The 57,053-nt window shown below is 64.6% G+C and carries 54 protein-coding genes (2 of these 54 only partly in view); 19 read left to right on the top strand and 35 right to left on the bottom strand.

What is annotated here, in order from left to right:
* Positions 1-466 carry the 3' end of a phosphoglycerate kinase gene (locus MLD63_RS15050; RefSeq protein WP_255330729.1) on the top strand. It extends 737 nt beyond the left edge of the window, so the window shows 466 of its 1,203 coding nt (coding positions 738-1,203); the start codon falls outside the window, past its left edge; it ends in the stop codon at positions 464-466.
* A gap of 78 nt (positions 467-544) precedes the next feature.
* Here the strand turns inward: MLD63_RS15050 and MLD63_RS15045 are convergent, their stop codons facing one another.
* Positions 545-1,216, bottom strand: a complete 672-nt coding sequence (locus MLD63_RS15045; protein ID WP_255330728.1) for a hypothetical protein — start codon at positions 1,214-1,216, stop codon at positions 545-547.
* Between the two features lie 199 nt (positions 1,217-1,415).
* On the opposite strand from MLD63_RS15045, the gene MLD63_RS15040 reads away from it, so the two are divergent.
* A complete protein-coding gene (locus tag MLD63_RS15040; protein WP_255330727.1) occupies positions 1,416-2,339 on the top strand; it encodes a class I fructose-bisphosphate aldolase in 924 nt (307 codons plus the stop codon).
* A 5-nt stretch (positions 2,340-2,344) separates the two neighbouring features.
* On the opposite strand, the gene MLD63_RS15035 is transcribed toward MLD63_RS15040, so the two are convergent.
* From MLD63_RS15035 to guaA, 4 genes are all read right to left on the bottom strand, one after another.
* The gene (locus MLD63_RS15035; RefSeq protein WP_255330726.1) at positions 2,345-3,157 is read right to left on the bottom strand and encodes a GNAT family N-acetyltransferase; all 813 of its coding nucleotides are present in this window, start codon (positions 3,155-3,157) and stop codon (positions 2,345-2,347) included.
* Entirely contained in the window at positions 3,154-3,885 is a 732-nt protein-coding gene (locus MLD63_RS15030) for a DUF72 domain-containing protein (protein ID WP_255330725.1), read from the bottom strand. The genes MLD63_RS15035 and MLD63_RS15030 overlap by 4 nt, the downstream gene beginning before the upstream one ends.
* A 58-nt stretch (positions 3,886-3,943) precedes the next feature.
* Positions 3,944-5,041: a transglutaminase-like domain-containing protein gene (locus MLD63_RS15025; RefSeq protein WP_255330724.1), complete on the bottom strand. Its 1,098-nt coding sequence runs from the start codon at positions 5,039-5,041 to the stop codon at positions 3,944-3,946.
* A gap of 107 nt (positions 5,042-5,148) precedes the next feature.
* On the bottom strand, positions 5,149-6,702 hold the full coding sequence (gene guaA, locus MLD63_RS15020; protein ID WP_255330723.1) for a glutamine-hydrolyzing GMP synthase: 1,554 nt from the start codon (positions 6,700-6,702) through the stop codon (positions 5,149-5,151).
* 120 nt (positions 6,703-6,822) lie between these two features.
* Between guaA and MLD63_RS15015 the strand changes: the two genes are divergently transcribed.
* On the top strand, positions 6,823-7,416 hold the full coding sequence (locus MLD63_RS15015; RefSeq protein WP_255330722.1) for a CAP domain-containing protein: 594 nt from the start codon (positions 6,823-6,825) through the stop codon (positions 7,414-7,416).
* Here MLD63_RS15015 and MLD63_RS15010 read toward each other — a convergent pair whose 3' ends face one another.
* The 7 genes from MLD63_RS15010 to gloB all read right to left on the bottom strand — a co-directional run bounded on the left by MLD63_RS15010 (position 7,417) and on the right by gloB (position 16,296).
* Complete coding sequence (locus MLD63_RS15010) at positions 7,417-8,760, bottom strand: branched-chain amino acid ABC transporter permease (RefSeq protein ID WP_255330721.1); 1,344 nt, start codon at positions 8,758-8,760, stop codon at positions 7,417-7,419.
* Positions 8,761-8,770: 10 nt separating this feature from the next.
* On the bottom strand, positions 8,771-9,778 hold the full coding sequence (locus tag MLD63_RS15005) for a branched-chain amino acid ABC transporter permease (RefSeq protein WP_255330720.1): 1,008 nt from the start codon (positions 9,776-9,778) through the stop codon (positions 8,771-8,773).
* A gap of 57 nt (positions 9,779-9,835) precedes the next feature.
* Positions 9,836-10,666 carry an ABC transporter ATP-binding protein gene (locus MLD63_RS15000; protein ID WP_255330719.1) on the bottom strand — a complete coding sequence of 277 codons (831 nt, stop codon included), beginning with the start codon at positions 10,664-10,666 and terminating at the stop codon, positions 9,836-9,838.
* Positions 10,663-11,445: an ABC transporter ATP-binding protein gene (locus MLD63_RS14995; RefSeq protein WP_255330718.1), complete on the bottom strand. Its 783-nt coding sequence runs from the start codon at positions 11,443-11,445 to the stop codon at positions 10,663-10,665. The genes MLD63_RS15000 and MLD63_RS14995 overlap by 4 nt, the downstream gene beginning before the upstream one ends.
* 124 nt (positions 11,446-11,569) lie before the next feature.
* The gene (locus MLD63_RS14990; protein ID WP_255330717.1) at positions 11,570-12,754 is read right to left on the bottom strand and encodes an ABC transporter substrate-binding protein; all 1,185 of its coding nucleotides are present in this window, start codon (positions 12,752-12,754) and stop codon (positions 11,570-11,572) included.
* 248 nt (positions 12,755-13,002) lie between these two features.
* Entirely contained in the window at positions 13,003-15,330 is a 2,328-nt protein-coding gene (clpA, locus tag MLD63_RS14985) for an ATP-dependent Clp protease ATP-binding subunit ClpA (protein ID WP_255330716.1), read from the bottom strand.
* A gap of 216 nt (positions 15,331-15,546) precedes the next feature.
* On the bottom strand, positions 15,547-16,296 hold the full coding sequence (gene gloB / locus MLD63_RS14980; RefSeq protein ID WP_255330715.1) for a hydroxyacylglutathione hydrolase: 750 nt from the start codon (positions 16,294-16,296) through the stop codon (positions 15,547-15,549).
* Between the two features lie 57 nt (positions 16,297-16,353).
* On the opposite strand from gloB, the gene MLD63_RS14975 reads away from it, so the two are divergent.
* From MLD63_RS14975 to recN, 8 genes are all read left to right on the top strand, one after another.
* Complete coding sequence (locus MLD63_RS14975; RefSeq protein ID WP_255330714.1) at positions 16,354-17,139, top strand: methyltransferase domain-containing protein; 786 nt, start codon at positions 16,354-16,356, stop codon at positions 17,137-17,139.
* Positions 17,140-17,313: 174 nt separating this feature from the next.
* Positions 17,314-18,204: a D-alanine--D-alanine ligase gene (locus MLD63_RS14970; RefSeq protein WP_255330787.1), complete on the top strand. Its 891-nt coding sequence runs from the start codon at positions 17,314-17,316 to the stop codon at positions 18,202-18,204.
* Positions 18,192-19,142 carry a cell division protein FtsQ/DivIB gene (locus MLD63_RS14965; protein WP_255330713.1) on the top strand — a complete coding sequence of 317 codons (951 nt, stop codon included), beginning with the start codon at positions 18,192-18,194 and terminating at the stop codon, positions 19,140-19,142. Before MLD63_RS14970 ends, MLD63_RS14965 begins: the two co-directional genes overlap by 13 nt.
* A 28-nt stretch (positions 19,143-19,170) precedes the next feature.
* Positions 19,171-20,505 carry a cell division protein FtsA gene (ftsA, locus tag MLD63_RS14960; RefSeq protein ID WP_255330712.1) on the top strand — a complete coding sequence of 445 codons (1,335 nt, stop codon included), beginning with the start codon at positions 19,171-19,173 and terminating at the stop codon, positions 20,503-20,505.
* Between the two features lie 221 nt (positions 20,506-20,726).
* Positions 20,727-22,328 carry a cell division protein FtsZ gene (gene ftsZ, locus MLD63_RS14955; RefSeq protein ID WP_255330711.1) on the top strand — a complete coding sequence of 534 codons (1,602 nt, stop codon included), beginning with the start codon at positions 20,727-20,729 and terminating at the stop codon, positions 22,326-22,328.
* Between the two features lie 272 nt (positions 22,329-22,600).
* Complete coding sequence (gene lpxC, locus MLD63_RS14950; RefSeq protein ID WP_255330710.1) at positions 22,601-23,533, top strand: UDP-3-O-acyl-N-acetylglucosamine deacetylase; 933 nt, start codon at positions 22,601-22,603, stop codon at positions 23,531-23,533.
* 170 nt (positions 23,534-23,703) lie between these two features.
* Entirely contained in the window at positions 23,704-24,564 is an 861-nt protein-coding gene (locus MLD63_RS14945; RefSeq protein WP_255330709.1) for an outer membrane protein assembly factor BamD, read from the top strand.
* Between the two features lie 8 nt (positions 24,565-24,572).
* On the top strand, positions 24,573-26,225 hold the full coding sequence (gene recN / locus MLD63_RS14940; protein WP_255330708.1) for a DNA repair protein RecN: 1,653 nt from the start codon (positions 24,573-24,575) through the stop codon (positions 26,223-26,225).
* A 22-nt stretch (positions 26,226-26,247) separates the two neighbouring features.
* On the opposite strand, the gene MLD63_RS14935 is transcribed toward recN, so the two are convergent.
* The 7 genes from MLD63_RS14935 to MLD63_RS14905 form a co-directional block, all read right to left on the bottom strand.
* Positions 26,248-26,697 carry an RcnB family protein gene (locus MLD63_RS14935; protein ID WP_255330707.1) on the bottom strand — a complete coding sequence of 150 codons (450 nt, stop codon included), beginning with the start codon at positions 26,695-26,697 and terminating at the stop codon, positions 26,248-26,250.
* A 113-nt stretch (positions 26,698-26,810) separates the two neighbouring features.
* Complete coding sequence (locus MLD63_RS14930; protein ID WP_255330706.1) at positions 26,811-27,113, bottom strand: hypothetical protein; 303 nt, start codon at positions 27,111-27,113, stop codon at positions 26,811-26,813.
* Between the two features lie 85 nt (positions 27,114-27,198).
* Complete coding sequence (mmsB, locus tag MLD63_RS14925; protein WP_255330705.1) at positions 27,199-28,071, bottom strand: 3-hydroxyisobutyrate dehydrogenase; 873 nt, start codon at positions 28,069-28,071, stop codon at positions 27,199-27,201.
* Positions 28,068-29,075: an enoyl-CoA hydratase/isomerase family protein gene (locus tag MLD63_RS14920; RefSeq protein ID WP_255330704.1), complete on the bottom strand. Its 1,008-nt coding sequence runs from the start codon at positions 29,073-29,075 to the stop codon at positions 28,068-28,070. The genes mmsB and MLD63_RS14920 overlap by 4 nt, the downstream gene beginning before the upstream one ends.
* Positions 29,076-29,077: 2 nt before the next feature.
* The gene (locus tag MLD63_RS14915) at positions 29,078-30,223 is read right to left on the bottom strand and encodes an acyl-CoA dehydrogenase family protein (protein ID WP_255330786.1); all 1,146 of its coding nucleotides are present in this window, start codon (positions 30,221-30,223) and stop codon (positions 29,078-29,080) included.
* 202 nt (positions 30,224-30,425) lie between these two features.
* Entirely contained in the window at positions 30,426-31,553 is a 1,128-nt protein-coding gene (locus MLD63_RS14910) for a carboxylate-amine ligase (RefSeq protein WP_255330703.1), read from the bottom strand.
* A 107-nt stretch (positions 31,554-31,660) separates the two neighbouring features.
* Positions 31,661-33,160 (bottom strand): CoA-acylating methylmalonate-semialdehyde dehydrogenase, encoded by a 1,500-nt coding sequence (locus MLD63_RS14905; RefSeq protein ID WP_255330702.1) that lies wholly within the window; start codon positions 33,158-33,160, stop codon positions 31,661-31,663.
* Positions 33,161-33,375: 215 nt separating this feature from the next.
* Between MLD63_RS14905 and MLD63_RS14900 the strand changes: the two genes are divergently transcribed.
* The 3 genes from MLD63_RS14900 to MLD63_RS14890 all read left to right on the top strand — a co-directional run bounded on the left by MLD63_RS14900 (position 33,376) and on the right by MLD63_RS14890 (position 35,316).
* The gene (locus MLD63_RS14900; protein WP_255330701.1) at positions 33,376-33,837 is read left to right on the top strand and encodes a CBS domain-containing protein; all 462 of its coding nucleotides are present in this window, start codon (positions 33,376-33,378) and stop codon (positions 33,835-33,837) included.
* Positions 33,838-33,917: 80 nt separating this feature from the next.
* On the top strand, positions 33,918-34,427 hold the full coding sequence (coaD, locus tag MLD63_RS14895; protein WP_255330700.1) for a pantetheine-phosphate adenylyltransferase: 510 nt from the start codon (positions 33,918-33,920) through the stop codon (positions 34,425-34,427).
* Positions 34,428-34,536: 109 nt separating this feature from the next.
* Positions 34,537-35,316, top strand: coding sequence for a transglutaminase-like domain-containing protein (locus MLD63_RS14890; protein ID WP_255330699.1), 780 nt, complete (start codon positions 34,537-34,539; stop codon positions 35,314-35,316).
* A gap of 79 nt (positions 35,317-35,395) precedes the next feature.
* On the opposite strand, the gene MLD63_RS14885 is transcribed toward MLD63_RS14890, so the two are convergent.
* From MLD63_RS14885 to pyrC, 8 genes are all read right to left on the bottom strand, one after another.
* Complete coding sequence (locus MLD63_RS14885; RefSeq protein WP_255330698.1) at positions 35,396-35,899, bottom strand: bactofilin family protein; 504 nt, start codon at positions 35,897-35,899, stop codon at positions 35,396-35,398.
* Positions 35,889-37,202 carry a DUF5930 domain-containing protein gene (locus MLD63_RS14880; protein WP_439957673.1) on the bottom strand — a complete coding sequence of 438 codons (1,314 nt, stop codon included), beginning with the start codon at positions 37,200-37,202 and terminating at the stop codon, positions 35,889-35,891. The genes MLD63_RS14885 and MLD63_RS14880 overlap by 11 nt, the downstream gene beginning before the upstream one ends.
* Positions 37,203-37,382: 180 nt before the next feature.
* Positions 37,383-38,780, bottom strand: a complete 1,398-nt coding sequence (locus tag MLD63_RS14875) for a helix-turn-helix domain-containing protein (RefSeq protein ID WP_255330696.1) — start codon at positions 38,778-38,780, stop codon at positions 37,383-37,385.
* Between the two features lie 61 nt (positions 38,781-38,841).
* Positions 38,842-40,047, bottom strand: coding sequence for a multidrug effflux MFS transporter (locus MLD63_RS14870; RefSeq protein WP_255330695.1), 1,206 nt, complete (start codon positions 40,045-40,047; stop codon positions 38,842-38,844).
* Positions 40,034-40,384 (bottom strand): DMT family protein, encoded by a 351-nt coding sequence (locus MLD63_RS14865; protein ID WP_255330694.1) that lies wholly within the window; start codon positions 40,382-40,384, stop codon positions 40,034-40,036. Before MLD63_RS14865 ends, MLD63_RS14870 begins: the two co-directional genes overlap by 14 nt.
* Complete coding sequence (locus MLD63_RS14860; protein ID WP_255330693.1) at positions 40,381-41,868, bottom strand: replicative DNA helicase; 1,488 nt, start codon at positions 41,866-41,868, stop codon at positions 40,381-40,383. The genes MLD63_RS14865 and MLD63_RS14860 overlap by 4 nt, the downstream gene beginning before the upstream one ends.
* Positions 41,869-41,987: 119 nt before the next feature.
* Positions 41,988-42,659 (bottom strand): orotate phosphoribosyltransferase, encoded by a 672-nt coding sequence (locus MLD63_RS14855; protein WP_255330692.1) that lies wholly within the window; start codon positions 42,657-42,659, stop codon positions 41,988-41,990.
* Complete coding sequence (gene pyrC, locus MLD63_RS14850) at positions 42,656-43,699, bottom strand: dihydroorotase (RefSeq protein WP_255330691.1); 1,044 nt, start codon at positions 43,697-43,699, stop codon at positions 42,656-42,658. The genes MLD63_RS14855 and pyrC overlap by 4 nt, the downstream gene beginning before the upstream one ends.
* 128 nt (positions 43,700-43,827) lie before the next feature.
* On the opposite strand from pyrC, the gene MLD63_RS14845 reads away from it, so the two are divergent.
* Positions 43,828-44,139, top strand: a complete 312-nt coding sequence (locus MLD63_RS14845) for an antibiotic ABC transporter (RefSeq protein WP_255330690.1) — start codon at positions 43,828-43,830, stop codon at positions 44,137-44,139.
* 57 nt (positions 44,140-44,196) lie between these two features.
* On the opposite strand, the gene gap is transcribed toward MLD63_RS14845, so the two are convergent.
* The 4 genes from gap to purB all read right to left on the bottom strand — a co-directional run bounded on the left by gap (position 44,197) and on the right by purB (position 47,986).
* Positions 44,197-45,198 (bottom strand): type I glyceraldehyde-3-phosphate dehydrogenase, encoded by a 1,002-nt coding sequence (gene gap, locus MLD63_RS14840; protein WP_255330689.1) that lies wholly within the window; start codon positions 45,196-45,198, stop codon positions 44,197-44,199.
* A gap of 91 nt (positions 45,199-45,289) precedes the next feature.
* Positions 45,290-45,433 (bottom strand): hypothetical protein, encoded by a 144-nt coding sequence (locus MLD63_RS14835; RefSeq protein ID WP_255330688.1) that lies wholly within the window; start codon positions 45,431-45,433, stop codon positions 45,290-45,292.
* A 144-nt stretch (positions 45,434-45,577) separates the two neighbouring features.
* Complete coding sequence (locus MLD63_RS14830; RefSeq protein ID WP_255330687.1) at positions 45,578-46,594, bottom strand: FliG C-terminal domain-containing protein; 1,017 nt, start codon at positions 46,592-46,594, stop codon at positions 45,578-45,580.
* A 78-nt stretch (positions 46,595-46,672) separates the two neighbouring features.
* Positions 46,673-47,986: an adenylosuccinate lyase gene (purB, locus tag MLD63_RS14825; RefSeq protein WP_255330686.1), complete on the bottom strand. Its 1,314-nt coding sequence runs from the start codon at positions 47,984-47,986 to the stop codon at positions 46,673-46,675.
* 149 nt (positions 47,987-48,135) lie between these two features.
* On the opposite strand from purB, the gene MLD63_RS14820 reads away from it, so the two are divergent.
* From MLD63_RS14820 to MLD63_RS14805, 4 genes are all read left to right on the top strand, one after another.
* A complete protein-coding gene (locus tag MLD63_RS14820) occupies positions 48,136-48,831 on the top strand; it encodes a hypothetical protein (protein ID WP_255330685.1) in 696 nt (231 codons plus the stop codon).
* The gene (locus tag MLD63_RS14815) at positions 48,828-49,955 is read left to right on the top strand and encodes a YihY/virulence factor BrkB family protein (RefSeq protein ID WP_255330684.1); all 1,128 of its coding nucleotides are present in this window, start codon (positions 48,828-48,830) and stop codon (positions 49,953-49,955) included. Before MLD63_RS14820 ends, MLD63_RS14815 begins: the two co-directional genes overlap by 4 nt.
* Positions 49,956-50,024: 69 nt before the next feature.
* Complete coding sequence (locus tag MLD63_RS14810) at positions 50,025-51,920, top strand: propionyl-CoA synthetase (protein WP_255330683.1); 1,896 nt, start codon at positions 50,025-50,027, stop codon at positions 51,918-51,920.
* 78 nt (positions 51,921-51,998) lie between these two features.
* Positions 51,999-52,415 (top strand): VOC family protein, encoded by a 417-nt coding sequence (locus MLD63_RS14805; RefSeq protein ID WP_255330682.1) that lies wholly within the window; start codon positions 51,999-52,001, stop codon positions 52,413-52,415.
* Here MLD63_RS14805 and MLD63_RS14800 read toward each other — a convergent pair whose 3' ends face one another.
* From MLD63_RS14800 to MLD63_RS14785, 4 genes are all read right to left on the bottom strand, one after another.
* Complete coding sequence (locus MLD63_RS14800; RefSeq protein WP_255330681.1) at positions 52,416-53,513, bottom strand: hypothetical protein; 1,098 nt, start codon at positions 53,511-53,513, stop codon at positions 52,416-52,418.
* Between the two features lie 3 nt (positions 53,514-53,516).
* Positions 53,517-54,086 (bottom strand): hypothetical protein, encoded by a 570-nt coding sequence (locus tag MLD63_RS14795; protein ID WP_255330680.1) that lies wholly within the window; start codon positions 54,084-54,086, stop codon positions 53,517-53,519.
* Positions 54,087-54,179: 93 nt separating this feature from the next.
* Positions 54,180-55,517: a 3-phosphoshikimate 1-carboxyvinyltransferase gene (gene aroA, locus MLD63_RS14790; protein ID WP_255330679.1), complete on the bottom strand. Its 1,338-nt coding sequence runs from the start codon at positions 55,515-55,517 to the stop codon at positions 54,180-54,182.
* Positions 55,518-55,578: 61 nt separating this feature from the next.
* Positions 55,579-57,053, bottom strand: the 3' portion of a protein-coding gene (locus MLD63_RS14785) for an NADP-dependent malic enzyme (RefSeq protein ID WP_255330678.1). The gene runs 805 nt beyond the window's last position; the window shows 1,475 of its 2,280 coding nt (coding positions 806-2,280); its start codon lies off the right edge, out of view — the gene reads right to left on this strand; its stop codon occupies positions 55,579-55,581.

The raw sequence follows: 57,053 nt of genomic DNA, 5'->3' as shown, positions 1-57,053 counted from the left end.
GGCACGCGCGATCCTCGACAATGCTGCAGAGGTCGGGTGCACGATTTATCTGCCGACCGACATCGTTGTGGCGCGTGAGTTCAAGGCGGGTGCGGAAAGCGAGGTTCTGCCGGTCGATCAGTGCCCTGCCGACGCAATGATCCTGGATGCCGGGCCGGAAACGGTCACAGCGATCAAGGATCTGTTCGGTCGGTGCAAGACGCTGATCTGGAACGGGCCGCTCGGCGCCTTCGAAATAGAGCCTTTCGACCGCGCGACCAACGAGGCGGCGCAGGCGGCTGCGGAAGCGACGCGGGCCGGCACGCTGATCTCGGTCGCGGGGGGCGGCGATACCGTCGCGGCGCTGAACCGCGCCGGCGTCGCAGACGATTTCACCTTCATTTCGACGGCCGGGGGTGCCTTCCTGGAATGGATGGAAGGCAAGGAGCTTCCGGGCGTCGCAGCGCTGGTCGCTGCCGCTCGCTGATCGCCCGAGCGTAACCTGCCGCAAATGACAAAGCCGGATCGGTCGCCCGATCCGGCTTTGTCGATTTCAGGAGTTGCTTCAGCGACCGAAGAGCTTGCCAAGAAGTCCGCCGCCACCTCCTTGTGGCGGGGTACTGTTGTTACCACTGCCGCTGCCTGCGGGTCCAGGATTGCTGGTAGAACCGGCTGGGCCAGGCGCTGGACCAGCGGGTGCTGGTTCAGGGCTTGTCGCGGTGGATCCACCGCTATCCCCGCCCGAGGCTGCAGGCGCGCTGCTGCCGCCGGTCGCGCCGACCCCGGCACCGCCGCTTGTCTCGCCCGAATTCGTCGAACCGCCGTCACCGATAGCATCGGATGCCTGACCGGGCGAAGCGCCCGCGGATGCTTCCGCTCCGTCCGTACCGGCTTCCGCAGGCACCCCACCGGTTGCCGGCGTAGGCTCGTCCGGCGGACTGCTGGCGACCGTCTCACTGCTCGCCACGCTTTCCGTCGGCTTGGCCGGATCGTTCGCGGATTCGCGGACCTTGGCTGTTGCCTCATAGCCCTTGGCCGCTGTTTGCCAGGCCAGATAGCCTTTGTCCTGCCCGCCAAGATCGAACCGGAACGACGTGTCGCCGACCTCTGCCTCGCCCGCGGCACTGATTGCCTGCTGGAAGACTCCGGCGGTCGCGGTATTCAGTTCGTAAGGCGGGACGTATGACCTGCCAAACAGAACGAGTTGCGACTGACTGAGGGATGCGTTGATAACCATGTCTGACCTCCTTTCGCCATTCCCATGGGTCAGCGTTAGCACGAGGGTATCGATCCCGCCTGCGCCGAGTGTTTAGGATTTTATTAATGGTTATCTCGGCGTTAACGAAGTGACGCCCTGCGCAGGGATGTTAGCGTCACCAGCGTTGCCCTGCCGCGCCCTTCTGTTAGGAAGCAGCCAAGCCACAGGGGATAGAGTGATGACCATGACCGATACCGTCCGCCGCATTCTTGCCAATTACGAGGGTGAGACGCCCGGCGTGAAGGCGCAGCTTGCGCGGATGCTGATGCACGGCAAGCTGGGCGGCACCGGCAAGATGATCATCCTGCCCGTCGATCAGGGCTTCGAACACGGCCCCGCGCGGTCCTTCGCGAAGAACCCCGACGGCTACGACCCGCACTATCATTACCAGTTGGCAATCGATGCGGGCCTGAACGCCTATGCTGCGCCGCTGGGCATGATCGAGGCCGGGGCTGACACCTTCGCGGGTCAGATCCCGACCATCCTGAAATGCAACAGCGCAAACTCGTTGATGTCGGACACCGCCGGCAAGAACCAGGCGGTGACGGCCACTGTCGATGACGCACTGCGCCTCGGCTGTTCGGCCATCGGCTTCACGATCTATCCCGGCAGCGACATGGCGCTCGACATGTTCGAGGAGATCACCGAAATGCGGCGCGAGGCTGCGTCGAAGGGCGTCGCCACGGTGATCTGGTCCTATCCGCGCGGCGAGGCGATCAGCAAGGACGGGGAAACGGCGATCGACATCGCCGCCTATGCCGCCCAGATCGCGGCACTTTTGGGCGCCCATATCATCAAGATCAAGCTTTCGACCGACCATCTGGAACTGGGCGAGGCCAAGAAAGTCTACGAGGCGCAGGGGATCGACATCTCGACCCAGGCCAAGCGCGTCGAGCATTGCATGAAGGCGGCCTTCGGCGGGCGCCGGATCGTCATCTTCTCGGGCGGCGCGGCCAAGGGATCGGACGCGGTTTACGAAGACGCGATGGCGATCCGCGACGGCGGCGGCAACGGCAGCATCATCGGTCGTAACAGCTTCCAGCGTTCGCGCACCGACGCGCTGGAAATGCTGGGCAAGCTGGTCGACATCTACAAGGCCTGAGCCTCTCAGCCGAGGCTTGCAAAGGCGGGCGCGTGAACGATCTGCGCGCCCGTTTCTATTCCGGGGCCCGTAGCCTGCAGCGCGGGAGCGGCATAGGGCGAGTCCAGATCGACGGGCGCAAAGCCGAAGCGCGCATAATAGGCCGGTTCGCCCAGGACGATGATCGCGTGATCCGGACGCGCCGCGATGGCCGCCCGGATCAGCGCGGAACCGATCCCGCGCCGCTGCATCGCGGGATGGACCGCGACCGGCGCCAGGGCCAGCGCGGGAAAATGTGCTTCGACCCGCGACAGCGCGATATGACCCAGGACGGTGCCGCCCTGCGCCGCGACCAGCGACAGGTCCAGATCACCGTCTTCGCGCAACCGGTCAACCAGCCGCGCCTCATCCTCGCTGCCGAAGGCGAGATGGTTCAAAGCGTGGATGCCGTGGCGATCCGCCCGATCCTCAGGGCGCAGGAAGGGCGCGGCTTCGGCCTTGTGAAAGTCGCGGCGGATGTCGCCAGAGTCGCGGCCCCAGTCACTGTCCTTCGTGCGCGCCTGATGGGCGGCGAAGGCGTCCGCATCGGCGAAGAGTTCGCTCAGATGCCAGACCAGCGGATCGTCGTCCTGATGGATGTCGAATCGCAGGTTCCCGGGTTCCGCCCGGCTTGCCTCGATATGACCGGGCAGAAGGTCCATCGCTAGCATCATCTGAGACGGATCGGCGCAGATCAGCCGGCCTGACAGCGCGATCATCGGACGGTCGAGTTCGATCGGCTCGCCCGTCTCTTCGAGAGCAGGGCGTGGCCCGTGGTCGTGTCCGCATGCGCAGCTCATGTCAGCCTTTCGATCAGCGCCTGTGCACAGGCCGGATTCCGTGCCTTGTGGCCGGAGATGACATAGAGGAAGAGGTCGCGTCCTTTGGCCATGCGCTTCGCTTCCTCGGCCCAGTGATCCAGCGCCTTTGGTGTATAGCCGTTCGCGCGGTCGGTCGTGCCCATCAGGCGCATATAGGCGAAGTCGGCGGTTTCGACGTCGATATCGGGGAACTCGCTGTCGGCGCCGCGGATCAGTGCGATGTTCCGGTCGCGGCACAGTTCGGCCGCCTTGTTGTCCGCGAAGCTGTCGTGGCGCACCTCGATCGCGTGGCGCAGGGCGATGCCGTCCTGCGTCTTGGGCAGAAGCGCGAGAAAGGCGGCAAATTCTTCGGGATCGAAAGTCTTGGTGGCGGCCAACTGCCAGTTGATCGGGCCAAGCTTGTCGCCCAGCTTCGTGATCCCCGACGTCAGGAACTTTTCGACGCTGCCGCCGGCCTCGCCAAGATTCTTGCGGTTCGTCGCGTAGCGGCTCGCCTTGATCGCGAAGACGAAATCATCGGGCGTTTCGTCATGCCATTTCTGAAAGGTCGTCGGCTTCTGGCTGCCGTAATAGGTCGCGTTGATCTCGATACTCGACAGCGCGCGGCTGGCGAATTCCAGTTCACGCCGTTGTGGCAGATCGTCGGGATAGAACACGCCGCCGCGCCATTCATCGAAATTCCAGCCGCCGATTCCGACGCGGATCATGGCATGTTCCTTGGATAGGCAGAAACGCCGGCCCGTGATCCGGGCCGGCGATCGGGGGTCAGAGCGCGGTCGCAGTCATCTCGTAGCGGAACGCTTCGGCATCGAGTTCGTCAAGCGACTGCGAGCCGATCTGGCCCTGCGGATACATCAGGAAGGGCAGGGAGTCGTTTCCGCCGCTCAGCTTGATGTCGCTGGCGGTGTTGAAGCCGACCCAGTTGCCTTCCCACGACCCGAACAGCGCCGCATCGACCGGCGCGACCAGCGGATCGGCCGCATCCTTGATCCATGTGTCGGTTTCCGCGCGCATCACCTTCAGCACGTCGGCAGGATCCATCGCGACCCAACCCAGACCGGTCAGCCACACTTCGGCGCGGCAATGCTGGGCGCCCGTGACGGTCGGGCTGTTCGCGCCAAGCTGCTTGTAGCCGAATTCGGACGGTGCGACGCGAACGCCGTAGATGTCGCGTGCCGGAACGCCCGAAGCGCGAGCGAGGCCCACGAAGAGACCGTTGAGGTCCGCGCATTTTCCACCGATGCCGGCGCTGGCCAGTGTCGCCTCGATATCGCCGGGGCCGCAGCCGGGCGTGTCGAGGTTACGGTGACAGTTCTCGACGATCCAGGCATAGATCGCGGCGACCTTGTCGCGGTCGGTCGCAGCGCCCTTGGTGATCTCCTGCGCGCGCTCCAGCACCACGCCGTCGAGCGGCTTCAGGCTCGACCCCTGCAATGCGGCCTGCAGAACGGCGGGATCTTCCTGCGGCTCGGTTCCAGCCTCCCAGTCGGCGACCCTGTTGCGAGTCTCGACCAGGCTGGTCAATTCGATCTGCGGCTGCGCATCACCGTCGAAGCGCGCGTGAAGATAGCGTGCCCCGGTCTCGGGATCGGTGACGATCGCGGCCTCGGTGGCGTTGCCGGTAAAGCTGTCATCGACGCTGCGCTGCCAGTCGCTGTCGATCGCGGGCACGGGCAGCCAGACCTGGGCCGGACCGGCCTTTGCCAGGGTGACATTCGTGCGCAGGCTGTAGCGCTGCCAATCCGAAACGGCGGGGGCGAAGACGGGCGACGCTTCGGCGCGACGCAGGAAGCCCGGCATCGCGGGAAGGGATGCCGCGGCAAAGGCGGTCAGCAAAAGGTGGCGTCGGCTGATCTGGGGCATTGGGCTCTCCCTTGATGGCGAGGGTCGTGGCGGCGATGCGCCGCCAGCGTTAACAGAATTGCGGCAAAGCCCGGCAAGATCAACTCATCTTCCATGAGAGGCGTGGCTCATTCCCACTCGATCGTGCCCGGCGGCTTCGAGGTAATGTCGTAGGTCACCCGATTGATGCCCTTGACCTCGTTGATGATTCGCGTCGCGGTTTCACCCAGGAAATCGTGGGTAAAGGGATAATAATCGGCCGTCATCCCGTCGACCGAGGTGACGGCACGCAGCGCGCAGGCATAATCGTAGGTGCGTCCGTCGCCCATCACGCCCACGGTGCGGACCGGCAGGATCGCCACGAAGGCCTGCCAGATCTCGTCGTAAAGACCGTGACGCCGGATCTGATCGATGAAGACGGCATCGGCCTTGCGCAGGATCTCCAGCTTGTCACGGGTGATCTCACCAGGGCAGCGGATCGCAAGGCCGGGGCCGGGGAAGGGATGACGCCCGATGAAGGTGCTGGGCAGGCCAAGCTCTCTGCCCAGTTCGCGGACCTCGTCCTTGAACAGCTCGCGCAGCGGCTCGACCAGCTTCAGACCCATCTTCTCGGGCAGGCCGCCGACATTGTGGTGCGACTTGATGGTGACCGAAGGGCCGCCGCTGAACGACACGCTTTCGATGACGTCCGGATAAAGCGTGCCCTGCGCCAGAAACTCGGCACCATCGATCTTGCCCGCCTCGCGCTGGAACACGTCGATGAACAGCTTGCCGATCGTCTTGCGCTTGACCTCGGGGTCCGAAATGCCCTCGAGCGCGCCCAGGAACAGGTCGGCCTCGTCGGCATGGATCAGCGGGATGTTGTAATGGTCGCGGAACATCGTCACGACCTCTTCGGCCTCATTCAGCCGCAGCAGGCCGTGATCGACGAAGACGCATGTCAACTGATCACCGATCGCCTCGTGGATCAGCACGGCCGCGACGGATGAATCCACCCCGCCCGACAATCCGCAGATGACCTTCCGGTCGCCGACCTGATCGCGGATCTTGCGGATCGCCTCATCCTTGTAGGCGGCCATGGTCCAGTCGCCCGTGAAGCCCGCCAGCCGGACAAAGTTTTCCAGCATCTGGCGGCCGTTCGGCGTGTGATGAACCTCAGGGTGGAATTGCACGGCGTAAAATCCGCGAGACTCGTCGGCGGTGATCGCGAAGGGTGCGTTGGGCGAGGTGCCGATCACCTCGAAGCCGGGTGCCAACTGGGTGACGCGGTCGCCGTGGCTCATCCAGACCTGCTCACGCTCGGCCAGACCCGCGAAGATGCCGTCCTTGCGGTGGCCCGGCGCGGGCGTGACGAAGGCGCGGCCGTATTCGGCGTGATGACCGGCCTCGACCCGTCCGCCCAGCTGCTCCATCATCACCTGCTGGCCGTAGCAGATCCCGAAGACCGGCACGCCCATCTCGAACAGGCTTTGCGGCGCGCGAGGGCTTCCGTCGCGGGTCACGCTGTCCGGTCCGCCCGACAGGATCACGGCCTGCGGTGCGATGTCGCGAAGGCGCGCATCGGTCAGCGTCTGGTAAGGATGGATCTCGCAATAGACGTTCAGTTCGCGGAGTCGCCGCGCGATCAACTGCGTGACCTGAGAGCCGAAATCGACGACGAGAAGGCGCTGATGCTGTGTCATGGCCGGGCTTTACGCGCGCGCGGGGCATCGCGCAAGGCCGGGAACCGGCCGCGGTCCAGAGTCGTTTGATTTCGTCAATGGGAACAAGGCGTTCGGCGCCCTTACGGAAAGGATCAGCCCATGCGGACATCACGCATGATCGTCGCAGCTTTTGGCATGGGGGCGGTGGCCGCACTTTCGGCCTGCGAACAAAGCAGCGTCATGGTCGACGAACCCGGCTACGTTCTGGACGGGGTCGAACTGGCCGAGGTCGAGGGCGTGCAGGTCGAGACCGGCGTACCGGTGCCGCCCGCGTCCCAGTCCTTGGCCGCGTCCTGCACGGCGGACGCGGCTGGCGCCAACGCGCTCGCCGACGCGATCAACGCGGCGCGCAGCGTCGAGGGCAAGGTGCTTCTAGACCGCAACGAGACACTGGACGGCGTGGCGCAGTCCCATGCCTGCGACATGGTGCGTATGGGTCAGGCGACTGTCGCCGGCTCGAACGGGTCGAACGTCGTGGATCGTGCGCGCGCTGTGGGGTATCCGACCTGCGGTGTGATCCAGCTGGCACAGGTCGGCGGCTCGCCGACGGGCATCGTCAATGCGTGGCTGAATTCGCCCCCGCACCGCGAGCAGGTGCTGGGTCAGTTGTCCGACGAGATCGGCGTCGGCGTCACCACCGGCGCGGACGGGCGTCAGTGGTGGTCGGTCGTCATGGGCGACAACTGCCGGTGATCACCGTTCTGGCAGCAACCCCCGCGGGGCGAAGCGCAGCACGAGCAGCAAGATCATCCCCATCGCGATGAAGCGCATGTGGGGGGCGCTATCGAGAAGGTGATCCTTGACCGCGCCTGCTGGCATGGGCGCGGTCAGAAGCCCGATCAGTTCGGGACCCCACACCTCGACCTTGATCCACAAGAACCAGATCAGGACGGCGCCAAGCACCGCGCCCCAGTTGTTGCCAGACCCGCCGATGATGACCATCACCCAGATCAGGAACGTGTAGCGCAGTGGATTGTAGCTTGTCGGCGCCATCAGGCCGTCCAGTGTGATCATCATCGCGCCGGCCATGCCGATCACGCCACAGCCGATGATGAAGACCTGCAAGTGCCGCGCGGTGACGTCCTTGCCCATCGCCTCGGCCGCGGTTTCGTTGTCGCGGATCGCGCGCATCATCCGGCCCCAGGGCGATTTCAACGCCAACTCGGCCAGCAGGATGATCGCCAGCAGGACGACCAGGAACAGCGACATGTAGCAAAGCTTGACCCAGATCCCCGAAGCCTCGGCCGCGCTCGTCGACCATGAATTGGCGAAGGACTGGAAGTCCGGGTTGCGCTGCAACTCGATCTCGTAGGGGACGGGCCGGGGGATCGAGGTGATGTTCTTGACCCCGCGCGCCAGCCATTCCTCGTTCTTCAGGACCGCGACGATGATCTCGCCGATGCCGAGCGTGGCGATCGCGAGGTAATCCGACCGCAGGCCTAGTGCAACCTTGCCCACCGCCCAGGCCGCCGCGGCGGCGAAGAGCCCGCCGATTGGCCAGGACAGCAGAACCGGCCAGCCGAGGCCGCCTATATTACCGTAGCGCGCCGACTGGTTCGCCTCGATCGCGGCGACTGCGGGGTCAAAGACCCAGCGGAACAGGAAGAAGCCAAGGACCAGGACACCGGCGGTCGCAAGCGCACCCACCTTGCCCCGGCCCCGCCGCCAGACCAGCGAGGCCAGCGCCAGCGAGCCGATGCCGGTCACCAACGCTGCGATGATCCGCATTCCGCCCGCGCCCCAGGCCCCCTCGACCGGGGGAAGCGCGATCAGGACCGGCGCAAGCCCGCCAAGTGCAAGGAAGCCCACGACGCCGACGTTGAACAGCCCCGCATAGCCCCACTGCATGTTCAGCCCAAGCGCAGTGATGGCCGAGATCAGACCCATGTTCAGGATCGCCAGCGAGATGTTCCAGCTGCCCGAGAACATCGCGTTGCGGAACGTGCCTTCGGCGAAGAACAGGGCCGCGAGGATCAAGAACAGGACCGGCGCACGCCAGCGGCTGGCAGCGGAGGTGACTTGACGGTTTCCGGACATCGGCGCCCCCTCAGACGGACTTGCCGCGGAACAGGCCGGTGGGCCGGAACAGCAGGACGGCGATCAGGATCATGAAGCTGACCGCGAATTTGTATTCGGTGGACAAAAGCTGCAGCAGCCCATCCGGTTGCCAGTCTGGAGCCAGATAGCCCACGATCTTTCGCCACGGATACGTGACCGCGACCTCGGAAAAGGCGACGAGGAAACCGCCCGCGATGGCGCCAACCGGATTGCCCAATCCGCCGACGATGGCCGACGCGAAGATCGGCAGCAGCATCTGGAAATAGTTGAACGGCCCGAACGATTTGTCCAAGCCGTACAGCGTGCCCGCGATCACCATCAGCGCCGCCGCGATGATCCATGTGATGCGGACCACCCGCTCGGGCTCGATCCCGGACAGCAGCGCCAGATCCTCGTTGTCCGAATAGGCACGCATCGCCTTGCCGGACTTGGTGCGGTTCAGGAACCGGAACAGCGCCCAGACCACCAGCACCGCGACGACCAGCGTCAGCACCTGCGTCGTGCGCAGGGCAAGCCCCTCGTCCAGGCCCGACCAGTCGCGGAAGCTGCGCACATCGATCACGAAGCGCGCGCCATCGGTGAAGATCTGATCGTCGACCCCGATCAACAGGCGCGTCAGTCCGTTCATCACGAACATCACGCCGACCGACGCCATGACCATGATGATCGGCGCGGACTTGTTGACGCGATAGAAGCGATAGACAACGCGGTCGGTGCCCAGCACCAGCAGCGCCGTCAGCGCGATACCAAGGGGAAGCGCCAGCAGCGCCGTCGGCAGCGGCCCAAGGTTGACGCCCAGCCCCTGCAGGCCCCAGGTCAGGATGATGACGATCGCTGTCCCGAATGCCATCGTGTCGCCATGCGCGAAATTGGAAAAACGCAGGATCCCGTAGATCAGCGTGACCCCAAGCGCGCCAAGCGCCAGCTGCGCGCCATAGGACGCGGCCGGGATGAAGACGAAGTTCAGGAAGGCGACAAGCGCGTTGAGGATGTCCATCAGCGTGTTTCCTCAGCGTGGTCTGGCGTCAAAGTCATCATGGTAATTCGCACCGCCTCAGCCCCCCAGGAAGGTGCGGCGCACCTCTTCGTTCGCCATCAGCTCCTTGCCGGTACCGGTATGCGCGTTGCGCCCCTGGACCAGCACGTAGGCCTTGTCGGCGATGTTCATCGCCTGCCGGGCGTTCTGTTCGACCATCAGCACCGGCAGCCCGCCGCGCGCGATGGCGATGATGCGGTCGAAGAGCTCGTCCATCACGATGGGTGATACCCCTGCTGTCGGCTCGTCCAGCATCAGAAGGCTCGGGCGCGTCATCAGCGCACGGCTGACCGCGACCTGCTGGCGTTGTCCACCGGACAACTCGCCGGCCGCCTGCTTGCGCTTGTCCGCGACGGCAGGGAACAGATCGAACACCTGCTCCATCGTTTCCGAGATGTCGTCGTCGCGGATGAAGGCCCCCATCTCCAGGTTCTCTTGCACCGTGAGCGACGGGAAGATGTTGTTGACCTGCGGCACGAAGCCCATCCCGGCCTTGACCCGGTCCTGCGGGTTCAGCGCGGTGATATCGCGCCCGTTCAGTCGCACGCTGCCCTGCCGCAGGTCGAGCATTCCGAACACCGCCTTCATGGCCGTCGATTTCCCGGCGCCGTTCGGACCGACGATGACGGCGATCTCACCCTGTTCGACCGCGATGGTGCAATCGTGCAGGATGTCGGGGCCGGTGCCGTAACCGCCGGTCATCGCCTCGCCGATCAGGAACGGATCGCCCGCGCGACCCTCGCCCACGGGGCCGGATCTGCGGGTGCTGTCGATCGTGCCCGACGGGCGCGGATTGACGACCGAGGCATCGCGGTTGCCGCGGTTCGCGAAGGCGTCCGATCCGCTCATGCGCCAACCATGTCCTTGTTCTTCAGACCGGTGCCCAGATAGGCCTCGATCACCTGTTCGTTCTGCATGATGTCGGAAGCAGAGCCCTGCGCCAGCACCTTGCCTTCGGCCATCACGATCACCGGATCGCAAAGCTTGCCGATGAAGTCCATGTCGTGCTCGATGACGCAGAAGGTATAACCGCGCTCGCGGTTCAGTCGCGTGATCGCGTCGGCGATCGTGCCCAGAAGCGTGCGGTTCACGCCGGCCCCGACCTCGTCGAGAAAGACGACCTTGGCATCGACCATCATCGTGCGGCCCAGTTCCAGCAGCTTCTTCTGACCGCCGGACAGATTGCCAGCCTTTTCGTGGGTCAGGTGGCGGATGGTCAGGAAATCCAGAACCTCATCGGCCTTGCGCGCCAATTCCGCCTCTTCGCGCGCGATGCGCCCACGGCGGAAGAATGTGTTCACGATGGTCTCGCCGGTCTGGCCGCCCGGAACCATCATCAGGTTCTCGCGCACCGTCATCGAGGCGAATTCATGTGCCAACTGGAACGTGCGCAGCAACCCTTTGTGGAACAGCGCATGCGGCGGCAGTCCGGTGATGTCCTCGCCGTCCATGATGACGCGACCCGACGTGGGCGCCAGATCGCCCGCGATCACGTTGAACAGCGTGGACTTGCCGGCGCCGTTCGGGCCGATCAGCCCGGTGATCGAACCGGTCTCGATCGTCAGGCTTGCGCCATCGACAGCGCGAAAGCCGCCGAAATGCCGGTGAAGATCCTCGACGCGGATCATGGTTCCCCCTGTTTGCCTGCCGCTGTGGCGTGGCGTCCGGCCTTGCGCCGGTCTTGTCGTTGATTTTCGCTAAACGGCCCGGTCCGCGTCTCGCGCGATCCGGGCCGCCCATCAGATTGGATGATCAGCGGTAGCCGACCACCTCCATCGCGCCGTCCTTGAACTCGATCTCGCGATAGACGCCGGCGGATTCGCCTGCGCCGACAAGCTCAACCGCAGTCGCACCGACGTAATCGACGTCGCCGCCGCCATTGATGATTTCCAGCGCCTTGCCCAGTTCGCCCGGCAGAATCTTTTCGCCCGGCTCGTTGGCGACATCCATGATGCTGCCTTTGTAGGTCGCCGGATCGCTGGAGCCGGAGGCCGCCATCGAAAGCAGGATCAGCGCGGCGGCGTCGTAGGCCTCGGCCGAGAAGGCTTCAGAGCCGTCGAAACCGGCATCCTCGGCCATCGCGATGTATTTGTCGCGACCTTCACCTTCGGCGGCCGGGTTCTGCCCGAAGCTGCCCTCGATCTCGGACGCGAAGCGGTCGGTCAGCGCGTTCGAGACCATCCCGTCGGGGAAGACGAACGTGTCGAAGGCACCGGTGTCGAGTGCGCCGCGCAGAATGCCCGAGCCGCCCTTGTCGACATAGCCCGCGATCACCAGCGCGTCGCCGCCCGCTGCGGCCAATGCGCCGACCTCCGCCGAATAGTCGGCCTTGTCGTCGTCATGCGCCGAGTTGACGGTGACGGTGCCACCGGCAGCTTCGTAGGCGGCCTGGAAGCTGTCGGCCAGGCCCTTGCCGTAATCGTTGTTGGTGTAGGTCACGGCGACCGTCTGGATGCCGCGATCCATCAGGATGTTGGCCATCACTTCACCCTGGCGGGCGTCGGACGGCGAGGTGCGGAAGAACAGATCGTTGTCCTCGATCGTCGACAGCGCGGGCGATGTCGCCGAGGGCGAGATCATGACGATCCCGTTCGGCAGCGCGACCTTTTCCAGCGTCGCGATGGTTTCGCCCGAGCACATGCCGCCGACGATGCCCTTGACGCCTTCGGCCGTCACGATCCGCTCGACCGCGGTGGTCGCGGCGGCGGCGTCGGTGCAGGTGGTGTCTGCGTTGACGGTGCTGACGGTCGAGCCGTCGAGCAACAGGCCGGATTCGTTGACTTCCTCGATCGCCATCTTGGCGCCGGCTTCCATCGGCGGGGCAAGCGATTCCAGCGCCCCGGTAAAGCCGAGCGCAATGCCGAGCTTGATGTCTTCTGCGGCCGCGGCGCCGACGGTCAAGGCCGTGGCGGCGGTGGCAAGAAGCAGCTTCTTCATAATCTCATCTCCCAGTTGGAACGTTGTCCTGCCGGCAGGTTAGATAGCGGGCCTGCAAAAGGAAAGACACATGATGCCGCGCCGTACCGGCACTTTCCGACAGGTTTGAAGCGTTTCGGAGGCCAAGTTCCGGCCGATCAGAAGCAACGCGATCAAGGGGTGCGTGATGAACGCGATCAAAGCGTGCTCGAAACAGAAACGCCGCACCCGAAGATGCGGCGTTTCCATTCTTGGACTGCCTGGAAGGCTTAGCCTGCGGTGAGCAGCGGAGGCTTGGACTTCGAGATGCGCGGAGCGTCCGGCCCGGTGATGTCGAAGGCGATCTCGCCATCCTCGACCGTCACGCGAACGACCCCGCCCTTCTGCAACCGACCAAACAGCAGTTCTTCGGCCAGCGGCTTCTTGATGCTCTCCTGGATTACACGGCCCAGCGGGCGCGCGCCCATCCGGTCGTCGTAGCCCTTTTCGGCCAGCCAGTCGGCGGCCTCCGGCGTCAGGTCGATATGGACGTTGCGGTCCATCAGCTGCGCTTCCAGCTGCAGGACAAACTTCTCGACCACGTGGACCACGGTCTCGCGAGACAGCGGACCGAAGCTGATGATCGCGTCCAGGCGGTTGCGGAACTCGGGCGTGAAGGTCCGCTCGATCGCCTCGACATCCTCGCCCTCGCGCCGCTCGCGGCCGAAGCCGATCGCAGCCTTGGCCTGGTCGGCGGCGCCCGCGTTGGTGGTCAGGATCAGGATCACGTTACGGAAGTCCACCTGACGGCCGTTGTGATCGGTCAGCTTGCCGTGGTCCATCACCTGCAGCAGGATGTTGTAGACATCCGGATGCGCCTTCTCGATCTCGTCGAGAAGCAGCACGCAATGCGGGTGCTGGTCAACGCCGTCCGTCAGAAGCCCACCCTGATCAAAGCCGACATAGCCCGGCGGGGCGCCGATCAACCGGCTGACTGCATGCTTCTCCATGTATTCGGACATGTCGAAGCGCAGCAGTTCCACGCCCAGCGTGGAGGCCAATTGCTTGGCGACCTCGGTCTTGCCGACGCCGGTCGGGCCCGCGAAGAGGTAGTTGCCGATCGGCTTTTCCGGTTCGCGTAGACCGGCTCGCGCCAGTTTGATCGCGCTGGAAAGCGCCTCGATCGCGCTGTCCTGACCAAAGACGACACGCTTCAGCGCGCTGTCGAGGTCGCGCAGAACCTCTGCATCGTCCTTGCTGACGTTCTTCGGTGGGATGCGCGCGATCTTGGCGACGACAGCCTCGATTTCCTTGGGGCTGATCGTCTTGCGACGGCGGCTTTCCGCGACCAGATGCTGCGCCGCGCCCGCCTCGTCGATCACGTCGATGGCACTGTCGGGCAGCTTGCGGTCGTTGATGTAGCGGCTGGCGAGTTCCACCGCCGTGCGGATCGCGTCATTGGTGTAGCGCAGTTCGTGATGCTTCTCGAAATGCGGCTTCAGACCCATGAGAATCTTGATGCTGTCGGGCACCGAGGGCTCGTTCACGTCGATCTTCTGGAAACGGCGGCTCAGCGCGCGATCCTTCTCAAAATGCTGGCGGTATTCCTTGTAGGTGGTCGAGCCCATGCAGCGCAGCTTGCCACCGGCAAGTGCGGGCTTGAGCAGATTGGACGCATCCATCGCGCCGCCTGACGTCGCGCCGGCGCCGATCACGGTGTGAATCTCGTCGATGAACAGGATCGCGTCGGGATGTGCTTCGAGTTCCTTGACGACGGCTTTCAGCCGCTCCTCGAAATCGCCGCGATAGCGGGTACCGGCCAGCAGCGCGCCCATGTCGAGCGAGAAGATCGTGGCACCCGCCAGAACGTCGGGGGTCTGTCCCTCGACGATCTTCTTGGCCAGCCCTTCGGCGATCGCGGTCTTTCCAACACCGGGATCACCCACCAGCAAGGGGTTGTTCTTGCGACGGCGGCACAGGACCTGGATGCAGCGTTCGACTTCCGACTCGCGGCCGATCAGCGGGTCGACGTCACCCTTCTTCGACTTGGCGTTCAGGTCCACGCAGTATTTCGCGAGCGCGGTTTCGTCTTTCTGCTCGGCGCTGGCCTGCGAGGTCTGCTTCTCCTCTTCGGGCTGGTCGGCACCGATCACCTTGCGGGATTCGCTGAAATTCGGGTTCTTGGCGACGCCATGCGCGATGTAATTCACCGCGTCGTAGCGCGACATGTCCAGTTCCTGCAGGAAGAACGCGGCATTGGAGTCACGTTCGGCAAAGATCGCGACCAGCACATTCGCGCCAGTCACTTCGGACCGGCCCGAGCTTTGGACGTGGATCGCCGCGCGCTGGATCACGCGCTGGAAGGCTGCGGTCGGCACCGCTTCGGATCCTTCGACGTCGGTGACCAGGGTCGAAAGATCATCTTCGATGAATTCGACCAGCATCCGGCGCAGCTCGTCCAGATCGACGTTGCAGGCCTGCATGACGCGGACCGCGTCGGGTTCGTCGGTCAGCGCAAGAAGCAGGTGTTCCAGCGTGGCCAGTTCATGTCGGTTTTCATTCGCCAGCGCGAGGGCCGCGTGGATCGCCTGTTCCAGCGAGGTCGAAAAGCTAGGCACGGACACGTCTCCTGTCAGTCGGCTGGCGGTATGAGCCCCGGATTGGCTCACCGGCCCAGACTGTCACGGTACAGTTAAGATTTGGTGGATTTGGGCTGGCTTCAAGGAAATTCTGCGCCGCGGCCCTGAAAATCCGGCGGTTGATGCAGATGTGATCATGGGCCTGCGCATATTCAAGATGCGGCAAGCGTCGCTTGGCCGGTTGAACGGTCCAGGTCAAAACTCGTCCTTCATCTTCCGCAGGCGCGCGAAGACCTCGACATCTGGTGCGCCGTCCATTCCCAGTGATCCGCGCAGCGCGGCGATGCGCAGGAATGGGTTGGTCTCGCGTTCCACATCCAGTGTCGCGGGGGCGCATGGCTGCGCGCCATCCTTTACGCCCTCCAGGCGGTCCTTCAGCGCCTGATTGTCCCCGTCGACCGACAACGCGAAGGCGCCGTTGCCTGCGCAGTAATCGTGGCCCGAACAGATCAGCGTCTCGGCCGGCAGCGCGTTCAGCCGCGACAGGCTGTCCCACATCATGTCCGCGTCACCTTCAAACAGCCGACCGCAACCGATCGCCATCAGGCTGTCGGCGGTGAAGGCCAGCGCCGAGTCGCGAAAGTGAAAGGCGACATGGCCGATCGTGTGACCGGAGACGTCGATCACCAGGGCTTCCTCGCCGCAGACCTCGATCTTGTCGCCGGGCCGGACGGCGTGATCCAGCTTCGGCAGGCGCTTGGCGTCATCGGCATTGCCGATCACCCGTGCGTCCGGATGCTCTGCCTTGATCTCATCGACGCCGTGGATGTGGTCGTCATGGTGGTGCGTGATCAGGATCATATCCAGGTTCCAGCCGCGGTCCTTCAACGCCTGCAGGATCGGATCGGCCTCCGGCGCGTCGATCAGCGCGGTCTGACCGTTGCCGTGGATCAGATAGGCGTAGTTGTCCTTGAGGCAACGTACTGTGACGAGTTCCAGCGGCATTGGCAAAATCCTTCCCCTGTGGTCTGGTCAGGCTGTCAAAACGACGGGGCGCGCGCAATGCACCATGACATCACGGATCTGCGGCGCTTCTACTATCAGCGCGCCCTGGGCCGCGTCGTGCAGCGGATCCTGCGCGCGCGGCTTTGTGCGCTTTGGCCACCTGAGGGGACCAAGGGCATGAACGTCGCGGGCTACGGCTTTGCCGCGCCGATGCTGCGTCCCTACCTCGCTCATGCGCGCCGCGTCACCGCGCTGATGCCCGGCCCGCAGGGCGTGATGGCCTGGCCCGCGGGGGCGCCGAACCATTCCGTGCTGTGCGAGGATCGGGCATGGCCCGTCGATACCGGCAGCATTGACCGGCTGGTCCTGCTTCACGGGCTGGAAACCTCGGACCAACCCTCCGTCCTGCTGGCCGAGGCGGCGCGTGCTCTTGGTCCCGGCGGGCGGATGCTGGTGATGGTTCCCAACCGCGCGGGGCTTTGGGCCGCGTCCGAAAGGACGCCCTTCGGGTTTGGTCGCAGCTATACCGCGGGCCAGCTTGAATCGCAGACGCGAAAGGCGGGGCTCGTCACCGAGTGGCACGGCGCGGCGGTCTATATCCCGCCTTCCGATCGCCGGTTCTGGTTGCGCAGCGCCGAGATCTGGGAGCGCACCGGTACCCGGATCAGCCGTGTCCTGATTGCCGGCGTCGTGCTGGCGGAACTGTCGAAACAGGTTCACGCGCCTGTCGGTCCGGGGGTCCGGGTCCACGTCCCAAGCCCGCTGGAAGTCTTTGGCGGGATGGTTCGGCCACGCCCCGAAGGCGAGCGCGCGCTGGAGCCGCGCAAGACCGACCGGCAATAGCGTCCGGACGCGAAAAACATCTTTTGCCATCGTGGCTTTGCCGCTAGAGTGAAGGTCAGGTCACGTCCGGCGAACGGACGGACCGCGAAGATCGAAACCCGGAAGATACCGGGTGTGAAAGGCGAAATCGTGGCGGGCAGGTCGAGCAGGACAGCCCACACCGTAGCCGTTCTGATGGGCGGACCCTCGGCCGAGCGCGAGGTGTCTTTGTCGTCGGGGCGCGAATGCGCGAACGCGCTGCGGGTGGCGGGCTTCAAGGTGATCGAAATCGAACTCGGGTCGCAGCGCGGCGCCGAGGTCATCCGCCAGATCGCGGACGCAAGGGCCGATGTCGTCTTCAACGCGCTTCATGGTCCGCTGGGCGAAGATGGTTCGGTGCAGGGACTGCTGGAATGGATGGGTCAGCCCTATACCCATTCCGGCGTGCTCGCCTCGGCCTTGGCGATGGACAAGACCCGCGCCAAGAACGCCTTTCGTGCGGCCGGGCTGCCGGTGGTAGACAGCATCATCGCCGATCGCGACGAGGTGCGCAGCCGCCACGTCATGGCCGCCCCGTATGTCGTGAAGCCGAACGACGAGGGTTCATCGGTCGGCGTCTACATCGTTGCCGCCGAGAACAACGGTCCCCCGGCGCTGAGCGATGCGATGCCAGCGAAGGTGATGGTCGAGACCTACGCACCGGGCCGCGAGTTGACGACCACGGTGATGGGTGATCGCGCCCTGGCCGTGACCGAGATCGTGACCGAAGGCTGGTACGATTACGATGCGAAATACCGTCCCGGCGGTTCGCGCCACGTCATTCCGGCAGAAATTCCGGCCGAGATTACGGCGGCCTGCCTCGACTATGCGTTGCGCGCCCACCGTGCGCTCGGCTGCCGCGGACTGACGCGAACCGATTTCCGCTGGGACGAAAGCCGTGGCATCGACGGCCTGATCATACTGGAACTGAATACCCAACCCGGCATGACGCCGACCTCGCTCGCGCCGGAACAGGCGGCCCATGTCGGCTTCGACTTTCCTGCCCTGATGGCCTGGATGGTGGAGGATGCGCTGTGGCAAGCGTGACCGAGCCGCACCGCCGCGCGCCGCAGCGACGCGACCCCGCGCCCTCGCGGCTGGCTTATCGATTGCATCGGATGTGGCTGCGCCCGCTTTGGCGCCGGCTGGTCCGGCTGGGCCTGCCCGCCTTTCTGCTGGCGATGGTCGTGGGGCTTTGGCTGTCCGATGAACACCGCCGCGCCGCCCTGAACGAAGGGATCGCCGGCCTGGTCGACAAGGTCCAGAGCCGTGACGAGTTCATGGTTCGCATGATGACGATCGAGGGCGCATCGCCCGCGGTAGACAAGGCGCTGCGCGCGATGCTGCCGGTCGATCTGCCGGCATCCAGCTTTGATATCGATCTGACCGCGTTGCGTTTACAGGTGATGGCGCTTGACGCGGTCGAGACGGTCGAATTGCGTATCCGGCCGGGCGGCATCCTGTCCGCCCAAGTGACCGAACGCGTGCCGGCCCTGTTGTGGCGTCACACACGCGGCATCGACATTCTCGACGCGGGTGGTCATCGCGTCGCCAGCGTCACCTCGCGCGACATGCGGGGCGATCTGCCGCTGATCGCGGGGCAGGGGGCCGATCTCGCCGCGCCAGAGGCGATGGAGCTGATCGACGCTGCCGGCCCGATCCTGCCGCGACTGCGCGGTCTTGTACGCCGGGGCGAGCGGCGCTGGGACATCGTGCTGGATCGCGGTCAACGGATCATGCTGCCCGAAGAGGGTGGGCTGCTGGCCTTCCAGCGGCTGCTGGCACGCTACCGCGAGGACGATCTCCTGGGGCGCGACGTTGCCGCCGTGGATTTGCGCGATCCGTCGCAGATCGTCATCCGGTTGGGTATCGACGCACAGAACACGATCCGCGCCGCGCGCGGCCTGCCGCTGCTGGCGGCGGATGGCAGCCTGTTGCCGGATGACCAGCAGCCGGGCGGCGACAAGGCGAAGGATCGGGGATGACGGGACGGATCACAGCAGGGGCGGTGCGATGAGCGATCTTTACCAGATGCAGCGGACGATGCGGAACCTTCGGCGCGCGGCGCTGCAACGTGGCGTGATCGGCATCCTCGACATCGGGACGTCCAAGATCGCCTGCCTGGTCCTGACCTTCGACGGATCGGGAGTTTCTCGCGAAGCGGATGGGGTCGGCCCGATGGCCGGCCAGGCGAATTTCCGCGTCATCGGCTCGGCCACCACGCGCGCCCGCGGGATGCGCGGCGGCGAGATCGAGGTGATGGCCGAAACCGAACGGGCCGTTCGGACCGTGGTCGCGGCGGCGCAGAAGATGGCCGGCGTTCGCGTCGATCACGTCATCGCCTGCCTGTCGGGCGGGCGCCCCGCTTCATACGGCTTGGCGGGTGAGATCACGCTGGCTTCGGGCAAGGTGACGGAACAGGACGTGGCCTCGGTCCTTGCCGCATGTGATGCACCTGATTTCGGTCGTGACCGCGAGGTGCTGCACGCGCAACCTGTCAACTTCGCCGTCGATCACCGCTCGGGTCTGGGCGATCCGCGTGACCATTCGGGCAATCGTCTGGCCTGCGACATGCATGTGCTGACCGTCGATGCCGACGTGATCGGCAATCTCGCCCATTGTATCCGCCGCTGCGACCTGGAACTGGCCGGGATCGCCTCGGCTGCCTACACCTCCGGCCGCGCGAGCCTGGTCGAGGACGAACAGGAACTGGGCGCCGCCTGCGTCGATCTGGGCGGGGGCGGCACCTCGGTGTCGATCTTCGTCAAGAAGCACATGATCTTCGCCGACAGCGTGCCGATCGGCGGCAACCTGATAACCCAGGACATCAGCCACGGTCTGCGCCTGCCCTGGGCCACGGCAGAGCGGCTGAAGACCCTGAATGGCGGCGTCGAGGCGACCGGCCGTGACGATCGCGACCTGATTGAGGTTGGCGGGCAGACGGGTGACTGGGAAGCGGATCGCCGCACCGTCAGCCGCGCCGACGTGATCGGGGTGATGCGCCCGCGTGTCGAAGAGGTGCTGGAAAGCGTGCGCGAGATCCTCGACGCCGCGGGGTTCGAGCATATGCCAAGTCAGCAGATCGTGCTGACTGGCGGCGGCAGCCAGATTCCAGGGCTGGATGGCTTGGCGGCCCGGATCCTCGGGCCGCAGGTGCGCCATGGTCGCCCTCTGCGCATCGATGGCCTGCCGCACCAGATGACCGATCCCAGCTTTTCGTCCGCCATCGGCCTCGCGCTGTTCGCGGCGCATCCGCAGGATGAATGGTGGGATTTCGAGATGCCGGTGTCGAGCTATCCCGCACGCTCGCTCAAGCGCGCCTATCGCTGGTTCCGCAACAACTGGTGATTGCATAAACGTGCGTTAGCGCGTTCCGATTGCGGCTACACCATATTCTGTGTGGTCGGCAAGATGCCGCCTAAAAGCCAGCCTCTGGCAGCTACATTTTGCGGCCTAATCGTGTTTTTCGGGTGACGCGCCGCGCTATAGCCCTTACCATCGAACGGATAGCGGGGGATTCGACCGGCCACGCGAAAGGCCGGCGTGACAGCGAAAAACAGGCGGACACCATGAACCTCAATCTGATGATGAACGACAACGACGAGCTGCGGCCCCGGATCACGGTTTTCGGCGTCGGCGGCGCGGGCGGCAACGCGGTCAACAACATGATCGACAAGCGGCTCGACGGGGTCGAGTTTGTGGTCGCCAACACGGATGCACAGGCGCTGGCGCAGTCGAAATCCGACAGCCGCATCCAGATCGGCCCGAAGGTCACCGAAGGGCTGGGCGCGGGTGCCAAGCCCTCGATCGGCGCCAAGGCCGCCGAGGAAACGATCGAGGATATCGTCGATCATCTGATGGGCGCGCACATGTGCTTCATCACCGCGGGCATGGGCGGCGGCACCGGCACCGGCGCCGCGCCGATCATCGCCCAGGCCGCGCGCGAGATGGGGATCCTGACCGTTGGCGTCGTGACCAAGCCCTTCAGCTTCGAGGGCACCAAGCGGATGCGTCAGGCCGAAGAGGGCGTCGAGGCGCTGCAGAAAGTCGTCGACACGCTGATCATCATCCCCAACCAGAACCTGTTCCGGCTGGCGAACGAAAAGACCACCTTCACCGAAGCCTTCGCGATGGCCGATGACGTGCTGTATCAGGGCGTCAAAGGGGTGACCGATCTGATGGTCCGCCCGGGTCTTATCAACCTCGACTTCGCCGACGTCCGCGCGGTGATGGACGAGATGGGCAAGGCGATGATGGGCACCGGTCAGGCCGACGGCGACAACCGCGCCGTGGAAGCCGCCGAACGCGCCATTGCCAACCCGCTGCTGGACGAGATCAGCCTGAACGGCGCTAAGGGCGTGCTGATCAACATCACCGGCGGTCACGACATGACCCTGTTCGAACTGGACGAAGCCGCGAACATCATCCGCGACAAGGTCGACCAGGATGCCAACATCATCGTCGGCTCGACGCTGGACCCGGAAATGGAAGGCATGCTGCGCGTTTCGGTCGTGGCGACCGGCATCGATGCAGAGGCTGCAGCCATCGTGGACACGCCCGCCCCGCGCCGCCGGATTGCAGAGCCGCTGACCCAGAACCCGCAAGTCGCGCAGACGCAGACCGAAGAGCGTGCTGCCGCAGAAGACGACGATCTTCCGGTTCCGCCGCGGCGCATGCCCGCCGAACGTCCGGCTGCTGCAGCCACACCCGCCGCATCGCCTGCCGACGAAATGCCCGCCCCCGCTTACGTCGCGCGGCCGGCCGGTGCCCGTGCCGCCATGCCGCGCGTCGAGGATGATGCGGCTGGCTTCGTCGCGCCGCGCGCACCGCGTCGTGACGTGACTCCGTCGGCTGCGGTTCAAGAACGTCTCGACCGCGCTGTCCGCAATGAAGGTGCTCCACGTGCTGCCCCCCGCGCGCAGACCGAAGCAGTCGCAGAGCAACCGAACCGGATGGCCGGCCTGGGCCGCCTGTTCGAGCGTGTGGCCGGTCACGTGAGCGATCAGCAAGCCGCGCAGCGCCCGACCGCCAGCAGCATCGCCGAGCGTGTCAGCGAGCGTGTCGCGTCGCGCGCGCGCAATCAGGACGCCGATTTCGACGATCTGGGCAACCGTGACACGCAGGAAGACAACGTTGAGATTCCGGCTTTCCTGCGCCGCCAGGCCAACTGAGATCGTTCACGAAACCGCCACAATCAGCAGTTGATCAAGGCCGCCGCGGGCGGCCTTTTTCTTTTATAAGCAGGCCGTTGTTTGGCGTTCACACGGGTGTCGGTCGCCTGCGGTTTCGAATGTTTCACCCCGTTACAAAACGTTAATTGAAGCCATTGAACGCAAGACCTAGCTGACGGTTGTTCCCTTGCGCACGCCACCAATGGCTCGTGCGGGGTGAGCATAGAAACAGACGGCCGCGAACGGCCACGACCGCAAGATGGAATTTGACGATGCAGGCGACGATCAAGGACAAGGCGAAATTCCAGGGGGTCGGGCTTCATTCCGGCGCGCCGGCCAGCCTGACGATCCTGCCCGCGCCTGCGGATCACGGGATCATCTTTCACAGGGCCGACCTGGGACATGATGCGACCGTCATGGCGCGGTGGGACATGGTCACGCCCTCGAAGCTGTGCACCGTACTGGACAACGGCGCGGGCGTAACGGTTTCGACCGTCGAACATATCATGGCGGCGCTGGCCGGCACCGGCGTCACCAATGCGCTGGTCGAAGTCGATGGTCCCGAAGCGCCGATTCTGGATGGATCCTCTGCGCCATTCGCTCGCGGCATCCTTCGGGCCGGCATCCTGCTGCAGGATCGCCCGCTTCACGCCATTCGAGTGCTTCGTCCCGTCGAGGTGCGTGATGGCGAGGCATTCGCCCGGCTCGCTCCGTCAGAGCATCTGCAGATCGACTTTCACATCGATTTCGCGGATCGCGCGATCGGCGTTCAGGCCAAGCGCCTAGACATGGCCAATGGCGCATTCCTGCGTGAACTGGCTGACAGCCGCACCTTCTGCCGTCAGTCGGACGTCGAGGCGATGCGCGCGAGCGGTCTCGCACTGGGTGGAAGCTACCTGAATGCAGTCGTGGTGGATGGGGACACGGTGCTGTCGCCCGGCGGGCTGCGTCACGCGGATGAAGCCGTGCGCCACAAGATGCTCGATGCGATGGGTGATTTGGCTCTTGCCGGGGCGCCCCTTCTGGCGCGCTACACCGGCCACCGCGCCGGTCATGCAATGACCAATCGCCTGCTGCGCGCGCTTTTCGCCGACGGCAGCGCGTGGGAATGGACCACCTGCACGACCGAGCAGGAAAATCGCCTGCCTGGCGCAGGCGTGGCGTTCTATGGTGCAGCCGCCGGTATCGGCTCGCTCGTCGTCTGAGCGGGCCGTTTCCACAAAGGGGCGCATCTAAGTCCTTCCCCGCGGTCACTGTTTTCCATTCGCAACTTCACCCGATTGCCATTTTGCGCAGGCTGATGTTCTGTGCTAGCACCCTCACGCTGGCCCTGGCGGCAGGCGCTGGAACGACAGAATCGATAGGCAGAACCGTCATGGCGCTTTGGAAACCGGCCGCATTGATCCTGGCCCTGACGATGGCCGTGTCCGGCACGGCGGCCTGTTCGCGTCTTGGCTTGGGCGGGGGGAGTCCCGATGCTCCGCAAAACCTTGAGAATTTCACCGCCGAGCAGATCTATAAGCGCGGTGAATACGAGCTGGAGAATACTCGTCGCCCTGAAGACGCCGTCCGCTATTTCAGCGAGATCGAGCGGCTTTATCCCTACTCGGAATGGGCCAAGCGCGCGCTGATCATGCAGGCTTATGCCAACCACCGTGCCAAGAACTATGAAGAGGCGCGGGGGGCGGCACAGCGCTTTATCGACACCTATCCCGGCGATGAGGATGCGGCTTATGCCAAATATCTGCTCGCGCTCAGCTATTACGACCAGATCGACGAAGTCGGCCGTGACCAGGGTCTGACCTTCCGCGCGCTGCAGGCGATGCGCGAGGTGATCGAGGAATATCCTGACACCGAATACGCTCGTTCGGCCATCCTGAAGTTCGATCTCGCCTTCGACCATCTCGCCGCGAAGGAGATGGAGATCGGGCGTTATTACCTTAAAAGCGGGCACTACACCGCGGCGATCAACCGCTTCCGTGTCGTCGTCGAGGAGTTCCAGACCACGACCCATACGCCGGAAGCGTTGATGCGCCTGGTCGAAGCCTATCTGTCCCTCGGCCTGAACGATGAGGCACAGACAGCGGGCGCCATTCTTGGTCACAACTTCCAGTCCACGCCTTATTATCAGGATGCCTACAACCAGCTCCGCGGGCGCGGGCTTACCGCGACGCCGCAGGGCGACAGCTGGCTGACGCAGGTCTATCGGCAGGTCATCCAGGGCCAGTGGCTCTAAGGCAGCCGATGCTGCGTCACCTATCCATCCGTGACATCCTGCTGATCGATCGGCTGGCGCTGGACCTTGGGCCCGGACTGAATGTGCTGACGGGCGAGACCGGGGCCGGCAAGTCGATCCTTCTTGATTGTCTCGGCTTCGTACTGGGTTGGCGCGGGCGCGCCGACATCGTGCGGCAGGGTGCGGATCAGGGCGAGGTGACGGCGGTCTTCGATCTGCCGGACGGCCATCCAGCGCGTACCGTCCTGTCCGAGGCCGGTATCGAGATCGAAGATGACGAACTCATCCTGCGGCGGGTAAACGGCGGCGATGGCCGCAAGACCGGCTGGGTCAACGATCGCCGTGTCTCGGGCGAGGTTCTGCGCACGCTGGCAGAAACGCTGGTGGAACTGCACGGCCAACACGACGACCGCGGCCTGCTGAACCCGCGCGGTCACCGGCTGCTGCTCGACGCTTTCGCGCGTATCGACACGCAGCCCGCTCGGGCGGCGTGGGCAGCGCGACGCGCGGCTGCCACACGTCTCGCCGAAGCGGAAGAAACGCTTGAGGCCGCGCGGAAGGAAGAGGACTTTCTGCGCCACGCGGTTCAGGAGCTTGACACGCTCGATCCGCAATTGGGTGAAGAGGCAGAGCTGGACACGCGTCGGCGTGGGATGCAGGCTGCGGCGCGCATCCGAGAGGATGTCGCGCGTGCACTGTCGTTGCTGGGCCCGGAGGGCGCAGAGGGCGCGATGCTGGATGCCAATCGCTGGTTGGAAGGGGCCTCTGACCGGGCAGAGGGACGCCTTGATCAGCCGATCGAGGCCCTGTCTCGCGCCCTGATCGAGCTTGGAGAAGCATCCTCCGGGGTCGAGGCTGCGTTGGACGCAATGGAATTCGATCCTTCGGATCTGGAGGCTGCCGAAGAACGCCTGTTTGCATTGCGTGCGCTTGCCCGGAAACATGACGTCCTCGCTGACGATCTTGCAACGCTGGCCGACGAACTGCGCGGGCGGCTGCACGGCATCGATGCGGGCGCCGACAGCATCGCCGCACTGAGGGCCGCGGCAGCTGCAGCGGATGCGAACTATGACGCCGAAGCCGATAAACTGAGTTCATCCCGGAAGGCGGCGGCGACGCAACTCGACCTTGCCGTTCAGGCCGAGCTTGCGCCGCTGAAGATGGAACGAGCGGTCTTCCAGACCCAGGTGACGCCGGCAGAGGCTGGACCCGAAGGACGCGACGCGGTGGCCTTCACCGTGGCCACCAATCCCGGCGCACCGGCGGGGCCCCTCGACAAGATCGCCTCGGGTGGCGAGCTGTCTCGCTTTCTGTTGGCGCTGAAGGTCTGCCTGTCACGCGGCAACGATGCGCTGGTTCTTATCTTCGACGAAATCGATCGCGGGGTCGGTGGGGCGACAGCCGACGCGGTCGGTCGGCGTTTGCAGCGGCTTGCTGACGATGCGCAGATCCTTGTGGTCACGCACAGCCCGCAGGTTGCGGCCCTGGGCGCGCAGCATTTCCGTGTCAGCAAGGCGGCGAGTGAGGCCGAGACAACCTCCACCGTCGAGCAGCTGAACGACGCTCAGCGCATCACGGAAATTGCGAGGATGCTATCCGGCGATCGCATTACGGGAGCGGCGGAAGAAGCAGCGCGCGCCCTGATCGAGGGCACGCGCTGAAGTCAGATAGCCGAAGTTTGGCTTAGTCGAGGATCGCCTCAACCAGACGAATGATCGACAGGATGCGGCCTGTCCGCTCATCCAATCGCACCAACTGCCCATCGACGACGCCGTAGCGTGATCCGCGCGGCGGAGATGACAGTCCGTAAAGGCCGGGGTCGGTGACGACGTGGATATTGCCCCAGTCCAAGACATCGCCAACGGCGATGCCATGCTTCCGCGCCTGACCCGGAGGGACGCAGACGGGCGATTTCTTCGCAAGCCCCGGCGGGCAACGCGTCGCATCGACGCGGATCTGTCGTGCAACCAGATTGTTCTGCCCTATCGCGCTGTGATTTCCAGCATGGGCCGTCTTCGCCTTGGCGTGCGCCTGGCCTTTCCCGTGACCATTGCCCTGGGCCGTGGCGGCCATTGGGGCTATTGCGGTCGTCAAGGCAAGCGAGGCGGCCAACGCGTGTTGCAGCATTGTCATGACGCTTCCTTTTCTTGATCCTGCTTCAGAACACGAGTCCACGTGCCAAGGTTCCGGTTTCGAAAAGCGCGAACGTGTGTACTAGGCAAGACCCAGGTCGCACCACCGCTGTTTCAGCGCAGCTTTTCGCGCTGCCAAAGCCGGGATTGCACCACCATACTTTCCGCATCGACCCTGACCAGCCAGCCGCTCGCCACAGCGTACCGCGTACCGGGCAGGGCCGGCCCCAACCCGTATCGACCCGGATCGACGATCAGATGCGCGTCTTTTGCGGGCAATCGTTCGCCGACGGTTGGGGCAAGCGGCTTGGCAACCGCCGTTGCAGCCGGGCTGCCATCCATCGCCGTGGCGCTATCGAACAGCCCGTAGGCAAGTCCCGCCGCGACGATCGCAATGGCAAGAATTGTCCGTCGCATCTGCTTGCTGTCCCCGATCATTTGTCCGCGCGGCAGCATCGCCGCATTCGAGGGAAAAGCTCGCAACCCACAGGCGAGGTTCCTGTCAGCCCTCGTTTTTCGCGGCAAAGCGCGGCAGCATGGCAGAAAAGTCACGCCCCCGACCATCCTCGCGCTCGACGAAGGTGGCATATAAATCGCGTGCCAGCCGTCCCATAGGCGTGTCCGCACCCGAGCTTTCGGCGGCGTCCTGCGACAGGTTCAGGTCCTTCAGCATCAGCTCGGCCGCGAAACCGGGCTTGTAGTCGTTGTCCGCGGGCGATTTCGGCCCCACCCCGGGCGCCGGGCAATAGGTGTTCATCGACCAGCTCGACCCGGACGAGGTCGAGACCACGTCGAACATCTTGCCGCGGTCCAGTCCCAGACGGTCGGCCAGCGCGAACGCCTCGCAGGTGGCGATCATCGTCACGCCGAGAATCATGTTGTTGCAGATCTTGGCCGACTGTCCCGCGCCGGCGTCACCGCAATGGACGGCCTTGGCGCCCATGATCTGGAACAGCGGTTCGACCTTTGCGAAAGAGGCAGGCGATCCACCGACCATGAAGGTCAGCGTTCCCGCCTCGGCACCGCCGATCCCGCCCGAGACCGGCGCATCGAGCGACCCCAGCCCTGCGGCGGCGGCTTTTCCGGCGACGGCGCGGGCGCTGTCCACATCGACGGTCGAACAGTCGCAGAGCACGCCGCCCTGATCCATCGCGGGAATGACCTCGTCCGCGACGCTGCGCAGGATCGCACCGTTGGGAAGCATGGTGATGACCACCTCGGCCCTACTGGCGGCAACTGCTGCGCTGGCAGCCTTTGTCACGCCATCCGGCATGGGTGCCGACAGATCGAAACCGGCCACGTCGTGCCCCGCGCGTGCCAGGTTGGCCGCCATCGGCCCACCCATGTTTCCAAGCCCGATGAATCCGATCTTCATGTTTCGTCCTCCCATGTCAGTTCGTGGTCGCCCAAGGGCGAAAGGATCGCGGCGACATCCTCCTCGGACGCGGCCGCCTGCCAATCCGGGGTGCGATCCCTGTCGATCAGCGCCGCGCGCACGCCTTCCAGGAAGTCGGCTTCCTGCGTCGCACGATGGGTGAAGCGATATTCGCGCGACAGCGCATCCTGCAGCCGCTCGTCGTCGCGGGCCGCACGGACCATCATCAATCCTGCCGCCATCGACAGCGGTGAATTGCTCTCGAGAAGCGAAAGGGTCGCGTCGTCGTCGCTGTCCCGCAGGGCGCGCCGGATCGCTTCGACGTCCGGGCGTCCGAAAACGGAAAGATCGCGGTCGGCCAAGGGTGAGTCCGGCGGGGGACTGCCTTTTATGACACGGGTATCGCCCGACCGTTCGAGTTCGGCGATCAGACCGGGCCATGCGTCTTCGGGAATGTAGCTGTCGGCCAGTCCGGCGTAGATGGCATCGCCCGCACCGATGCGCGCACCTGTCAGGGCAAGGTACTCGCCGATCCGTCCCGGCGCCCGCGCCAGCAGCCAGGTGCCGCCGACATCCGGGATCAGGCCGATCCCCGCCTCTGGCATCGACATCCGCGTGCTGTCGCCGACGATCCTGTGGCTCGCATGGCCGCCGATGCCGACGCCGCCGCCCATGACGAAGCCGTGCAGCAGCACGACGACCGGCTTGGGATAATCCGCGATCGCGGCGTTCATCGCATATTCGTCGCGGAAGAAAGTGCGGCCGGTTTCATGGTCGCCGTTCTGGGCCGCCTGATACAGCGCGGCGATGTCGCCTCCAGCGCAAAAGGCCCGCTCACCCGCGCCATCGATCACCACCAGATCGACCTCGGCATCGTCGCGCCAGTCGCGCAGCGCCGCGTGGATGCCCTGCACCATCTCGCGGGTCAGCGCGTTCATGGCCTGCGGGCGGTTAAGGGTAATCCGGCCTGCGCGGCCGGATTTTCGAACGATCAGGTCTTCCATGGTCAGCCTCTTTCCGCCAGCAATCCGCGGGCGATGATCAGCCGCATGATTTCGTTGGTCCCTTCCAGGATCTGATGCACCCGCAGGTCGCGGACGATCTTTTCGATCCCGTAATCGGCCAGATAGCCGTAGCCGCCGTGCAATTGAAGGCATTGGTTCGCCACCTCGAACGCGCGGTCGGTGACGTGCAGCTTGGCCATCGCGCAGAAGCGGCCGGCATCCGGCGCGCCGGTGTCGAGCTTCCAGGCCGCCTGGCGCAGGAAGATGCGCGCCGATTGCAACGCGGTCTCCATCTCGGCCAGCCGGAACTGCAACGCCTGGAACTGGTCGAGGCTTTGGCCGAAGGCCTTCCGCTCACCCATATAGGCCAGCGTCGCATCGAGCGCTGCCTGCGCGCCGCCAAGCGCGCCCGCGCTGATATTCAACCGCCCCCCGTCCAAGCCCGCCATCGCGTAGCGAAAGCCGCGCCCTTCCTCGCCCAGAAGGTTCTGTGCCGGGACCACGCAATCGTCGAACTGGACCTGTGCCGTCGGCTGCGCACGCCACCCCATCTTGTCCTCGGGCTGGCCAAAGCTGAGACCCGGCGTGCCCGCCTCGACGATGACCGCGCTGATCCCGCGCGGCCCGTCCTCGCCCGTCCGCACCATCGTCAGATAAGCGTCTGAATAGCCCCCGCCCGAAATGAAGGCCTTGGTTCCGTCCAGCCGCCAGCCATCATTGGTCCGTGACGCCCGGGTCCGCAGGGCCGCTGCGTCCGAGCCGCTGCCCGGCTCGGTCAGGCAATAGCTGAAGATCGTTTCCATCGCGCATAGTCGCGGCAGCCAGCGTGCCTTGGCATCGGCATCGCCGGAGGCTTCGATCATGCCGCCGCACATGTTGTGGATCGACAGGAACGAGCCGACCGACGGATCGGCCATCGCCAGCGCCTCGAAGATCAGTGTTCCGTCCAGCCGCGACAGGGCAGAGCCGCCGTATTCCTCGGACACATAGATCCCGCCCAGACCGAGCTCGGCCACGTCCCGCCAAAGTTCCTTGGGGATCGTGCCCTCCGCCTCCCATGCCAGCGCGTTCGGCGCGAGCCGCGCCTGACCGAAATCGCGCGCCATCTCGAAGATCGACTGCTGTTCCTCGCTCAGCGCGAAATCCATCGGCATTCCCCCCATTCCCATTCCCATTCGCTGACTAGCGACGAATGTTTGCGAGACTTTTGCATCGGAGGTTTGCGTTGACCAGAGCGGTCAAAACGGCACGACCTCTCGCGCACGGTTCAAGCATCAGGCTCGTAACAGGCTGTCTGACAATGTCTGGAGACTGCCATGGCACATAGTGCGCGCCGCAGAACGGCGGATGTCACAGATCCCGTTCGAAATCTGTGATCAGTTCCATCACGACCGCGCGCAGCGCCTCGTCATGGCGGGCACCGGCCGACATAGCCTTGCTCAGGGTCGCGCGCTGTCCTTCGGCATTGGTGCCATCCGCGACGAAGCCACGCAGGGCCTCGATTTCGGCCTGGCTTTGCAGCGCCTCTGCATCCTCGGCCAGCATCTGGATCCATTCCTCGGCCAGTTCCGCGAAGGGCACGATCCGACGCGCACCAAAATCGATCAATCCTTCGGACGTGCCGTATCGCTGTGCCCTCCAACGGTTCTCGCCCACAAGGAAGTTGTCATAGGCGCGCCAACGCGTGTTTTTGCGCGACAGTCGCCACAGCATCCGCATCGTCGCCTGTGCCAGCGCGGCCAGCGTCAGGGCCCTTTCCATGCGAGGACAGGCGTCGCAGATCCGCGCCTCCAGCGTCGGGAACTTGCCGGACGGGCGGATATCCCACCAGATCTTCGTCGAATCCTCGATCAGCCCCAGATCGGATAGAAGCGTGACCGAGCGTTCGAAATCCGACCAGCTTTCCAGCGGTGGTGGCAGTCCACTGCGCGGCATGTTGTCGAAAACCGACAGCCGGTAAGAGGCAAGGCCGGTATCCTCGCCGTTCCAGAACGGGCTCGACGCCGAGACGGCGAGCAGATGCGGCAGGAAATAGGCGAACTGGCCCATCAGATCGATCCGCATGGCTTCATCGGCGATCCCGACATGGACGTGCATGCCGCAGATCAGCATCCGCCGCGCCACACCCGCCATGTCCTGCGACAGTGCATTGTAGCGGTCCTTGTCGGTGTGGAACTGGTCGCGCCAATCCGCGAACGGGTGGCAGGATGCGGCGATCGGGGCCAGTCCGTGCTGCGCCGACTTGTCCGCAATGGTGCGGCGCAGCTTGCGCAATTCCTTGCGCGCTTCGCCGATGGTGCGGCAGACCGGGGTGCCGACCTCGATCTGGCAACGCAGGAATTCGGGGCTGACGTTGTCGCCAAGCTCGCGCTCTGCGCCCGACATCATCGCGTCGGGCACCGGCTTCAGCGCGCCGGTTTCGCGATCGACAAGAAGATATTCCTCTTCGATCCCTATGGTGAAGTCAGGCTCGGCCATCGCACTCTCCGCTGATCGCGGGCATCAACGCGCAATCGCGGTGCCTGCGCAAGACGCGAAAAGGGCGGACGCTTGCGCGCCCGCCCCATCCCGCGCCCGGACCGGGCTCAGTCCATGGCTTTGAAGTTGAACTCGCCGCCTTCCTTGATGCCGGACGGCCAGCGCGCCGTCACCGTCTTGGTCCGCGTGTAGAAGCGGAAGGCGTCTGGCCCATGCTGGTTCAGGTCGCCGAAGCCCGATTTCTTCCAGCCGCCGAAGGTGTGGTAGGCCAGCGGCACCGGGATCGGTACGTTGATGCCGACCATGCCGATGTTGATGCGGTTGGCGAAATCGCGGGCAGTGTCGCCGTCGCGCGTGAAAATCGCGGTGCCGTTTCCGTATTCGTGGTCCATCGCCAGCCCGATCGCTTCCTCGTAGGACCCCGCGCGGACGGTGGACAGGACCGGGCCGAAAATCTCATTGCGGTAGATGTCCATCTCGGGCGTGACGCGGTCGAACAGGTGCGGGCCGACGAAGAACCCGTTCTCATAGCCCTGCAGGCTGAAATCGCGGCCGTCAACAACCAGCTCGGCACCCTGCTCGATGCCGCTTTCGACCAGCCGCAGGATGTTCTCCTTCGCGGCAGCGGTCACCACGGGGCCGTAATCGACATCGTCGCCGGCTGTCCAAGGGCCGACCTTCAGCTTCTCGACCCGCGGGACAAGCTTCTCGATCAGCCTGTCCGCCGTCTCCTCGCCCACCGGGACCGCGACCGAGATCGCCATGCAGCGTTCGCCTGCCGCGCCGAAACCGGCGCCGACCAATGCATCCGCCGCCTGATCCAGATCGGCGTCGGGCATGATGATCATGTGGTTCTTCGCACCGCCAAAGCATTGCGCGCGCTTGCCGGTCTTGGCCGCTTCTTCGTAGATGTACTGCGCAATCGGGGTCGAGCCGACGAACCCCACTGCCTGGATCACCGGGCTTTGCAGGATCGCATCGACGGCGTCCTTGTCGCCATTGATGACCTGAAGCACACCGTCCGGCAGGCCCGCTTCCTTGCACAGTTCGGCCAGCATCAGCGGGACGGACGGGTCCCGCTCGCTGGGTTTCAGGATCATCGCGTTGCCCGCGACCAGCGCCGGACCCATCTTCCATAACGGGATCATCGCCGGGAAGTTGAAGGGGGTGATGCCCGCGACCACGCCCAGCGGCTGACGCATCGAATACATGTCGATGCCCGTGCCGGCGCTGTCGGTAAAATCGCCCTTCAGCAGATGCGGCGCGCCGATGCAGAACTCGATCACTTCAAGGCCCCGCTGCACGTCGCCCTTCGCGTCAGGGAAGGTCTTGCCGTGCTCGGACGACAGCGCCTCTGCCAGCTTGTCCATGTCGCGATTGATCAGTCCGACCAGCGCCATCATGACCCGCGCGCGCTTCTGTGGATTGGTCGCGCCCCATTCCTTCTGCGCTTTCGCAGCGCTGTTCACGGCGGCATCAATCTCGTCCCGGCTGGCAAGCGGGACACGAGCCTGGACTTCGCCGGTGGCGGGATTGAATACGTCGGCAAAGCGGCCCGAGCTTCCGTTGACCCGCTTGCCGTCGATCCAGTGCGACAATTCCTTCATGGCATCCTCCATCCTGCGTTTGGCGGCAGGATAGTCGTGCGCCCAAGCGGATGAAAGGCTCCGTCGCGCATCGGGTTGCCTGTGGCAGCGCGCGAATGACCGTGCCGGGACCGACGATGGTCGCAGACGTGGGGGCAGGGCAAATTGCGCGCACTTGACGAAGCGGGTTTCGCGTCAAATGATGCACGTCACCACTCTGTGAATGCGAGGTCGCCATGCTCGTCCGCCAGCTTCTGTCGATGAAGGACTCCGCCGGGAAGCCTGAGCTTGAATCCCGCACGATCCTGACCATCAAACCCGACGCCACTGTTTCAGAGGCGGTCCAGATGCTGGCAAAGCATCGGATCGGCGCGGTGGTCGTATCCGACGACGGCGAAACCCCAACCGGGATCCTGTCAGAGCGCGACGTTGTCCGGCAACTGGCGGCGAAGGGCACCGCCGTCCTTGACAGCCCGATCAGCGAGCTGATGACGCGTGAAGTGCAGACCTGCACCACAGCCGAAGATGCGCTTGCGATCCTGGAGCGGATGACCAAGGGTCGCTTCCGTCACCTGCCCGTGGTGGATGACGGTGGTCGGATGATCGGCGTCGTCTCGATCGGCGATGCCGTCAGCGGGCGGCTGAAGGAACTGGCGGCTGAAAAGGACGCCCTGACCGGGATGATCATGGGGAACTGACAACGACCGGACGGTCGTCCGCGACCGACAAGGGCGTGCTGCCTGCCCCGCTATAGACCCGGCGCCGAAAGGAATCTCTGATGCGCATCGGCCTTTATCCCGGAACGTTCGATCCGGTGACGCTTGGGCATACCGACATCATCGAGCGCGCGATGGCGCTTGTCGATCGGCTGGTCATCGGCGTCGCGATCAACCGTGACAAGAGTCCGCTGTTCTCGCTTGAGGAACGGGTTGCGATGGTCGAGGCGGAATGCACCGCGATCACCGGTCGCACCGGCGGCGAGATCGTCGTCCACCCGTTCGAGAACCTGCTAATCGACTGTGCCCGCGATGTCGGCGCGGGCGTCATCGTGCGGGGGCTGCGAGCGGTTGCGGATTTCGAGTATGAATTTCAGATGGTCGGCATGAATCGCGCGATGGATTCCAGCGTCGAGACCGTTTTCCTGATGGCAGATGCCCGGCGGCAGGCCATCGCGTCAAAGCTGGTGAAAGAGATCGCGCGGCTTGGCGGCGATGTATCGAACTTTGTGACGCCGCCCGTAGAAAAAGCGCTGGTCGAGAGGCTGGACGGCGGCCGGAACGATCGCTGATCCGAGGCGTTGTCAGCCATCACCGTCAGGCCGCTCGTCGCTCCATCTTCAGGATGACATGCGCGCGCAGGGCCGGGTGACCTAGATCCGACCCGAAGGAGCCTTGCCCGTGAAGATCGCCATCGACACCAATCTCGAATACGACCTAGCGCAGCCGGGTCCGGCGGTCCTGTCGGTGGAAAGTGCGGGTGCATTGGGTCAGACCATCGTCGAGGCCCGGATCGATCTGGGCGATCTTGACAGTTTCGCGCGCGTTCCCGGGGACGAGGGTATCGGCGAGCGGATCATCATCCGCCCCCGGGGTCAGTTGGTCTGCCACTACACGGCGACGGTCAGCATCGAACGCGACCGTCCGGACTTTGCCAGCCTCGCGGCGACGCCCTTCGAGCGGCTTCCCGGCGATGCGCTGCGCTATACCCTGCCATCGATATATTGCCCCTCGACCCGCTTCGGAACCTTCGTCCAGGACACCTTCGGCGATCTGTCAGGCGGTGCACGCGTGGCTGCGATGCGGGACTGGATCGAGAACAACATCGCCTACGTCGCAGGCGTGTCGGACGCCGACACGACGGCCGCGGACACGTTTCTGGATAGGCAGGGCGTCTGTCGCGACTACGCGCACCTTCTCGTCTCGCTCTGCCGGGCATCGAACCTGCCCGCCCGCATTGCGAGCGTCTATGCGCCCGATGTCGATCCGCCCGATTTCCACGCCGTGACCGAAGTCTACCTGGACGGCGCGTGGCATCTGATCGACGCGACAGGGATGGCGACGGCGGATCAGATGGCGATCATCGCAGTCGGGCGTGACGCGACAGACGTGGCCTTCTTGTCTTCGGTGCAGCGCGCAACCCTGCGGGCGCAGACGATCGCGGTGAAGCGGACTGATTAGGCGCTACCAGATCGCTGAATGCAAACGGCCCGGAAGGCATCGCGCCAACCGGGCCCTTCATTTTCGCTGTAGCTGAAGATCAGGCGTTGTCGGACGGAGGCGCCAGTTTCTTGGTTCCACCTTGAGTCAGCGGATCTTCCTGCCGCTGGACCGAACCCTCGAAATGAGCGCCGGATTCGATCGCGATCGTCTTGTGGATAATGTCGCCCTCGACCCGAGCGGTAGCCGACAGGCGAACCTTCAAGCCACGCACGCGACCGACGATGCGTCCGTTGACGATAACCTCTTCGGCTACGACCTCGCCCTTGATCGTCGCGCTTTCGCCGACGGTCAGTTGGTGGGCGCGGATGTCACCCTCGACCGTGCCCTCGACGACGATGTCGCCTTCGGTGCGGATGTTGCCGGTGACCGTCAGGTCAGAGGACATCACCGATGGCGTGCCGCGCTGGCGCGTGGGCGCAGGGGCGGGCGCTTCGGACCGTTCGGGCGTGGGCTGGGGTGCGGGGCGCGGTTCGGCTTCCGGTGTGGAAGTCGCGGACTGATTGCGCGCGGGGGTGTCGGTCACTCGGGTCTTAGAAAACATTGCTCGCCGCCTTGATGAAGCTCATGGGGTCGACGGCCCGTCCGTTCACGCGCACCTCGTAATGCAGATGCGGTCCGGTCGAGCGTCCGGTGTTCCCCATATCACCGATCCTGTCGCCCTGCGACACCCTTTGGCCGACCTTCACGCCGATTTTCGACAGGTGGCCAAAGCGTGTCTCGGTGCCCAGTTCATGTTTGATCTTGATAAGATTGCCATAGCCGCTTTGACGGCCGGCAAAGACCACGACGCCATCGCCGGTGGCGTAGATCGGCGTCCCGACAGGGCCTGCCATGTCCACGCCTTCATGCGCGCGGCCCCAGCGGCGTCCGAAGCCCGAGGTGTAGCGGAAGCTGTCCTTGACGGGCATGGCCAACGGCAGCTTTTCCATCGCGATCCGATAGGTGTTCACCTGGTCCAGCGTCACGATGATCTGGTTCGCCTTGGTTTCGCCCGCTTCGATCGCCGCGTTGCCGTGGGTCGAATAGGCCATCGGCGTCAGCGGGCCGCCCTGGCCGGAATAGCCGCTGCGCACCAGACGCAGAACCTCGTCCGGGTTCATGCCGACCGAGCGGAAGACCTTGTCCAGCGGCTCGACCGAGATCGCGACCGCGTCTTCCAGCTGGCGAAAGATCTCTTCGTTGCGGGCCACGATCAGATCGCGCTCGACGGTCAGCTGCTCGGCCTGCCCGCGGGCCTGTTCCGCGCTGGCCAATGCCTCGTCCCGCTGATCCGAGGTTTCCTTCAACTCGCCGCTGAGAATGTCGAGGGCGACGGAAAACTCCTCGGCGCGATCGGCTTCGGGCAGGGGCTTCCCGCTTTTATCCTCGATCGCGGCGGTCAGCGTCTCGGCCTTCGTTGCGGCGCTGTCACGCTGCTCGATCGTGTCGCGCAGCGTCGTCTGGACAGCGCCCATTCCGGTTTCCAGCTCACGTCGACGTTCTTCCGAGGACAGCAGTTGCGATTGCATCTGCGACACCTGATCCAGCGCCACCGCGAAACGGCTCTGCGCGGCCGCGGCTTCGGCGGCGCGTGCGTCACGTTCGGCCGAGAGTTCGTCAAGACGCGCCTCGAACGCGGATTGCGCGCGCATCACCTGATCGCGCGACGTCCCGGAACTGATCGATTCGATGACCAGGATCGAGCTTGCCACGATGGACCAACCGAAGATCGCCGCCGTTCCGCCCAGGGCAACCATCTGAGTCAGCGGCCTGAGCCGGACGTAGCGAGTTGCGTTGGCAGAGCGCAGGAACAGCCGCTGCTCGGGCAGCCAGCGTTCCAGCGACGAGTTCAATCGGTTCACGATATTCGGCAAAGTCTGTCCCCGGTTCTCGGGATCGGTTGCACCCGACCCGTTCTGGTTCCGCTCTGCCTTTCGTAAACAAAAGCTGTGGTCTCGACGCAACACCCCTTGGCCTCTGCAACGGCCGGTTGCGCGGATATGTGCCAGAAGGGGCGGAATTCCGCCGAAGCGGACACGGGCAATTTAGGCCAGATCGTAGGGCAGGGGTCCGGGACGATCGCGCGGAATGGACAGCGCGCGGTCGATCGGTGGCACCGATCGCTGATGACAATCCGGCCGGGGACAGATTCGACATGATATGCCGATCGGCTCATAGGCGTCGGGATTAGCCAGATCCAGCCCCGCAGCGTAGATCAGATCCCGGGCATGGGCGATCTCGCAGCCCAGCCCGATGGCGAAACGGCGTACGGGCGCGCCAAAGGCTCCGGCAGGTTTCGAGACATCGCGCGACAGCAGCAGATACCGGACGCCGTCGGGTGTTTGCGCCAACTGCCGCAAGAATCGTCCCGGCTGCTCAAAGGCGCGATGCACGTTCCACAAGGGGCAGGCCCCGCCGAAACGCGCGAATTGCAGCCGCGCAGCCGAGTGGCGCTTGGTGATCGTGCCGGCCTGATCGACGCGAACAAAGAAGAACGGAAGACCCTTCGCCCCCGGCCGCTGCAGCGTGGACAGTCGGTGTGCAACCTGTTCCAGCGAGGCGCCGAACAGATGCGCAAGCCGTTCAAGATCGTGACGTTCAGCAAGGGCCGCAGCGTGAAACGCGCGATATGGCATCAGCGCCGCACCGGCAAAGTAATTGGCCAGTCCAACGCGCGCGACCTGCCTTGCGGTCTCGCTGCGGAACCGCGCCAGATCCAGCGTGGCATCGATCAGGTCGCCATGTCGCTCCAGCCCGACCTGGTGGAGCAGTTGGAAGGTTCGGGTCGAAGCTTCGGCTGCGGCGTTCAGCACGATGTCCGTACCACTGCGAATGAAGACGGACCCGGCGGGCAGTTCGCCAGTGGTGACGCCTATCCCACATTCTTCCAGCGCGGCGCGTGCCAGTGTCAGAGGATCGCCACGTCGGCCGTCAGGACAGGCGAAACGTTCCGCCGCATGATCGACCGCGTCGATGTAATTGTCGCAGTAGTGAAAGAAGTCGCGCACCTCGTCCCACGCCGATACCGTGGTGTTCTGCGCCGCGCCGCCAATCGCCTCGTCCAATGCCGCCAGCCGTTCCTGTCCCTGACGATGGGCGCGATACAGATCCAGGAATGCGCGGGCCAAGACGGGTGCGTTGGTTGCCGCAAGGCGCAAATCGGCCAGCGCCGGCGTCGCGTCGAACAGCGGATCGGCCAGCGCCTCCTGCAGGTCGATCACCATCCGCTGCGCATCTCCCGCGGCGATGGCGGTGATGTCCAGTCCGAATTCCTGGGCCAGACGCAGCAGCACCCCGGCCGAGATCGGGCGATGGTTGTTTTCCATCTGGGACAGATAGGGCAGCGATATTCCAAGCCGCTCGGCAAAGCTGCGCTGCGCCAGACCGGCGCGCACCCGCGCCTCGCGCAGTGCGGACCCGGCGTAGATCTTCTGGACGGCCATCGTTCGCCTCTTGCTTTGCAAAGGACGGTCTATCCTTTGCAAATGCGATGCCGCAAGCCTGTCATCCGAGTGTGCGTTTCTCGCGCCGGATCACCCACAGGATCGCCAGAAGCGAGCCTATGGCCGAACATGTCATGATACACAGAAGCGGTGTCGCGCCGCGGCCCGGCGTCAGCAGCGCGCCGGCCAGCGCCGACAGCACTGCGCCGCCGGCAATCGCCAGCGCGCCACCCAGTCCCGACGCGGTGCCCGCAAGGTCGGGCCGAACGCTCATCATTCCGGCATTCGCACTTGGCAGCACCATACCGTTGCCCAGACCCATCATCGCCACGGCACCGAAAAACACCCACGGGCTGATGATGCCGCTGACATCCGCCGTCAACGCCAGCGTCACCGGGACGACGCAGACGATGGCGCCGAGCAGGATCATCCGGCTCATCCCCAGCCGTCCGGCGAAGCGGCCGGACAGGAAGTTGCCGGTCATGTAGCCGATCGATGGTGCGGCGAAGAAATAGCCGACCTCGGCCGGCGACAGGCCGAAGACACGTTCGCCCACGAACGGCGCGCCGCCGAGATAGGCAAAGAACGTCCCCGAGGCGAGCGTCGCGGCCGCGCAATAGCCCCAGAAGCGCACCGACCGTGCGAGGATCGGATAGTTCCGCAATTGCTGGCGCAGGGGCGTGCCCCCGCCGCGGACCGTCTCGCCCAGATCGAGGAAGGCGGCGACGAAGACTGCCAGCGCCAGCAGCCCCATCACGGTGAAGTTCGACCGCCAGCCGAACAGCTCGTCCAGAATGCCGCCGATCACGGGCGCGATCATCGGCACGACGGCCATCCCCATCGTGACGTAGCCGATCATGCTGGCGGCGCGGCTTCCGTCGTAGAGATCGCGAACGACCGCCCTTGGCACCAGGATCGCCACGGCGACCGCAGCCTGCAGCATGCGGAACGCCAGAAAGCTACCCGCGGTTGGCGCCATCAGCGTGCCGACCGTTGCGATCAGGAAGATCACCAGCCCGCCCAGCACGACGGGCCGCCGACCGATCCGATCGCTCAGCGGACCGCCCAGCAACTGGACCAGCGCGCTCATCCCAATATAGGCCGAGACCGACAGCTGCATCACCGCGTAGGGCACGCCGAAATCGCGCGCCATGCCGGGCAGCGAGGGCAGGAACACGTTCATCGACAGGGCAGCGACGCCGGACAACGCGACCAGCGTCACCAGCCGCGGCGGCGTGCGGGTTGCCGCCGGCCTAGCTCCAGTCATGAAAGACGAACCAGGCGCCGAGACAGATCAGCGAAAACCCGACCGCATGCTGCCAGCCCAGCTTTTCGCCCAGATAGAGCCATGAGAACAGGGCGAAGACCGACAGGCTGATGACTTCCTGAATGGTCTTCAGTTGCGCGGCAGAGAAATGGCCATAGCCGATGCGATTTGCGGGCACCTGCATGAGGTACTCGAAAAAGGCGATGCCCCAGCTGATCAGGATCACCGCGACGATCGGCGCCGTCTTGAACTTCAAATGGCCGTACCATGCGACGGTCATGAACAGGTTCGAGGCGATCAGCAAGCCGATGGTGATCACCGGCACGGGCAGGTTCATCCCCAATCGCCCTGCCGTTCGCGCGCAAGGTTGCCGAAGCGGGTGAACTGGCCTTCGAAGGACAGTTCGACCGTGCCGATCGGGCCGTGGCGCTGCTTGCCGATGATGACCTCGGCCTTGCCGTGAACGGCCTCCATGACCTGCTGCCACTTGGCCATCGCGTCCAAATCACTGTCCGACGGCTTTTCGCGTTCCTTGTAGTATTCCTCGCGGAACACGAACATCACGATGTCCGCGTCCTGCTCGATCGAGCCGGACTCGCGCAGGTCCGACAGCTGCGGACGCTTGTCCTCGCGGCTTTCGACCTGCCGCGACAGCTGGGACAGCGCGATGACCGGGATGTTCAGCTCTTTCGCGACGGCCTTAAGACCCTGGGTAATCTCGGACACCTCGTTCACCCGGCTGTCCTTTGCCGATGAGGCGCGCAGAAGCTGCAGGTAGTCGACCATCAAGACGTCAAGTCCGTGGGTCCGCTTCAGCTTGCGTGCCCGAGCGGCCAGCTGGTGAATCGGCAGAGCCGGGGTATCGTCGATGTACAGCGGACAGTTCTGTAGCGCGTGCGCGGCTTCGACGAAACGGCGGAACTCGCCTTCGTCCATATCGCCGCGGCGAATACGCTCGCTGGGCACCTCGGATGCTTCGGACAGTATCCGTGCGGCCAGCTGTTCAGCGGACATCTCGAGGCTGAAGAAGCCCACCACCCCGCCTTGAACGGTGCCTTCGCTGCCATCGGCCTTCACGCCGATCTTGTGCGCCTTTGCCACGTTGAAGGCGATGTTGGTCGCGAGCGACGTCTTTCCCATCGAGGGACGGCCGGCGAGGATGATGAGGTCGGAATCGTTCAGGCCGCCCATCTTGCGATCCAGATCGACCAGCCCGGTCGAAATCCCCGACAGACCGCCGTCCCGCTGATAGGCGGCATTCGCGGTGTGGACCGCGCTCGTCACCGCCCTGAGGAAGGACTGAAAACCACGCTCGGCCACGCCCTGCTCGCCCAGCTTGTACAGCGTCTGCTCGGCCTGCTTGATCTGTTCTTCGGCGTCGTCGTCTACCTGCACGGTCGCGGCGCGGGCCGAAATGTCCTGTCCGAGTGTGATCAGCTCGCGCCGGAGCGCGAATTCGCGGATCATCTGCGCATAATCGCGCGCCGCGTAAGGCGAGATCGCGCCCGCCGCGATCCGCGCCAGGTAAGCCGGCCCCCCCAGATCGCGCAGGCCGGTGTCGGTCTCCATGAAGGCCTTGATCGTGACCGGGCTGGCCAGCGCGTTCCGCGCAATCCGTTCGGCGCAGATCTCGAATATCCGGGCATGGACCGGGTCATAGAAATGCTCGGCCCGGATGATCTGGGTGATGCGGTCGAAAACGTCGTTGTTGGTCAGCAACGCGCCCAGCAGTTGCTGCTCGGCCTCGATCGAGAAGGGTACCGCCTGCGTCTCGGCCTCGGTGCCAGCCTGCCGCACCGTGATCGCCCTGACTTCGCTCATCTGCCGCTGATCCCCCGATTCATCCGGGCGTTATAGCCGCAGGATAGCGCGGATATGAACTGCCTGCCCGAAGAATCTTGTGGTCGGTTCTGGGGATAACCTGTGGGCAGAACCGCGGCTCAGCGATGCTCCGCCTGCCACGCGCGCGGGTCGGTCAGGAAACGCTCGACTTCGGCGAGGGTGGTGTCGTCGAAGCTTTTCTGCGCCCGAGCCTCGGCCAGAACGTCCCACCAAGTGCAAAGATGGTGCAACGTGACGCCATGGTCCGCCAGCCGGTCGATCGTGTCCGGAAAGATGCCGTAATAGAAGATCACGGCCGTATGGGCGCAGGTCGCGCCCGTGTCGCGGATCGCATCCACGAAGGACAGCTTGCTGCCCCCGTCAGTGGTCAGGTCCTCAACCAGCAGGACGCGCTGACCCTCGGTCATCACGCCCTCGATCCGGGCGTTGCGCCCGTAGCCCTTCGGCTTCTTGCGGACATAGGTCATCGGCAGCGCCAGCCGCTCGGCCACCATCGCGGCGAAGGGAATGCCCGCCGTCTCGCCGCCGGCGATGTTGTCGAAGGCTTCGAACCCTGCATCGCGCAGAATCGTCGCCGCCATGAAGTCCATCAGCGTCGCGCGGATGCGCGGATACGAGATCAGCTTGCGGCAATCGATATAGGTCGGGCCCTTCAGGCCGGATGCGTAGGTATAGGGCTCCGCGGCGTTGAAGTGAACCGCGCCGATTTCCAGAAGCATCCGGGCCGAGAGGCGCGCGATCTCCTCGCGCGGGGGAAAGGTCGCGATCATGGTGCCTCGATCTGCCAGTGAAGGGGAAAGCCGGGGTCGAAGATCGTCACCGTCTCGTCGCCGACGTCGATCGTTTCCGGGAACGCGATCGGATCGTCATGGCGCACCATGGTGATCCGATCCTCGTTCGGAGGCAGGCGGTAGAAGGCTGCGCCGTTGAGGCTGGTGAACGCCTCCAGCCGGTCGAGCGCGCCGTCCTGCTCGAAGACATGGGCCAGGATCGACATCGTGTTCGGCGCGGTGAAACAGCCCGCGCATCCGCACGGTTGCAGCTTCGCTGTGTCAGGATGGGGCGCGCTGTCGGTACCAAGGAAGAAACGACCCTCACCGCTGGTCGCCGCCTGTCGCAGGGCCAGGCGATGTTCCTCACGCTTGGCCACAGGCAGGCAGTAGTAATGCGGACGGATGCCACCGGCGAGAATGGCGTTGCGATTGATGACAAGGTGATGGGTGGTGATCGTCGCGGCGATGTCCTCGCCCCCGTCACGGACGTAATCGACCCCGTCCTTCGTCGTCACATGCTCCATCACAACGCGCAGGCCGGGGGTCGCATCGCGCAAGGGCGCCAGAACGCGGTCGATGAACACGGCCTCGCGGTCGAAGATGTCGATCGAGGGGTCCGTCACCTCACCATGGACGCACAGGGTCACACCAGCCTCTGCCATCGCCTCGAGCACCGGGCGCACGCGCGCGACATCGGTCACGCCGCTGGCGGAATTGGTGGTGGCGCCCGCCGGATAAAGTTTCACCGCGCGGATCACGCCGGACCGGAAGGCCGAGACGACATCCGCGGGATCGGTCGTATCGGTCAGATACAGCGTCATTTGCGGGTCCAGCACCGCGCCGTTGGGCAACGCGGCAAGGATCCGGTCGCGATAGGCGGCGGCTTGCGCACCCGTCACGACCGGTGGCACCAGGTTTGGCATGATGATCGCGCGGCCGTAATCGGCCGAATGGGGCGTGACGGCCTTCAGCATGGCGCCGTCGCGAAGATGCAGGTGCCAGTCGTCGGGACGGCGCAGGGTCAGGGTCTCGCTCATGGCTCTGGCCTTACACCGGGGCTGCGGTCGATGCCAAGCCGCGCGCGAGCCTGACTGAAAGAAGGGGTTGAACAAAGCGGCGCCGGGGACGTTACTGAACGGGTGTTCGCTATCGAAAGGCACCAACAATGGCCCATTCACCGATCGCCAAGGTGGCCCTGCCCTGGTCACTCTGGTCCGAAATGGCGTGGATCGCGGCTGAATCGCAGATGATCATCGGTTTGAGGATGATGGGTCTGCTGGGACTGACCAATCAGTCGCCGGGGGAGCCCTTCCGGATGGTTGCGGAAAAGCAGGCGGCTGCCACCGAATCGCTGTTCGCGATGACGGAAGCGGCGTCGCGTGGAGCCAGCGCCGACCGCGTCATGTCCGCCGCCCTGCGCCCTTACCGCAAGCGGACGCGTGCCAATTCGCGTCGTCTGGGTCGAAAGCGTCCGTGAAACGCGAAACGGCGGGGCCAACGCCCCGCCGTTGAAGGCTCGCATCGACCGCGATGCTCAGATCAGCTTGCCCATCGCGACCGCGGTGTCCGACATGCGGTTGGAGAAACCCCACTCGTTGTCATACCAGGTCAGGATGCGGACCATGTTGCCGTCGATGACCTTGGTCTGGTCCAGCGCGAAGATCGAGCTGTGCGGATCGTGGTTGAAGTCGATCGAGACGTTTGGCTGATCGGTATAGGCCAGCACGCCCTTCAGCGGACCATCGGCCGCTGCCCGGATCGCTTCGTTCACCGCCTCGACCGTGGTGGGCTTCGACGCTTCGAAGACCAGATCGACGACCGAGACGTTGGGCGTCGGCACCCGGATCGACACGCCGTCGAGCTTGCCGTTCAGTTCCGGCAGCACCAGCCCCACCGCCTTCGCCGCACCGGTCGAGGTCGGGATCATCGACATCGCGGCGGCGCGGGCGCGGTAAAGATCCTTGTGCATCGTATCCAGCGTCGGTTGGTCGCCGGTATAGCTGTGGATCGTGGTCATGAAGCCTTTTTCGATACCGACGGTATCATTCAGCACCTTCGCCACCGGCGACAAACAGTTGGTGGTGCAGCTCGCATTCGAGACGATCAGGTCTTCGGCCGTCAGCGTGTCGCTGTTCACGCCATAGACGATGGTCTTGTCCGCGCCGTTCGAGGGCGCCGAGACCAGGACCCGGCTTGCGCCGTTGTCGAGGTGGACGCGGGCCTTATCGGCGTCGGTGAAGATGCCGGTGCATTCCAGCGCCACGTCGACGTCGCCCCAGGGCAGTTCGGCCGGATTGCGCAGAGCGGTGACCTTGATCGGGCCGCGACCCACGTCGATCGTGTCGCCGTTGACCTTGACCTCGCCCGGGAAGCGGCCGTGCACGCTGTCGAAGCGGATCAGGTGCGCGTTGGTCTCGACCGGGCCCAGATCGTTGATCGCGACCACCTCGATATCGGTGCGTCCCGACTCGATGATGGCGCGCAGGACGTTGCGTCCGATGCGGCCGAAGCCATTGATTGCAACCTTGACTGCCATGGTGAACTCCGCCCGAAAATGATGTCGGCCATCCCATAGCCCGATCCCGTCGAGGGTGCAAACGGCCTGTGGGACGGGCGGTCCGCCCTGCTCAGCGCCAGAAACTGACCCATTCGACCAGCGCGGCCATCTGTCGCGCCAGAGCAAGCGGCAGATCGCCCTGAAGCCATTGCCGGTCGGCGATGAGAACACCGATGATCAGCACCCCCAGAGCGATCGCGATCTGATTGGTCATGCGCGGGTCCTTTGACATCGATCCCGTGGCCCGCAGCTAGGACAGATCGTCAGTTTGAGGCAAGGCCGAGGATGAAGGCGTCAGTGAACCGAAACGAGGCGGCGAACCGCGCGCTTCGTTTCTGTCTGCGGCGCCAGCGCCGGATTACGCTGCCTCGGCATCCTCGTCGGGACGAACGAACTGAATTTCGCCGCTGGCCTGCAGGTCGCGGATTGCCGCGACGACGGCGGTCATGCCCTCTTCGATCTCGCGCGGGCGCAGCTTGCCCTGGTCGCGCATGTCGTCGCGCAGGCTTTCGGCGACACGCTGCGGCAGGTTTGCCAGAAGGAACTCACCCGCAGCCGCATCCGCCTCTCCGGGCGCGACGAGGGCGCGGATCAGCACCGTCGTCTCGACCGCGCGCACCACCTTGGGCACATCCCGCGGATCAATGCGGCCGGGGATATGGGCGAAGGTGAAGATCGCCTTGCGCACGCCGCCCGCGAAATCCAGATCGTCGGCGTCGAGCCCATCGAGCACGTTGTCCCTAATCTCGGCGGTCGTGAAGTTCAGGATCGCACCGACCCGGTCCACGACCGGTGAGTCGAGTGCCGAGCGGGGCAGGGCGTCCGCCGCTTGAAGCAGAACGGTGCCGACCCGGCGGAGGGTCGTCTCGCTCACATTGCCGGCCATCGACATCGCCAAGGCCACCTGCCGGCCACGCGCGGCCCCCAAGGCGGTGAACGTCTCTGACGCCTTCGAAACCGGCAGCTTGGCCAGCAGCAGCGCGACGACGTCCGTCGATTCCTGCTGAGCCAGTGCCACGATCTTGTCGATCGGTAGTGCCGCGATCCGTTCCCAGGGATCACCCTTGCCGGCCAGCGCCGCCAGCCGTCGCAGGCGGTCGTTGGTATCGTCGCTGAGATAGGCGCCCAGAATGTCCAGCGTCCCATCCAGATTGCCTGGAAAGACCAGCCCGACGGCGTCTAGAAGATCACAGAACTCGGTCACCACCGCGTCCCGCGTCACACGATCGATCAGCTCCATCCCGGCCATTTCCTGCGCCAGCAAGGCCTGCGTGTCGCGGTCCAGCGCCGACAGCCGCAGGTCGCCGTTCTCTTCCAGCAGCAGGCGTACGATCACCGCCGCCTTCTGCCGGGTTGTCAGTGCCACCGCCGCCATCTCACCACTCCGTCGAATCGTCCGCTTTCGCGAACAATGCCGGAACTTGGCTAAGGGAACGTTACCGGAACATAAAATTTATCCGGCAGTGTCCTCGAAGACCCGGCGGAAGATCGTGTCGACATGCTTGGTGTGATAGCCAAGGTCGAACTTCTCCTCGATCTCGGCCGGCGACAGGGCTGCTGTCACCTCGGGGTCGGCAAGCAATTCTTCCTTGAAATCCTTGCCTTGCTCCCACACCTTCATCGCGTTTCGCTGCACCAGACGGTAGGCGTCCTCACGGGACACACCGGCTTGGGTCAGCGCCAGCAGCACGCGCTGGCTCATCACCAGACCGCGGAACTTGTTCATGTTGGCCAGCATCGTTTCGGGATAGACGACCAGCTTGTCGATGACCCCCGCCAGGCGGTTCAGCGCGAAATCCAGCGTGATCGTCGCATCCGGCGCGATGCCACGTTCGACCGAGGAATGGCTGATGTCGCGTTCATGCCACAAAGCCACGTTCTCCATCGCCGGGATGACCGCCATCCGCACCAGACGCGCCAAGCCGGTCAGGTTTTCGGTCAGTACCGGATTGCGCTTGTGCGGCATCGCGCTGGAGCCCTTCTGGCCGGGGCTGAAGAATTCCTCGGCCTCGAGCACCTCGGTGCGCTGCATGTGGCGGATCTCGATCGCGATGTTCTCGATGCTGCTGGCGATCACGCCAAGCGTCGCGAAGAACATCGCGTGGCGGTCGCGCGGGATCACCTGCGTGCTGATCGGTTCGGGGCGCAGGCCCATCTGCTTGCAGACATGCTCTTCAACCGCCGGGTCGATATTGGCGAAGGTGCCGACAGCGCCCGAGATCGCGCCTGTCGCGATTTCCCACCGGGCCTTTTCCAGCCGGTTCCGATTGCGGTCCATCTCTGCGTAGAAGCGCGCGAAGGTCAGGCCCAGCGTCGTCGGCTCGGCGTGAATGCCATGACTGCGCCCGATCCGCACGGTGTCCTTGTGCTCATGGGCGCGACGCTTCAGCGCCTCCATCACCCGCTCGACATCGGTGATCAGCAGGTCGGCCGCGCGCACAAGCTGCACGTTCAGCGTCGTGTCGAGCACGTCCGAGGACGTCATCCCCTGATGCACGAACCGCGCCTGTTCCGAGCCGATGATCTCGGCCAGATGGGTCAGGAAGGCGATCACGTCGTGCTTGGTCACGGCTTCGATTTCATCGATCCGCGCGATATCGAATTCGGCGTCCTTGGCGGCCCAGACCGCCTCCGCGCTGTCCTTCGGGATCACGCCCAACTCGGCCTGCGCATCGCAGGCATGAGCCTCGATCTCGTACCAGATGCGAAACTTCGTCTCGGGCGACCAGATCGCGGTCATTTCGGGGCGGGCATAGCGGGGGATCATCGGCGCACTCCTGCAAGGCGGGCTTGGACGGACGGGTGCGGGGATAGACCGGGTAGGGGCCGGGGGCAAGATTTGTCAGTCTGTGGAACAACCGACCGGGAAGCGCCGTTTATCATCAACACTTTGCCACCGCAGATCGAGGCCATCCGATGCAGCAACCCCATGACGACGATTCCCGCGAACCCGGCCATGAAGCGCGGGTGACCAGCCAGACAAGGTTCGGCCCGCGCCCTGTTCCCCGTCCGGGGCTTCAGCCCGGCACGACAGAGCATGACGGCAAGACGATGACGTCGCAGCTTCTGGTCTACGGCGGGATTGGAATCATCGCCGCGGCGGCGACGACGGCCACGGTTCTCGCCACGCGCAAGCTGGCTGAGGCGATTGCCGGAAACGAGGACGAGCCGGTGGCCCGCGTCCGCCCGAGGTCTGCCGGCATGGCCCCCCGCTTTGCCGATCTGAGTTCGGATGAGCAGGAAGCGGTTCGTCGGCGCGTGCGTGCACAGGCTGCCGCCGACCGCGAACGCGCCGCGCGTGCCCGTGCGGGTGCATCGCGGCGCCGCGATCTGGCAGGCGACATCACGGGGCGCGCAAATGAACTGACGAGCAGCCTGAACGGTGTGATCGCATCACTGACCGGTGCAGTCGCGGGCTTCCGTAGTGTCGCTGCGCAAGCAGGGGGCATCGTTCGCGAATTCTCCGATACTGCCGATGTCGTTCGTGGTGTGTTGGGAAATGTCGGAAACCGCACGGCAGATCCACGCTCTCGCACGCCTTCCGAAACTCGCACCCGCAGGCCGCAGGACGCCGCCGATGACCTTCGCGCTGACCGGATGCACCGGCTTTGAGCGAGACGGCCGCAAACCGATCCACCGGCCTTTACGAAGCGCTGTTCGCACCGCTCGACGAGGACACGCGTCGGGCGTGGCGGATTGGCCCTGACGCGAGGGCCGAGAACGAGGATATCGCGCGTCTCAAGCAGGCGGCCGATGAGGCCGCTCGCCGCGCCGCAGAGGCAGAACAGCGAGCGGTTCTTCCGAAATCCGATCTGGTTCGAAACGACGCTCCGACGTCGCCGTGGGTGATGACGAAGGACGATTGGCTTTCTGTCGGGAAGTCCACCCTGGCCGAGACGAGTGAAGATCGAGTGACCTCCGTCGCTGGGGGCGTCGTGTTCTTCAGCCTACTGGCACTGTTTCCAGCCTTGACTGCGCTGGTTTCGATTTATGGTCTTGTGGCCGATCGCGGGATGATCCTCGAGCATCTGTCGATGATGCAGGCGTTTCTTCCGTCGGGGGCCTACGGCATCATCGAAGGCCAGATCCAGTCGATCACCTCTGCGCCCAGCAGCGCGCTGTCTGCGGCGGGTCTGATCGCAATCGCAATCGCACTCTATTCGGCGACGGGCGGGACCAGGGCGATGATCGATGCGCTGAACATCGCCTTCTTCACCGTCGAGACGCGGAGCTTCATCAAGAAGAACCTTATCGCCATCGGCTTCACCCTTGGTGGGATCATCTTGCTGATCACTATGCTGGGCGTCATCGCGGTCATTCCAGCGGTTTTGCGGATGCTGCCGCTGACCAGCGCGACAGAATGGATGGTCGCCATCCTGCGCTGGCCGATCATGTTCGCCGTGGTTGTGGTGACGCTCGCCGCACTTTACCGCTGGGGCCCCGCGCGTGAACCGGGGAAAGGCGTATGGCGGGGCGTCCTGCCGGGTGCGCTGTTCGCGGCGGCGGGCCTGGTCGTCGCCTCCATGCTGTTTTCCTGGTATGCGGCGAACTTTGCCAATTACAACGAGACCTACGGTTCGCTTGGCGCGGCGGTCGGCCTGATGATGTGGCTGTGGATCGCATCGATTGTTGTGATGGTCGGGGCCGAGCTGAATTCGGAAATCGAACGGCACCTGCGCAAGCGCCACGGCCTTCCCGATCTGTCCGATCTCGACAAGGCAACTCCTCCGGCCTGACTCTCGCGCAAGAATATTGCGCGGTCCCAGTCCGCCGCGTTAAACCTTCGAATCGCGGCGGAGGGGGCGATGACTTACAAAGACGTTTATTCAGCGTGGCGCACCGATCCTGAAGCATTCTGGTTGGCGCAGGCTGATTTGATCGACTGGGACAGCGCGCCGACGCGCGCCTATTTTGATCAGGGCCCAGCGGGCGAATGGTTTGTCGACACAAGGGTCAACACCTGTCGGAATGCCGTTGATCGGCATGTCGAGGCTGGTCGCGGCGACCAGATCGCAATCATCCATGACAGCCCTGTTACCGGCCAGATCTTCCGGCTGACGTACACTGACCTGCGCGACCGTGTCGCGCGACTTGCAGGTGCATTAAGGGCGCAGCGTGTCGTGACCGGCGATCGCGTTATCGTCTACATGCCGATGGTTCCCGAAGCGTTGATCGCGATGCTGGCTTGCCAGCGTCTCGGCGCGGTCCATTCGGTCGTGTTCGGCGGCTTTGCGGCGCACGAACTGGCCGTGCGCATCGACGATGCGCAGCCCAAGGCCGTCATTGCCGCCTCTTGCGGCATCGAGCCAGGCCGTGTCGTGGCCTACAAGCCGCTTCTAGACCGCGCGATCGAAGCGGCACGACACAAGCCCGACACCTGTGTCATCCTGCAGCGCGACCAGCTGGTTGCCTCGATGGTCGACGGCCGCGACGTCGATTGGCACGACGTGCAGCGGAACGTCGAGCCAGCCGATTGCGTGCCCGTGCCGGGCAATCACCCCGCCTACATCCTCTATACATCGGGGACGACGGGACAGCCGAAGGGCGTTGTCCGCCCCACAGCGGGGCATCTGGTCGCGTTGCAATGGTCGATGGACGCGATCTACGGGATCAAGGCTGGCGATGTGTTCTGGGCCGCGTCCGACGTGGGCTGGGTCGTCGGCCATTCCTACATCTGCTACGCGCCGCTGATTGCGGGCGCCACGACCATCGTGTTCGAAGGCAAGCCCGTCGGCACGCCCGACGCCGGGACGTTCTGGCGCGTCATCCAGGACCATAAGGTCAAGTCGTTCTTCACCGCGCCAACCGCGATCCGGGCGGTCAAGCGCGAGGATCCGCAGGGCACACTGATCGGCGATTACGACATCTCGTCTCTTCAGGCGCTGTTTCTTGCAGGCGAGCGTGCCGACCCCGACACGGTCACATGGGCAGAAGAGAAGCTGGGCGTGCCTGTGATCGACCATTGGTGGCAGACGGAAACCGGCTGGGCGGTCGCCGCGAATCCGCTGGGGTTGGGGCTGCTGCCGATCCGCAAGGGCAGTCCCGCCGTCCCGATGCCGGGCTACGATGTTCAGGTGCTGGACGAGGCTGGCCAACCTGTGCCGTCCGGAACCCTGGGACCGATCGCGGTTAGACTGCCCCTGCCGCCCGGAACGCTGCTAACGCTGTGGAATGCCGAGGACCGTTTCCGAAAAAGCTATCTCGAGCGCTTTTGCGGTTTCTACGAGACGGGCGATGCAGGCTACGTGGATGACGATGGCTATCTGTTCATCATGGCGCGCACCGACGATGTCATCAACGTCGCGGGCCACCGCCTGTCCACCGGCGCGATGGAAGAGGTTCTGGCCTCCCATCCCGCGGTCGCGGAATGCGCGGTGATCGGCGTTGCCGACCCGTTGAAGGGGCAGGTTCCGGTCGGGTTCCTGTGCCTTAAGAAGGGCGTGGACGCGACACCGGACGGGATTCGGGATGAGGTCATTGCATTGGTCCGCGACCGGATCGGACCTGTCGCCGCCTTCCGAACGGCATTGATCGTCGATCGCCTGCCCAAGACCCGGTCCGGCAAGATCCTGCGCGCAACCATGTGCAGCATCGCCGATGGTCAGACCTATCGCGTCCCCGCAACGATCGAGGAGCCTGCCGTGCTGGAAGAGATCGGCGTGGCATTGCAGGTAGCCGGCTTCCCGATATCCAAGACGTGAGGAAACAACAGGCGCCTCTACGCCTTTATCAAGCGAACCGTTGACGATGGCTCGGCGTTGACGGGCAGGAGCAACAAGATGCGCTATTACCAGGGCAGGCTCATCGACCACGTCCATCTTCGCGTGCGGGATTTTGCGCGAAGCGCCGACTTCTACTGTGCGATCTTTGAAGCGCTGGGCATCGACGGGCGCGCCCGCCTATCACGCGATTGGCTTGAACTGGACGAATTGTTCATCGACGCGGCCGACGTCGATCACCCCCCGTCACTGGTGCATCTGTGCTTTCAGGCCTCTGATCGCGACGCGGTGGACCGCTTCCACGCTTTCGGGCTTAATGCGGGAGGGCGGGACAACGGCAAGCCCGGCTGGCGCGATTATCACCCGGGTTACTATGCCGCATTCCTCTTGGACCCCGACGGTAGCAACATCGAAGCCAAGCTCGACGACCGCGTCACGCGGCGGACGAGCGACGCCATCGGGCTGGATTGGGACTGACTACCAGTCGGTCAGTTCGACGTTCAGGCTGAACAGCGACTCGTCATAGAGGTCGATGGATGAATTGCGTCGACCGATCGCGGCCTCGACCGAAAATTTATCAGTAACTGCCGCCTCCACACTTAAGATCAGCGTGTCGTCAGTACGCTTATCACCAAAAAAACTGATGCCCCCATCGCGCGCCGCCTCGAACTCAAAAACCACATCCCGATCAAACAAAGGGCGCGCGAGAGATAGGTTGATCTGCCGAAGACGGGTCAACTCACCATCAAATCGCCGGTTCGCGTGCGCGTCTATCCCGACTGCACCCACTGAGGGAACGGCTGCAAGCCAGCGAGCCAGAATGCCCTGCTGTCGGCCGTAGCCCTGATCGGTTAAGGTCAAGCTGGCGCCGACCTGTTGGTCCAATCCGCCCATATGCGCGATCTGCGTCAGGCCCACGGAGGCGTTTTGCTGTCTCAGCGTGTCCCCATAATTCCGGTCGAGCACGCCGACCCCGCCGCAGGCGTCGAGCCAGGTCCATCCACCTACGAAATGCTCAGCACAGACCGAAAGTGCCAGTCGGTTTCGCCTCAAGTCTTCGGCGGGCAGCGCCTCTGTTCGGACCAGTCCCGACACACGCAAGATCGAACCACCGGCGTAGCTTCCAATCACGCCACCAAGGACCGAAGCGCCGACGACAACGCCCGATTTCGCGCGATCAGCGGGGTCGACAGCGAAGTCGATACCGCCGAGCGTAATGTTTTCGTTTGCGAGGCCGCCATTAAAGTTGCGACTGTAGCTGAGAATGGGCTGTGCGCTGACGCGCCGAGCAATGATCTGAAATCCTTCCCCAGCACGATGCGCGCCTCCGGTCCGCGCGGATAGCTCGGCGATCGCAGCGCGTGGAACATCGGGTCCAAGCCGGCCAAAAGTGAACAGAGCCAGCCGGTCTGAGCCCGAGGCCAGAGCAGCGCGCCATCCCGGCAGGTCACCGCTCGCTTGGGCCTCGGCCCGGATTGGCGCAGAGATTGCACCGAGCACCAGGCTGAGACAAAGAATCAGCGCGGCGATGCGGCGCGATTGCGTGCGTCGCCGTTGAGACCCGGCTTCCGGCAACGGTCAGTCGTCCCGGCTGCCCGTGATCAGAAGGCCGTAATTGTCGAGTCGGTCGGTACGGCCTGAGCTTGTAATGACGACATCCTTGCCGCCGCTACCAAGAAACCCGCCCACGGCCTGGTCGGAAATACTATGGTTCCGACCGTTGACGTTTACGGTTCCCCGTGCGCGCCCAACCATAAGGCTGCCCTCCATATTGGCGTCGACCTTGATCGAGCCATTCGTGGGGCTGTTGTCACGCCGCCGAAAATTGTCGACCGTCGCAGATACCGTGTCTTCGCTGAAATCGGCCACCACCTCGGCCTCACCGACGGCTTGGGGTGCGGTGCCCGATGGTCCCACGCGAAAGCTGCCGGCACCTTCATAGCGCGCCGTGCCACCACGAGGCAGTTGCGCGATCGGGGTGAAATCGTCGGCGACCGTGCCATCTGCTGCGTATTGCACGGCGAACTCGCGCTGTTGGTTGACAAGCGACAGATACGAAGGTGTGCCGCCGCCACCATCACTGCTCCCGCCGCCACATGCTGTGACAAAGCCGATCGCCGAAAGTGAAAGCATCAAACGAATCTTCATTGGAAATCCTCAGGTGAACCAATTCTGGGCTTAAACATGCCCGGCCGTGATGCAAATCAAATGTGCCGCGACGCTGCGACGCGGGTTAATGGCCTAGTCGTCGTTCAACTCGCCGCCCAGCTTCCGCATCAAGGGAACGAAATCGGGAAACGATGTCGTGATCGGGCCGCCGTCGTCGATCGAGACAGGCTTTTGGGTCGCGAGTCCGAGGATCAGGAACGACATCGCGATGCGGTGATCGAGATGCGTCGTCGCGACCGCTCCGCCCGGCACGGTTGTGGCGCCGTGGACGGTCATGCTGTCGCGGGTTTCCTCGACGCGGACTCCGTTCGCTTCCAGTCCGCGTGCCATGGCGTCGATCCGGTCGCTTTCCTTCACACGCAATTCGGCGACGCCGTTCATCACGGTTGGGCCTTCGGCAAAGGCTGCGATCACCGACAGGATCGGAAATTCGTCGATCATGCTTGCGGCACGCTCGGGCGGGACCTCGACGCCTTTCAGGGTGCTGTGGCGGACGACAAGATCGGCAACCGGCTCGCCGCCTTCCTCTCGCTCGTTCTCGAAGACGATGTCGGCTCCCATCTCGATCAGCGTGACGTAAAGGCCATCGCGGGTCGGGTTGCGACTGACGCCCGGTACGCGGATTTCTGATCCGGGAACGATCAGTGCGGCCGCGACCGGAAAAGCGGCGCTCGACGGATCGCGAGGCACGGCGACGGGTTGGGCGATCAGTTCGGGGCAGCCGCGCAGGGTGATGACGCGGCCCTCGGGCGTCGTCTCGGTCGCGATCTGGGCGCCGAAGCCCCTTAGCATCCGTTCGCTGTGGTCACGCGTCGCCTCTGCCTCGATCACCACCGTTTCACCCGGCGCATTCAGGCCGGCCAGAAGCACGGCCGACTTGATCTGTGCGCTGGCGACCGGCGTCTTGTAGCGCAGCGGCACCGGATCGGTGGCCCCGGTGATCGTTACCGGCAGGCGACCGCCGTCACGCGCGATGATCTGGGCGCCGAACTGCGAAAGCGGGTCGGTGATCCGGGCCATCGGGCGCTTGGACAGGCTGGCATCGCCGGTGAAAGTCGCAGTGATCGGTGTCGTCGCCATCGCACCCATGATCAGGCGCACACCGGTGCCCGAATTGCCGCAATCGATCACGCCTTCAGGTTCGGCAAAACCGCCCACGCCAACACCGTGGACCGACCATTCGCCATCGCAGACACGCTCGACCTGCGCGCCGAACGCCGCCATCGCCTTGGCGGTGTCCAGCACGTCCTGACCTTCCAGAAGCCCGGTGATCCGCGTCTCTCCGACCGACAGTGCGCCGAGGATCAGCGCCCGGTGGCTGATCGACTTGTCGCCCGGCACCTGTGCGGTTCCCTTGAGCGGACCGCCGCGACGGGACGACATCGGGCGGGCGGGGGCGTCGTGCGACATGGATCGTCTCCTTGATGGGGCGCGGGCGTTCTAGCGTCCGCGACCCGTCCCTGCCAGAGGCTCAGCTGTAATGCGCGACGGGCGTCCCGGCGATCGCCGACATGTTCAGCAGGCCGCGCGCGGTGATCGAAGGCGTGACGATATGGGCGCGGTTGCCCATGCCCATCAGGATCGGTCCCACTTCGAGCCCGTTGGCCTTGGTCTTGAGGATGTTGCGAACGCCCGATGCGGTGTCCGTACCCGCGAAGATCAGGATGTTCGCGGCCTCGGTCAGGCGAGAATTCGGGAATTCGCGTTCACGCAGCTCGGGGTCGAGTGCCGAGTCGATGTGCATCTCTCCGTCGAACTCGAAATCGACTTCGCGGTCGACCAGCAGATCCATCGCCGCGCGCATCTTGCGGCCCGAATGGATGTCGAGGTTGCCAAACTGCGAATGGCTGCAAAGCGCCACGCGCGGCGTCACACCGAAGCGGCGGACGTGACGTGCCGCACCGATCGCGGTCAGCATCACCTGTTCCGGCGTCGGATCGTGATTGACCTGGGTGTCGGCGATGAACAGCGGCCCGCCTTCAAGGATCATCATCGACAAGGCACCGTGCGGATGGAGGTGCTGGTTGGCCAGAACCTCGGTCACGTAGCGAAGGTGCCAGGTGTACTGCCCGAAGGTGCCGCAAATCAGGCTGTCCGCCTGTTCCAGATGCACCATCACCGCGGCGATGGCTGTCGTGTTCGTGCGCATGATTGCGCGTGCCAATTCCGGCGTGACGCCCCGGCGGCACATCAGGCTGTGGTAGGTGCCCCAGTAATCGCGATATCGGGGATCGTCCTCGGGGTTCACGATCTCGAAATCCTTGCCCGGCCGGATCGGCAGCCCGGCGCGTTCGGCCCGCTGCGCGATGACCTCGGGGCGACCGATCAGGATCGGCAGGTCGGACGTGTCCTCGAGCATCGCGTTCGCGGCGCGCAGCACACGTTCATCCTCGCCCTCCGCGAAGGCGATGCGCCGCGCCGCGGTGGCGGAAGCCTCGAAGACCGGCCGCATGATGAGGGACGACCGGAAGACATTGCTGTCGAGTTTGCGCCGATAGGCGGGCAGATCTTGGATGGGACGCAGCGCGACGCCCGAATCCATCGCGGCCTTGGCGACTGCGCTGGCGACGACGCCGTTCAGGCGCGGATCGAAGGGTTTCGGGATCAGGTAATCGCGTCCGAAGGTCAGCTTTTCACCGGAATAGGCCGCCGCCGCCTCGGCCGCGGTCGTGGTCCGGGCCAGCGCCGCGATCGCCTCGATGCAGGCGATCTTCATCTCGTCGTTGATCGTGGTCGCACCGCAATCCAGCGCGCCGCGGAAGATGAAGGGGAAGCACAGGACGTTGTTGACCTGGTTCGGGGTGTCGCTGCGGCCCGTCGCGATGATCGCATCGGGGGCCACGCTGCGCGCATCCTCAGGCAGGATTTCGGGAATCGGGTTGGCCAACGCAAAGAGGATCGGCTGCGACGCCATGCGCGACACCATTTCTGGCGTCAGCACGCCGG

Source organism: Paracoccus albicereus (assembly GCF_024359525.1).
Taxonomy (GTDB): domain Bacteria; phylum Pseudomonadota; class Alphaproteobacteria; order Rhodobacterales; family Rhodobacteraceae; genus Paracoccus; species Paracoccus albicereus.
This window is presented reverse-complemented; position numbering and strand designations above follow the sequence as displayed.

Coding starts and splice junctions, on each gene's coding strand:
- MLD63_RS15045 (WP_255330728.1), bottom strand. CDS start 1,216: ATGGTTATCAACGCATCCCTCAGTCAGTCGCAACTCGTTCTGTTTGGC.
- MLD63_RS15040 (WP_255330727.1), top strand. CDS start 1,416: ATGACCATGACCGATACCGTCCGCCGCATTCTTGCCAATTACGAGGGT.
- MLD63_RS15035 (WP_255330726.1), bottom strand. CDS start 3,157: ATGAGCTGCGCATGCGGACACGACCACGGGCCACGCCCTGCTCTCGAA.
- MLD63_RS15030 (WP_255330725.1), bottom strand. CDS start 3,885: ATGATCCGCGTCGGAATCGGCGGCTGGAATTTCGATGAATGGCGCGGC.
- MLD63_RS15025 (WP_255330724.1), bottom strand. CDS start 5,041: ATGCCCCAGATCAGCCGACGCCACCTTTTGCTGACCGCCTTTGCCGCG.
- guaA (WP_255330723.1), bottom strand. CDS start 6,702: ATGACACAGCATCAGCGCCTTCTCGTCGTCGATTTCGGCTCTCAGGTC.
- MLD63_RS15015 (WP_255330722.1), top strand. CDS start 6,823: ATGCGGACATCACGCATGATCGTCGCAGCTTTTGGCATGGGGGCGGTG.
- MLD63_RS15010 (WP_255330721.1), bottom strand. CDS start 8,760: ATGTCCGGAAACCGTCAAGTCACCTCCGCTGCCAGCCGCTGGCGTGCG.
- MLD63_RS15005 (WP_255330720.1), bottom strand. CDS start 9,778: ATGGACATCCTCAACGCGCTTGTCGCCTTCCTGAACTTCGTCTTCATC.
- MLD63_RS15000 (WP_255330719.1), bottom strand. CDS start 10,666: ATGAGCGGATCGGACGCCTTCGCGAACCGCGGCAACCGCGATGCCTCG.
- MLD63_RS14995 (WP_255330718.1), bottom strand. CDS start 11,445: ATGATCCGCGTCGAGGATCTTCACCGGCATTTCGGCGGCTTTCGCGCT.
- MLD63_RS14990 (WP_255330717.1), bottom strand. CDS start 12,754: ATGAAGAAGCTGCTTCTTGCCACCGCCGCCACGGCCTTGACCGTCGGC.
- gloB (WP_255330715.1), bottom strand. CDS start 16,296: ATGCCGCTGGAACTCGTCACAGTACGTTGCCTCAAGGACAACTACGCC.
- MLD63_RS14975 (WP_255330714.1), top strand. CDS start 16,354: ATGCACCATGACATCACGGATCTGCGGCGCTTCTACTATCAGCGCGCC.
- MLD63_RS14970 (WP_255330787.1), top strand. CDS start 17,314: ATGGGCGGACCCTCGGCCGAGCGCGAGGTGTCTTTGTCGTCGGGGCGC.
- ftsA (WP_255330712.1), top strand. CDS start 19,171: ATGAGCGATCTTTACCAGATGCAGCGGACGATGCGGAACCTTCGGCGC.
- ftsZ (WP_255330711.1), top strand. CDS start 20,727: ATGAACCTCAATCTGATGATGAACGACAACGACGAGCTGCGGCCCCGG.
- lpxC (WP_255330710.1), top strand. CDS start 22,601: ATGCAGGCGACGATCAAGGACAAGGCGAAATTCCAGGGGGTCGGGCTT.
- MLD63_RS14945 (WP_255330709.1), top strand. CDS start 23,704: ATGGCGCTTTGGAAACCGGCCGCATTGATCCTGGCCCTGACGATGGCC.
- recN (WP_255330708.1), top strand. CDS start 24,573: ATGCTGCGTCACCTATCCATCCGTGACATCCTGCTGATCGATCGGCTG.
- MLD63_RS14935 (WP_255330707.1), bottom strand. CDS start 26,697: ATGACAATGCTGCAACACGCGTTGGCCGCCTCGCTTGCCTTGACGACC.
- MLD63_RS14930 (WP_255330706.1), bottom strand. CDS start 27,113: ATGCGACGGACAATTCTTGCCATTGCGATCGTCGCGGCGGGACTTGCC.
- mmsB (WP_255330705.1), bottom strand. CDS start 28,071: ATGAAGATCGGATTCATCGGGCTTGGAAACATGGGTGGGCCGATGGCG.
- MLD63_RS14920 (WP_255330704.1), bottom strand. CDS start 29,075: ATGGAAGACCTGATCGTTCGAAAATCCGGCCGCGCAGGCCGGATTACC.
- MLD63_RS14915 (WP_255330786.1), bottom strand. CDS start 30,223: ATGGATTTCGCGCTGAGCGAGGAACAGCAGTCGATCTTCGAGATGGCG.
- MLD63_RS14910 (WP_255330703.1), bottom strand. CDS start 31,553: ATGGCCGAGCCTGACTTCACCATAGGGATCGAAGAGGAATATCTTCTT.
- MLD63_RS14905 (WP_255330702.1), bottom strand. CDS start 33,160: ATGAAGGAATTGTCGCACTGGATCGACGGCAAGCGGGTCAACGGAAGC.
- MLD63_RS14900 (WP_255330701.1), top strand. CDS start 33,376: ATGCTCGTCCGCCAGCTTCTGTCGATGAAGGACTCCGCCGGGAAGCCT.
- coaD (WP_255330700.1), top strand. CDS start 33,918: ATGCGCATCGGCCTTTATCCCGGAACGTTCGATCCGGTGACGCTTGGG.
- MLD63_RS14885 (WP_255330698.1), bottom strand. CDS start 35,899: ATGTTTTCTAAGACCCGAGTGACCGACACCCCCGCGCGCAATCAGTCC.
- MLD63_RS14875 (WP_255330696.1), bottom strand. CDS start 38,780: ATGGCCGTCCAGAAGATCTACGCCGGGTCCGCACTGCGCGAGGCGCGG.
- MLD63_RS14870 (WP_255330695.1), bottom strand. CDS start 40,047: ATGACTGGAGCTAGGCCGGCGGCAACCCGCACGCCGCCGCGGCTGGTG.
- MLD63_RS14865 (WP_255330694.1), bottom strand. CDS start 40,384: ATGAACCTGCCCGTGCCGGTGATCACCATCGGCTTGCTGATCGCCTCG.
- MLD63_RS14860 (WP_255330693.1), bottom strand. CDS start 41,868: ATGAGCGAAGTCAGGGCGATCACGGTGCGGCAGGCTGGCACCGAGGCC.
- MLD63_RS14855 (WP_255330692.1), bottom strand. CDS start 42,659: ATGATCGCGACCTTTCCCCCGCGCGAGGAGATCGCGCGCCTCTCGGCC.
- pyrC (WP_255330691.1), bottom strand. CDS start 43,699: ATGAGCGAGACCCTGACCCTGCGCCGTCCCGACGACTGGCACCTGCAT.
- MLD63_RS14845 (WP_255330690.1), top strand. CDS start 43,828: ATGGCCCATTCACCGATCGCCAAGGTGGCCCTGCCCTGGTCACTCTGG.
- gap (WP_255330689.1), bottom strand. CDS start 45,198: ATGGCAGTCAAGGTTGCAATCAATGGCTTCGGCCGCATCGGACGCAAC.
- MLD63_RS14835 (WP_255330688.1), bottom strand. CDS start 45,433: ATGACCAATCAGATCGCGATCGCTCTGGGGGTGCTGATCATCGGTGTT.
- MLD63_RS14830 (WP_255330687.1), bottom strand. CDS start 46,594: ATGGCGGCGGTGGCACTGACAACCCGGCAGAAGGCGGCGGTGATCGTA.
- purB (WP_255330686.1), bottom strand. CDS start 47,986: ATGATCCCCCGCTATGCCCGCCCCGAAATGACCGCGATCTGGTCGCCC.
- MLD63_RS14820 (WP_255330685.1), top strand. CDS start 48,136: ATGCAGCAACCCCATGACGACGATTCCCGCGAACCCGGCCATGAAGCG.
- MLD63_RS14810 (WP_255330683.1), top strand. CDS start 50,025: ATGACTTACAAAGACGTTTATTCAGCGTGGCGCACCGATCCTGAAGCA.
- MLD63_RS14805 (WP_255330682.1), top strand. CDS start 51,999: ATGCGCTATTACCAGGGCAGGCTCATCGACCACGTCCATCTTCGCGTG.
- MLD63_RS14795 (WP_255330680.1), bottom strand. CDS start 54,086: ATGAAGATTCGTTTGATGCTTTCACTTTCGGCGATCGGCTTTGTCACA.
- aroA (WP_255330679.1), bottom strand. CDS start 55,517: ATGTCGCACGACGCCCCCGCCCGCCCGATGTCGTCCCGTCGCGGCGGT.